Origin of the sequence: Amycolatopsis sp. NPDC050768 (assembly GCF_040654155.1) — a bacterium.
GTDB lineage: Bacteria > Actinomycetota > Actinomycetes > Mycobacteriales > Pseudonocardiaceae > Amycolatopsis.
The window spans coordinates 127211-183311 of sequence record NZ_JBFAHL010000019.1 but is presented as its reverse complement, the minus strand read 5'-3'; the positions used below and the strand labels follow the sequence as shown (position 1 = coordinate 183311).

The 56101-nt window shown below is 70.9% G+C and carries 54 protein-coding genes (2 of these 54 cut by a window edge); 17 read left to right on the top strand and 37 right to left on the bottom strand.

Annotation, left to right across the window (positions count from 1 at the left end; translation table 11 throughout):
• The 4 genes in view from AB0H62_RS40540 to AB0H62_RS40525 are tightly spaced (each overlapping or abutting the next) and all read right to left on the bottom strand, a layout consistent with a single transcriptional unit that may run on beyond the window.
• Positions 1–1276, bottom strand: partial view of an MFS transporter gene (locus tag AB0H62_RS40540; RefSeq protein ID WP_220239196.1) — the 5' portion only. The gene continues 65 nt to the left of window position 1, outside the view; only the first 1276 of its 1341 coding nucleotides appear in the window; the start codon lies at positions 1274–1276; the stop codon falls past the left edge of the window.
• A complete protein-coding gene (locus AB0H62_RS40535) occupies positions 1254–2267 on the bottom strand; it encodes a 2-hydroxyacid dehydrogenase (RefSeq protein WP_220239195.1) in 1014 nt (337 codons plus the stop codon). The genes AB0H62_RS40540 and AB0H62_RS40535 overlap by 23 nt, the downstream gene beginning before the upstream one ends.
• Positions 2264–3394 carry a maleylacetate reductase gene (locus AB0H62_RS40530; RefSeq protein ID WP_220239194.1) on the bottom strand — a complete coding sequence of 377 codons (1131 nt, stop codon included), beginning with the start codon at positions 3392–3394 and terminating at the stop codon, positions 2264–2266. Before AB0H62_RS40530 ends, AB0H62_RS40535 begins: the two co-directional genes overlap by 4 nt.
• Positions 3391–4593: an enolase C-terminal domain-like protein gene (locus AB0H62_RS40525; RefSeq protein ID WP_360591891.1), complete on the bottom strand. Its 1203-nt coding sequence runs from the start codon at positions 4591–4593 to the stop codon at positions 3391–3393. The genes AB0H62_RS40530 and AB0H62_RS40525 overlap by 4 nt, the downstream gene beginning before the upstream one ends.
• A gap of 116 nt (positions 4594–4709) precedes the next feature.
• Between AB0H62_RS40525 and AB0H62_RS40520 the strand changes: the two genes are divergently transcribed.
• The 6 genes from AB0H62_RS40520 to AB0H62_RS40495 all read left to right on the top strand — a co-directional run bounded on the left by AB0H62_RS40520 (position 4710) and on the right by AB0H62_RS40495 (position 9536).
• Entirely contained in the window at positions 4710–5600 is an 891-nt protein-coding gene (locus AB0H62_RS40520; protein ID WP_220239192.1) for a LysR family transcriptional regulator, read from the top strand.
• Between the two features lie 219 nt (positions 5601–5819).
• Complete coding sequence (locus tag AB0H62_RS40515; protein ID WP_220239191.1) at positions 5820–6338, top strand: lytic polysaccharide monooxygenase auxiliary activity family 9 protein; 519 nt, start codon at positions 5820–5822, stop codon at positions 6336–6338.
• Between the two features lie 146 nt (positions 6339–6484).
• Positions 6485–7657, top strand: coding sequence for a glycoside hydrolase family 64 protein (locus AB0H62_RS40510; RefSeq protein ID WP_360591890.1), 1173 nt, complete (start codon positions 6485–6487; stop codon positions 7655–7657).
• Between the two features lie 89 nt (positions 7658–7746).
• Positions 7747–8643 (top strand): sulfurtransferase, encoded by an 897-nt coding sequence (locus AB0H62_RS40505; protein ID WP_220239189.1) that lies wholly within the window; start codon positions 7747–7749, stop codon positions 8641–8643.
• An 11-nt stretch (positions 8644–8654) separates the two neighbouring features.
• On the top strand, positions 8655–8951 hold the full coding sequence (locus AB0H62_RS40500) for an antibiotic biosynthesis monooxygenase family protein (RefSeq protein WP_360591889.1): 297 nt from the start codon (positions 8655–8657) through the stop codon (positions 8949–8951).
• Positions 8952–9536 carry a TetR/AcrR family transcriptional regulator gene (locus AB0H62_RS40495; protein ID WP_220239187.1) on the top strand — a complete coding sequence of 195 codons (585 nt, stop codon included), beginning with the start codon at positions 8952–8954 and terminating at the stop codon, positions 9534–9536.
• Here the strand turns inward: AB0H62_RS40495 and AB0H62_RS40490 are convergent.
• Together AB0H62_RS40490 and AB0H62_RS40485 are read right to left on the bottom strand one after the other, a co-directional pair.
• Entirely contained in the window at positions 9526–10653 is a 1128-nt protein-coding gene (locus tag AB0H62_RS40490; protein ID WP_220239186.1) for an enolase C-terminal domain-like protein, read from the bottom strand. The genes AB0H62_RS40495 and AB0H62_RS40490 overlap by 11 nt on opposite strands.
• On the bottom strand, positions 10650–11408 hold the full coding sequence (locus AB0H62_RS40485; RefSeq protein WP_220239185.1) for a creatininase family protein: 759 nt from the start codon (positions 11406–11408) through the stop codon (positions 10650–10652). Before AB0H62_RS40485 ends, AB0H62_RS40490 begins: the two co-directional genes overlap by 4 nt.
• Before the next feature lie 41 nt (positions 11409–11449).
• Here AB0H62_RS40485 and AB0H62_RS40480 point away from each other — a divergent pair, with 41 nt between their 5' ends.
• Complete coding sequence (locus AB0H62_RS40480; protein WP_360591888.1) at positions 11450–12379, top strand: ROK family protein; 930 nt, start codon at positions 11450–11452, stop codon at positions 12377–12379.
• A gap of 16 nt (positions 12380–12395) precedes the next feature.
• Here AB0H62_RS40480 and AB0H62_RS40475 read toward each other — a convergent pair whose 3' ends face one another.
• From AB0H62_RS40475 to AB0H62_RS40455, 5 genes are read right to left on the bottom strand one after another with little or no spacing between them, the layout of a single operon-like run.
• Positions 12396–13196, bottom strand: coding sequence for an ATP-binding cassette domain-containing protein (locus AB0H62_RS40475; protein WP_220239183.1), 801 nt, complete (start codon positions 13194–13196; stop codon positions 12396–12398).
• Complete coding sequence (locus AB0H62_RS40470; RefSeq protein WP_360591887.1) at positions 13193–13984, bottom strand: ABC transporter ATP-binding protein; 792 nt, start codon at positions 13982–13984, stop codon at positions 13193–13195. The genes AB0H62_RS40475 and AB0H62_RS40470 overlap by 4 nt, the downstream gene beginning before the upstream one ends.
• Positions 13981–14871 (bottom strand): ABC transporter permease, encoded by an 891-nt coding sequence (locus tag AB0H62_RS40465; RefSeq protein ID WP_220239181.1) that lies wholly within the window; start codon positions 14869–14871, stop codon positions 13981–13983. The genes AB0H62_RS40470 and AB0H62_RS40465 overlap by 4 nt, the downstream gene beginning before the upstream one ends.
• The gene (locus tag AB0H62_RS40460) at positions 14868–15842 is read right to left on the bottom strand and encodes an ABC transporter permease (RefSeq protein WP_360591886.1); all 975 of its coding nucleotides are present in this window, start codon (positions 15840–15842) and stop codon (positions 14868–14870) included. The genes AB0H62_RS40465 and AB0H62_RS40460 overlap by 4 nt, the downstream gene beginning before the upstream one ends.
• The gene (locus tag AB0H62_RS40455) at positions 15839–17386 is read right to left on the bottom strand and encodes an ABC transporter substrate-binding protein (RefSeq protein WP_360591885.1); all 1548 of its coding nucleotides are present in this window, start codon (positions 17384–17386) and stop codon (positions 15839–15841) included. The genes AB0H62_RS40460 and AB0H62_RS40455 overlap by 4 nt, the downstream gene beginning before the upstream one ends.
• Positions 17387–17468: 82 nt before the next feature.
• On the opposite strand from AB0H62_RS40455, the gene AB0H62_RS40450 reads away from it, so the two are divergent.
• From AB0H62_RS40450 to AB0H62_RS40440, 3 genes are all read left to right on the top strand, one after another.
• On the top strand, positions 17469–18272 hold the full coding sequence (locus AB0H62_RS40450; RefSeq protein WP_360591884.1) for an IclR family transcriptional regulator: 804 nt from the start codon (positions 17469–17471) through the stop codon (positions 18270–18272).
• The gene (locus tag AB0H62_RS40445; protein ID WP_360591883.1) at positions 18262–19284 is read left to right on the top strand and encodes a serine hydrolase domain-containing protein; all 1023 of its coding nucleotides are present in this window, start codon (positions 18262–18264) and stop codon (positions 19282–19284) included. Before AB0H62_RS40450 ends, AB0H62_RS40445 begins: the two co-directional genes overlap by 11 nt.
• 214 nt (positions 19285–19498) lie before the next feature.
• Complete coding sequence (locus AB0H62_RS40440; protein ID WP_220239177.1) at positions 19499–21124, top strand: M4 family metallopeptidase; 1626 nt, start codon at positions 19499–19501, stop codon at positions 21122–21124.
• A gap of 119 nt (positions 21125–21243) precedes the next feature.
• On the opposite strand, the gene AB0H62_RS40435 is transcribed toward AB0H62_RS40440, so the two are convergent.
• Positions 21244–21597 (bottom strand): DUF488 family protein, encoded by a 354-nt coding sequence (locus AB0H62_RS40435; RefSeq protein ID WP_220239176.1) that lies wholly within the window; start codon positions 21595–21597, stop codon positions 21244–21246.
• 106 nt (positions 21598–21703) lie between these two features.
• Between AB0H62_RS40435 and AB0H62_RS40430 the strand changes: the two genes are divergently transcribed.
• Positions 21704–22318, top strand: coding sequence for a hypothetical protein (locus AB0H62_RS40430; protein ID WP_360591882.1), 615 nt, complete (start codon positions 21704–21706; stop codon positions 22316–22318).
• Positions 22319–22337: 19 nt separating this feature from the next.
• Here the strand turns inward: AB0H62_RS40430 and AB0H62_RS40425 are convergent, their stop codons facing one another.
• A complete protein-coding gene (locus AB0H62_RS40425) occupies positions 22338–23069 on the bottom strand; it encodes a TetR family transcriptional regulator (protein WP_220239174.1) in 732 nt (243 codons plus the stop codon).
• Positions 23070–23177: 108 nt separating this feature from the next.
• Here AB0H62_RS40425 and AB0H62_RS40420 point away from each other — a divergent pair, with 108 nt between their 5' ends.
• The gene (locus AB0H62_RS40420; RefSeq protein ID WP_360591881.1) at positions 23178–23645 is read left to right on the top strand and encodes a hypothetical protein; all 468 of its coding nucleotides are present in this window, start codon (positions 23178–23180) and stop codon (positions 23643–23645) included.
• A 231-nt stretch (positions 23646–23876) separates the two neighbouring features.
• Here the strand turns inward: AB0H62_RS40420 and AB0H62_RS40415 are convergent, their stop codons facing one another.
• From AB0H62_RS40415 to AB0H62_RS40380, 8 genes are all read right to left on the bottom strand, one after another.
• A complete protein-coding gene (locus AB0H62_RS40415) occupies positions 23877–24251 on the bottom strand; it encodes a hypothetical protein (RefSeq protein WP_360591880.1) in 375 nt (124 codons plus the stop codon).
• Between the two features lie 128 nt (positions 24252–24379).
• Positions 24380–25450 carry a hypothetical protein gene (locus AB0H62_RS40410; RefSeq protein ID WP_360591879.1) on the bottom strand — a complete coding sequence of 357 codons (1071 nt, stop codon included), beginning with the start codon at positions 25448–25450 and terminating at the stop codon, positions 24380–24382.
• A 111-nt stretch (positions 25451–25561) separates the two neighbouring features.
• Positions 25562–26371, bottom strand: a complete 810-nt coding sequence (locus AB0H62_RS40405) for a DeoR/GlpR family DNA-binding transcription regulator (RefSeq protein ID WP_220239169.1) — start codon at positions 26369–26371, stop codon at positions 25562–25564.
• A gap of 452 nt (positions 26372–26823) precedes the next feature.
• The gene (locus AB0H62_RS40400; protein ID WP_360591878.1) at positions 26824–27720 is read right to left on the bottom strand and encodes a cyclase family protein; all 897 of its coding nucleotides are present in this window, start codon (positions 27718–27720) and stop codon (positions 26824–26826) included.
• A gap of 23 nt (positions 27721–27743) precedes the next feature.
• Complete coding sequence (locus AB0H62_RS40395; RefSeq protein ID WP_220239167.1) at positions 27744–28448, bottom strand: ATP-binding cassette domain-containing protein; 705 nt, start codon at positions 28446–28448, stop codon at positions 27744–27746.
• Complete coding sequence (locus AB0H62_RS40390) at positions 28435–30165, bottom strand: ATP-binding cassette domain-containing protein (RefSeq protein WP_360591877.1); 1731 nt, start codon at positions 30163–30165, stop codon at positions 28435–28437. Before AB0H62_RS40390 ends, AB0H62_RS40395 begins: the two co-directional genes overlap by 14 nt.
• Positions 30166–30167: 2 nt before the next feature.
• The gene (locus AB0H62_RS40385) at positions 30168–31046 is read right to left on the bottom strand and encodes a branched-chain amino acid ABC transporter permease (RefSeq protein ID WP_220239165.1); all 879 of its coding nucleotides are present in this window, start codon (positions 31044–31046) and stop codon (positions 30168–30170) included.
• 28 nt (positions 31047–31074) lie between these two features.
• The gene (locus AB0H62_RS40380; protein WP_255638818.1) at positions 31075–32262 is read right to left on the bottom strand and encodes an ABC transporter substrate-binding protein; all 1188 of its coding nucleotides are present in this window, start codon (positions 32260–32262) and stop codon (positions 31075–31077) included.
• Positions 32263–32470: 208 nt separating this feature from the next.
• Here AB0H62_RS40380 and AB0H62_RS40375 point away from each other — a divergent pair, with 208 nt between their 5' ends.
• On the top strand, positions 32471–33217 hold the full coding sequence (locus tag AB0H62_RS40375) for an SDR family oxidoreductase (protein ID WP_220239163.1): 747 nt from the start codon (positions 32471–32473) through the stop codon (positions 33215–33217).
• A 47-nt stretch (positions 33218–33264) separates the two neighbouring features.
• On the opposite strand, the gene AB0H62_RS40370 is transcribed toward AB0H62_RS40375, so the two are convergent.
• The 14 genes from AB0H62_RS40370 to AB0H62_RS40305 all read right to left on the bottom strand — a co-directional run bounded on the left by AB0H62_RS40370 (position 33265) and on the right by AB0H62_RS40305 (position 51298).
• A complete protein-coding gene (locus tag AB0H62_RS40370) occupies positions 33265–34095 on the bottom strand; it encodes an enoyl-CoA hydratase-related protein (RefSeq protein ID WP_360591876.1) in 831 nt (276 codons plus the stop codon).
• Between the two features lie 61 nt (positions 34096–34156).
• On the bottom strand, positions 34157–35848 hold the full coding sequence (locus AB0H62_RS40365) for a CoA-transferase (RefSeq protein WP_360591875.1): 1692 nt from the start codon (positions 35846–35848) through the stop codon (positions 34157–34159).
• Positions 35848–37968: an acetate--CoA ligase family protein gene (locus tag AB0H62_RS40360; protein WP_360591874.1), complete on the bottom strand. Its 2121-nt coding sequence runs from the start codon at positions 37966–37968 to the stop codon at positions 35848–35850. The genes AB0H62_RS40365 and AB0H62_RS40360 overlap by 1 nt, the downstream gene beginning before the upstream one ends.
• A gap of 29 nt (positions 37969–37997) precedes the next feature.
• On the bottom strand, positions 37998–39413 hold the full coding sequence (locus AB0H62_RS40355; RefSeq protein ID WP_360591873.1) for an aldehyde dehydrogenase family protein: 1416 nt from the start codon (positions 39411–39413) through the stop codon (positions 37998–38000).
• A gap of 29 nt (positions 39414–39442) precedes the next feature.
• Entirely contained in the window at positions 39443–40510 is a 1068-nt protein-coding gene (locus AB0H62_RS40350; RefSeq protein ID WP_220239158.1) for a tartrate dehydrogenase, read from the bottom strand.
• Positions 40507–41319, bottom strand: a complete 813-nt coding sequence (locus tag AB0H62_RS40345; protein WP_220239157.1) for a DeoR/GlpR family DNA-binding transcription regulator — start codon at positions 41317–41319, stop codon at positions 40507–40509. Before AB0H62_RS40345 ends, AB0H62_RS40350 begins: the two co-directional genes overlap by 4 nt.
• Positions 41316–42182 carry a hypothetical protein gene (locus tag AB0H62_RS40340; RefSeq protein ID WP_220239156.1) on the bottom strand — a complete coding sequence of 289 codons (867 nt, stop codon included), beginning with the start codon at positions 42180–42182 and terminating at the stop codon, positions 41316–41318. Before AB0H62_RS40340 ends, AB0H62_RS40345 begins: the two co-directional genes overlap by 4 nt.
• A 99-nt stretch (positions 42183–42281) precedes the next feature.
• Positions 42282–43895 carry a thiamine pyrophosphate-binding protein gene (locus AB0H62_RS40335; protein WP_360591872.1) on the bottom strand — a complete coding sequence of 538 codons (1614 nt, stop codon included), beginning with the start codon at positions 43893–43895 and terminating at the stop codon, positions 42282–42284.
• On the bottom strand, positions 43892–45052 hold the full coding sequence (locus AB0H62_RS40330) for a hypothetical protein (RefSeq protein WP_220239154.1): 1161 nt from the start codon (positions 45050–45052) through the stop codon (positions 43892–43894). The genes AB0H62_RS40335 and AB0H62_RS40330 overlap by 4 nt, the downstream gene beginning before the upstream one ends.
• Before the next feature lie 84 nt (positions 45053–45136).
• The gene (locus AB0H62_RS40325; RefSeq protein WP_220239153.1) at positions 45137–46297 is read right to left on the bottom strand and encodes a hypothetical protein; all 1161 of its coding nucleotides are present in this window, start codon (positions 46295–46297) and stop codon (positions 45137–45139) included.
• A gap of 54 nt (positions 46298–46351) precedes the next feature.
• On the bottom strand, positions 46352–47164 hold the full coding sequence (locus tag AB0H62_RS40320; RefSeq protein WP_360591871.1) for an ABC transporter permease: 813 nt from the start codon (positions 47162–47164) through the stop codon (positions 46352–46354).
• A gap of 63 nt (positions 47165–47227) precedes the next feature.
• Positions 47228–48013 carry an ABC transporter ATP-binding protein gene (locus tag AB0H62_RS40315; protein ID WP_360591870.1) on the bottom strand — a complete coding sequence of 262 codons (786 nt, stop codon included), beginning with the start codon at positions 48011–48013 and terminating at the stop codon, positions 47228–47230.
• 29 nt (positions 48014–48042) lie between these two features.
• On the bottom strand, positions 48043–49029 hold the full coding sequence (locus AB0H62_RS40310; protein ID WP_360591869.1) for a cyclase family protein: 987 nt from the start codon (positions 49027–49029) through the stop codon (positions 48043–48045).
• A 154-nt stretch (positions 49030–49183) separates the two neighbouring features.
• Positions 49184–51298: an acetate--CoA ligase family protein gene (locus tag AB0H62_RS40305; protein ID WP_360591868.1), complete on the bottom strand. Its 2115-nt coding sequence runs from the start codon at positions 51296–51298 to the stop codon at positions 49184–49186.
• A gap of 249 nt (positions 51299–51547) precedes the next feature.
• Between AB0H62_RS40305 and AB0H62_RS40300 the strand changes: the two genes are divergently transcribed.
• Both AB0H62_RS40300 and AB0H62_RS40295 read left to right on the top strand, forming a co-directional pair.
• Entirely contained in the window at positions 51548–52381 is an 834-nt protein-coding gene (locus tag AB0H62_RS40300; protein WP_255637796.1) for an IclR family transcriptional regulator C-terminal domain-containing protein, read from the top strand.
• A gap of 76 nt (positions 52382–52457) precedes the next feature.
• Positions 52458–52874 (top strand): Fur family transcriptional regulator, encoded by a 417-nt coding sequence (locus AB0H62_RS40295; protein ID WP_360591867.1) that lies wholly within the window; start codon positions 52458–52460, stop codon positions 52872–52874.
• Here AB0H62_RS40295 and AB0H62_RS40290 read toward each other — a convergent pair.
• Together AB0H62_RS40290 and AB0H62_RS40285 are read right to left on the bottom strand one after the other, a co-directional pair.
• Complete coding sequence (locus AB0H62_RS40290) at positions 52871–53881, bottom strand: hypothetical protein (RefSeq protein ID WP_360591912.1); 1011 nt, start codon at positions 53879–53881, stop codon at positions 52871–52873. The genes AB0H62_RS40295 and AB0H62_RS40290 overlap by 4 nt on opposite strands.
• The gene (locus tag AB0H62_RS40285; protein WP_360591866.1) at positions 53766–54764 is read right to left on the bottom strand and encodes an EamA family transporter; all 999 of its coding nucleotides are present in this window, start codon (positions 54762–54764) and stop codon (positions 53766–53768) included. The genes AB0H62_RS40290 and AB0H62_RS40285 overlap by 116 nt, the downstream gene beginning before the upstream one ends.
• A gap of 69 nt (positions 54765–54833) precedes the next feature.
• On the opposite strand from AB0H62_RS40285, the gene AB0H62_RS40280 reads away from it, so the two are divergent.
• Together AB0H62_RS40280 and AB0H62_RS40275 are read left to right on the top strand one after the other, a co-directional pair.
• A complete protein-coding gene (locus tag AB0H62_RS40280; protein WP_360591865.1) occupies positions 54834–55688 on the top strand; it encodes a LysR family transcriptional regulator in 855 nt (284 codons plus the stop codon).
• 115 nt (positions 55689–55803) lie between these two features.
• Positions 55804–56101 carry the 5' portion of a hypothetical protein gene (locus AB0H62_RS40275; RefSeq protein ID WP_220239145.1) on the top strand. It continues 68 nt past the right edge of the window, so only the first 298 of its 366 coding nucleotides appear in the window; it begins with the start codon at positions 55804–55806; its stop codon lies off the right edge, out of view.

The following is a 56101-nucleotide window of genomic DNA, read 5'->3' as shown; positions in this document are numbered from 1 at the left end:
GGGTCTCCGGCAGGGCGAGCACCGCGAGCAGGCCGGCGACGGCGACCACGACCATCGCGACCGCCACGAGGCTCGGGGAACCGGCGCCGAGCGTCACGAGGCCGACGCAGATCACCGGGGCGGGTCCGGAGAGCACCGCGCCGGGGATCTCGCGACCCAGCGCGAAACCGCTGAAGCGGTACTGCGCGGGGAACAGCTCGGCGTAGAACGCGGCCTGCGAACCGAACATCGCGAGGCAGCCACCGAGCGCGAGGGCGAAGGCGAGCACGATCAGGCCCACGTTGCGGGTGTCCAGCAGCCAGAAGAACGGGAACGGCACCAGCGCGCAGAAAGCGCTCACCGCGACGTACACCGGCTTGCGCCCGGAGCGGTCGGAAACCTTGCCCAGCACGGGGATCACCGCCGCACCGACCGCGCAGCCGACCAGCACCGCCACGAGCGCGCTGCTCTTGGCCACGCCCTTGCCCGCCAGGTAGCTGAGCGAATAGGTCTGAACCACGTAGATGTTGAACGCCAGCACGCCGTTGGCGACCATCACCAGCAGCAGCCGCTTCGGCATCGCCTTGATCATGGTGAGGGCAGGCACCTTGGTGCGGGCCCGAGCTTCCTTCAGCTCGGCGAACACCGGTGACTCGGGCACGCGCAGGCGGATCAGCAGGCCGATGCCGACCACGACGAAGCTCAGCAGGAACGGCACTCGCCAGCCCCAGCTCATCAGCTGGTCGTTCGGCAGCGCCGAGACGCTCGCGCTCACCGCGGCCGCCAGCCCGATCCCGAGGAACACCCCCGAGGCGGGCAGCGAGGCGAAGTAGCCGCGCTTCTTCGCCGGCGCGAACTCCGCGACCATGGTCACGGCGCCCACGTACTCGGCGCCGACGCCGAGCCCCTGCAGCAGTCGGCAGACCACGAGCAGCACCGGCGCGAGCATCCCGATGCCCGCGTAGGTGGGCAACAGCCCGATCACGACAGTCGCGATCCCCATCAGCAGCAGCGTGCAGACGAGAGAGAACCGGCGGCCGTACTTGTCCCCCACGTGGCCGAAGATCATCGCGCCGAGCGGCCGGGCGAAGTAGCCCACGCCGAAGGTCGCGAACGCGGCGACGCGCCCGGCGGTGTCGGAGAACTGGGGGAAGAACAATGTGCCGAACACGAGCGCCGCGGCCTGGCCGTAGACGGCGATGTCGTACCACTCGATGAGGCTCCCGATCACCGTCCCCGGGATGAGGCGGCGCCGGGACTCGGCCCAGATCTGGTCAGGTGTTCCGGTGGGGGTCATGGCTTGCTCCTCCTTGAGCGGTGCCATTCGGCGGGCGAACGACGTGGCGCAACGGCTCCCCTGCGGCGAGCCGGTTGATGTTTTCCGCGATGACCGCGTAGCGGCGGCGCGGCAGCTGGGTGGTCCAGGCGCTGGAGTGCGGCGTGCACCAGGCGTTCGGCAGGTCCCACAGCGGGTGTGCCGCGGGGGCCACGGCCTCCCCGCCGCTGCCGGGGTAGCGGTACCAGACGTCGAGGATCGCGCCGCCGATCCCGTTGTCCCGCAAGGCTTCGTAGAGCGCGGTCTCGTCGACGATCGGCGCGCGGGAGATGTTCACCAGCACGGCGTGGGCCGGCATCCGCGCCAGCGCCGCGGCGTCGATCAGCCCCGTCGTCTCCGCCGTGAGCGGGCAGGCGAGCACGAGGTAGTCGGCCGTTTCCTGCACCTGCGCCAGCCGGGCGGTCGGCAGCACCTTCGCGATGCCGTCACCCCTCGCGAAGTCGTCCACCGCGAGCACCTCGACGCCGAACCCGGCGGCGCGCTCGGCGATGGCCCGCCCGATGCGCCCGTAGCCGACGAGACCGAGCGTCTTGCCGTACAGCTCGCCGTGCGGGACGCGGTGCGCGTAGAGCTCCGGCCACGCGTCCGCGCCGAACGACGCCTGCAGTTCTGCCGCCCGGATCTCCCACTCCAGCAGCCGGGCGAGGACGAACTCCGCGATCGGCGTCTCGTGCTCGAACACGTTGGCCACGGCGGTTTCCGGGGCCAGCGCGGCGAAGTCGATCCGATCGAGGCCCGCGCCCGGCACGTGCAGTAGCCGGAACGGCGGCGCCTGGCCCTCCGGGCGGGAGAACCGCAACGAGACGACGACGTCGTCCGGGCCGAGCTCCCCGTCGAACGCGGCCGAGTCGGCGGCCGCCCACGGCAGCCCGGCCACCTCGTACGGCTGCGCGAGGTGCGCGCGCAGGTCGTCCTCGTGGTCCGCGGCTTCGCCGATCAGCAGGATCCTCATCGCGAACCACCCGGACGGGTCCCGTCGGCAGCCGCGCGGAGGATGGCGCGCACGGCGGCCGGCGTGACCGGCGCCGGGTTGCCCGCCCGGCCGCCATCGTGGGTGTCGGGCGTGGCCGGAGCACCGTCGGCCGTGGTCGCGATCTCGACGGCGCGGTCCTCGTCGCCGGGGCCGAAGCCGACGTCGGCGAGGCGCACCGGGAGTCCCGCGCCGGTGGCGAGGTCCCACAAGGCGCCGGCGAGGTCGTCGGTGCCGAGCGCGGCCGCGATCCGCCCGAGCGGCCCGGGCGCGTGGCGCACGAGGTGGTCGGTCACGTAGGGCAGCACCACGGCGTGCGCGACTCCGTGCTCCACGTCGTAGCTGCCGCCGAGCATGTGCGCGATCGCGTGCTGCATCGCGAAGCCGCCGGTGAGCGCGGCCCCGGAAAGGTAGGCGCCGTAGAGCATTTCGTTGCGCAGCGCGAGATCGCCCGGGTTCGCGAGCAGCGCCGGCAGCGTGGTCGCCACCACCCGGGCGCCCTCGACCGCCGCGGGCGCGATCAGCGGGCTCAGGCTGGGCAGGTAGATCGCGTCGACACAGTGCGCCAGCGCGTTCATCGCGCTCGACGCGCTGACCGCCGGCGGCAGCGACAGCGAGAGCTCGGCGTCGTAGATCACTGTGGACGGTCGCATCGCGAGGCTTTCGTGCATGCGCTTCACGCCGTCGGCGGTCATCCCGCAGAAGCCCGTCATCTCCGAGCCGGAGTAGGTGGTGGGCACGGCGATGATGGGCAGTCCGGAGAGGTACGCGATGCCCTTGCACAGGCCCGTCGCCGCGCCGCCGCCGATCGCGACGAGGCAGTCGGCGCCCCGGCTCGCCGCCTTCTCGGCGCCGCGGCGCGTGAGCTCCACCGGCACCTGGCTCACGGCCTCGGGCAGCAGCCCCGCGCAGCGATCGCCGATCGCGGTCGCGAACCGGTCACCGAGCTCGGTGCGGCCCGGGGTCGTGACGACCAGCGCCCGGCTCGCGCCGAGCCGCTCCACTTCGTCGCGCAGGCCGGCCGAGGTACCGGGGCCGAAGACCACCCGCGGCGGCGTGGCGTTGTGCACGCCGGCGGGGTGGGCGAACGTCCGCATCGTGGTGGTCACCAGTCCACCACCGTTCCGTCGGCCAGCACGGCCGAGCTGCTGTGCGGCACTTCCGGTTTGAACGGGTGCTTCGCGGCCTCCCGCTCGTCCACCTCGACCCCGAGCCCGGGTTCGTCGGGGACCTGCCAGTGGCTGCCCACCCGGGTCATCGGGGTGCGCACGACGTCGTCGTACCAGCTCACCGCGCCGCTCATCTCCTCTTGGATCACGAAGTTCGGGGTGCTCACGTCGAAGTGCAGGGCCGCGGCCCCGGCGATCGGGCCGTTGGGGTTGTGTGGCGCGACGCCCACGAGCTCGGTGTCGGCGATGGCCGCGATGCGCTTGCCCTCCAGCAGCCCGCCGGTGTGGTTGAGGTCGGGCTGCGCGACGTGCACCGCCTTCGCCGCGAACACCGGCAGGAACTCGCCGAGGCCCACCAGGCGTTCCCCGGTCGCGATCGGCACGCGCGAACGCTCGGCGACCTGCCGCAGTGCTTCCGTGTCACCGGGCTGCACGGGTTCTTCGCAGAAGAGCGGCTCGTACGGCGCCAGCACCTCGATGTACTGCAAGGCCGCGGCGACGGACGCGGTGCGGCCGTGGAAGTCGACCATGATGTCCACGTCGGGGCCGACGGTGTCGCGCAGCGTCGCCATCAGCTTGTCGACGTGCCGGCGCTCCGCGGCGACGGTGAGGTGGTTGCCGTAGGGGATGAACACGACTTTGAGCGCGTCGTAGCCCTGCTCGATGACCGCCGCGGCCTTCTCGCGCAGCCGGCCGGCGTCGGCCGTGTCGTAGACCGAGCTCATGTCGCCGAGCCCGAGGTGGGTGTACACGCGCACCGAGTCGCGGACCCGGCCGCCGAGCAGCCGCCACACCGGCAGCCCGACGGACTTGCCGAAGATGTCCCACAGCGCGTGCTCGATGCCGCTGATCGCGGTGGCCCCGATGATGCCGAGGCGGTAGTAGCTGTGCTTGGTCAGCACGCGCACGATCTGCTCGATGTCCCGCGGGTCGCGGCCGATCACCAGCGGCGCGAGGTCCTCGATCGCCCCGGTCACGGCCCGGGTCTTCCAGTTGAGGCTCGCCTCGCCCCAGCCGTACAGGCCGTCCTGGTCGGTGCGGACCTTGACCAGGATCCAGTTCCGCAGCTCCGCGTTGACGACGGTCGTCTCCACGGACGTGACGCGGATCGGCGGACCGTCGGACGTCGGCAACAGCATTCGGTGCTCTCCGTTCTTCGAGTGGCGCAGGCCACGGTAAGAGCGCCGAGACGATTGGGTCCAACTCTTTGTCTGGATCTATTGATTTGTTTTGATTATCAGAGTTGGCTGGGCCGATGGACCGGACCGGACTCGAGTGCTTCGTGGCGCTCGCCGAAGAACTGCACTTCAGCCGTGCCGCCGAGCGCTGTCACATCAGCCAGCCGGCGATGAGCCAGCAGATCCTGCGCCTCGAGCGAGCACTCGACGTGCGTCTCGCCCACCGGAACAAGCGCTCGGTCTCGCTCACGCGGGCGGGAGAGGTCTTCCTGGCCGAGGCGCGCAAGGTGCTGCGGCAGATGGACGACGCCGCGGCGCTCACCCTGCGAACCGACCGCGGCGAGGTCGGTCAGCTCACGGTCGGCGTCACGTCGCCCGCGCTCTACGTCGTCTACCCGGAGATCGCCGCGTTGTTCCGCGCACGGCTGCCGAATGTCGGCCTCGTGGTCCGCGAGCTGACCACCGCGGAGCAGGAGCACGCGCTGCGCCGTGGCGACCTCGACGTCGGCGTGGTGCACCCGCCACTGGACGACGCCGGCCTCGCGGTCGAAGAGATCGGCCGGGCACCGTTCCAGCTTGCACTCCCGGAGGGCCACCCACTGACGGCGCACGAGTCGCTCGAGCTGGGCGACCTCGAAGGCGAGCAGGTGGTGATCTTCCCGCGTCAGATCGCGCCGCAGCTCTACGACACCGTGCTGCTGCTGTGCCGCGAAGCGGGCTTCAGCCTGAAGATCGCGATGGAAGCCCACCCCGCGCAGTCGATCATCGCGCTTGTCGCGGCCGGGCTCGGTCTCGGGTTCATCGCCTCGGAGACGCAGCGCCTCACCCGCGCCGGCGTGGTCTACCGGCCGATTCGGGGCCCACGGCCACAGCTGGGCATCGGGGTCGCGTACCACGCCGACGGGATCGCCCCGGCGGTGCGCACGTTCGTCCACGCGGCGCGGGAAGCCGGCGCTTCGATGCACTGAAAGCCGATCTTCGGTTGGCCACTTACCAACTTCGAGCTTCTCTTTGCCAGTTGTTGACCAAGGTCGATCTTCGGGGTTATGGTCTAGACCACAAAGTCACCCTTCGCTCGCGCACCTCCCCGGAGGCCCGCCAGTGCGCCGCTGCGCCGTACCCAGCAGCGTCGTACCCACGGCGTCGCAGCCGAGGCCGGGAAGCGAGCATTCCCCGAAGGAGCTGGTATGAAAGCGAACCGGAAGATCCTCGCCGGACTCGCGGGCGCCGTGCTCGCACCGGTGCTCGTCCTGGTCAGCCCCGCCGGCATCGCGAGCGCCCACGGGTACGTCAACTCCCCCGCCAGCCGGCAGGCGCAGTGCGCGCAGGGCGTGGTCGACTGCGGTGAGATCAAGTACGAACCGCAGAGCGTCGAGGGTCCGAAGGGCCTGCACAGCTGTAACGGCGGCGTCGCGCAGTTCGCCGACCTCAACGACAACTCCAAGCCCTGGCAGGCCGCTCCGGTCGGGAAAACGGTCACGTTCACGTGGACCTTCACCGCGCGCCACAGCACCGCGAGCTACGAGTATTTCATCGGCGACGAGAAGATCGCGAGCTTCGACGGCCACAACCAGCAGCCGCCGGAAACCGTGACACACCAGGTGGACCTGGGCGGCCACACCGGCCGCCAGACCGTGCTCGCCGTGTGGAACATCGCGGACACGGCCAACGCGTTCTACTCCTGCATCGACCTCCAGGTCGGCTGAGCGGGATCGCCTGCGCCTGACAAGAAGGCAGGCGCAGGCGATCCGCACCACTCTTCGCCGGGGATTTCCCCGGCGTGTCCCCGTTTTCGCCGACCCGCGGTCCGGAGTGTGGTCGGCGTGCCCGCGAACCCCAGGAGGCGGTTTCCTTGATTTCCCGGCGAGCTTTCCTCGGCGCGTCCGCCGCGGCGGCGACTTTTCCGTTGTGGGGCACCAGAATCTCCTCCGCCGCGACGCCCGACACGGTGAAGGTCGTGTTCGACGACCGCTCAGGCGCCGGCGAAACCTACGCCTACATCACGGGTATCGCACCAGGCAACAAGGTCGTGATCCTCAAGGCCGACGGCACGCCGTACTACCCGCCCTCCCCCGCGGCGGACCAGACGCCGCTCGCCGAGGACTGCGCCATCCCGGTGAAATCGCTGCCGCAGGTGAGCGTGCCGAAGATGGCGGGCGCGCGGATCTACGTGGTGACCGACGCGAAGCTCGACTTCTTCGTCAACCCCGGCCCCGCGCTGGTGCACCCGAGCTTCGTCAACACCGCGGACCCGAACCACGGCCGCGACTGGTCGTTCTGCGAGTTCACCTTCAACGACGCGGTGCTGTTCGCCAACATCAGCTACGTCGACTTCGTCGCGATCCCCCTGGGCCTGCACCTGCGGACCACCGGCTCGGGCGACCAGACCGTGCCCGGGCTGCCCGCCCGCTCGCTCGACCCGATCTGCGACGCGCTCAAGGCCCAGGGCGGCGCGTGGGCCGAACTCGTGGACGCCGGCTCCGACGGCCCTCCGCTGCGCGCGTTGTCCGCGCAGCACCGCGCCGACCGCTTCACCGGTTACCTCGACGGGTACATCGACTCGGCCTGGCAGAAGTACGCGAGCACCGACCTCACCGTCGACTCTCAGATCCCGGGTCTGGGCAAGTTCACCGGCCGTGTCGGCAGCGACGGCATGCTCGCCTTCACCAACGGCGAGCGCTTTGCCAAACCAGTGACCGCCGACGTGTGGAGCTGCGACAGCGGCCCGTTCGCGCTGAAGGACGGTGACAGCGACGCTCGCAAGGCCATCGTCCCCCGGCTGGCGGCCGCGCTGAACCGCACGACGCTGCTCGACAACCCGAACCAGCCGGACGGCGAAGACCCCGCGAAGTTCTACACCGCCGCCGAAACCAACCACTACGCCCGCATCGTCCACAGCCGCCTGCCGGACGACCGCGGCTACGCCTTCCCCTACGACGACGTCTCCCCCGGCCCGGACTTCAGCGGCGCCGTACAGGCGGGTGACCCGGACACGCTCACCATCACGATCAACGCGCTGCGCTGACCTGCCGGGAATGACACCGTCCAGAACTGTACTGTATGGTACAGACTGAAGGCGGGCACCGGCCCCGCCGGAGGGACGGGCCCGAGCCGATGCCACGCACCGATTTCCTGGTCACCACCGAGTGGCTGGCCGCACACCTGCACGATCCGGACGTCCGGATCGTCGACATCCGCGGCTCCGTGCCCCCGCTGCCCGGCCAGGGCGCGGGGGCCTCTTCACCTCGGCCGGCCGGCCTCGGCTACGAGAGCTCGGCCGACGAGTACGCCACCGGTCACGTGCCCGGCGCGGTGTTCCTCGACTGGACGCGCGACATCGTCGACCCGGACGACGCCGTGCCCGTGCAGGTGGCCACCGAGCGGCAGTTCGCCGACGCGATGGCGCAGGCCGGGATCGGTGACGAGCACCTCGTGGTGGCCTACGACACGCACCCGGCGTCGACCTTCGCCACGCGGCTGTGGTGGGCGCTGCACTACTACGGCCACCACCGCGTGGTCGTGCTCGACGGCGGCTTCACCCGGTGGCAGCAGGAAAACCGGGCCGTCGACACGGCCGTGCCGCAGCACCCACGCGCGGTGTTCACCCCGCGCACTCGCCCGGAACTGCGGGCCACGGCCGAGGACGTGCTGGCCGCATTGGACAAACCGGAGATCCAGCTCGTCGACGCCCGCGATCCCGGCCAGTACACCGGCGAGATCGCGCGTCCCGGCAACCGGCCGGGGCACATCCCCGGCGCCGTGAACGTGCCGCGCGAAGACCTCGTGGACCTCGCCACCGGCACCTGGCGCTCCGCGGCCGAGCTGAAGGACCTCTTCACCGCGGCCGAGCTCGACCCCGGCCGGCCGATCGTGGCCTACTGCAACGGCGGCGTCGCGGCCTCGACCGTCCTCTTCGGACTCGCCATCGCCGGTTACCCCCTCGGGACCAACTACGACGGCTCGTGGAACGAGTGGAGCGCCCGCGCCGACCTGCCCGTCGAAACCGCCTGAGGGAGGCAGTCATGGTCACCGAAGTCGCCACCCTCACCGCGCTGCCCGGCGGTGAAGACGAGCTGGGCCGGGCCATCGCTTCGGGCGTGCCCTACCTGCGTGAGCACCCGGACTGCCTGGCGGCGACGATCAGCCGCTGTGTGGAAGAACCCGGCCGCTTCACCGTGGCGGTGGACTGGACGTCGGTCGAGGCGCACGAGCGGGGTTTCCGCGCCAGCCCGCTGTTCAAGCAGTGGATCGGCTCGATCGCGGGCAAGTTCGACCCCGCGACGCTCGACACCCGCCACTACGAGACCTATCCCGCGTAGATGCGCCCCGAACCGACCACGAGCCGCGGCCGCCGCACGCGCGAGAAGATCGTGACCACGGCCGCGCGGCTGATGCACGAGCGCGGCATCGGCGGCACGCCGCTGGAAGAGGTGCTCGCCGAGAGCGGCACCGGCAAATCCCAGCTGTACCACTACTTCGGCGGCAAGCAGGACCTCGCCGTCGCCGTGCTGGAGTACCAGCTGGAGCGCGTTCTGGCCGCGCAGCCGTCGCTGCACGACGAGGAGTGCACCGACCTGCGCCGCTGGCGCGACGAGGTGCTCGCCGCGGCCGACGAGAGCGGCTACGGCAACTGCCCGCTCGGCGCCTTCGTCGGCCAGGTCGACGACGACGCCGAGCTGGGCACCACCCTCGCGCGCCTGTTCGACCGCTGGCAGGACGCCATCACCACGCTCGTCCGCCGAGCCCAGGCGGCGGGCGAGATCCCCGCGGATGTCTCCGCGGAGCACCTCGCCCTGACGCTGCTCACCGCCCAGCAGGGCGGCACCGCGCTGTCCCACCTGCACGGCTCACCCGAAGCGCTGGTGTGCTCCCTCGACGGCGTGCTCGCGCGCGTCAGCCCGTGAGGTCGCCTTCGGCGGCGTTCTTCGCGGCGTAGAAGGCGAGCTTGTCCTCGTCGACCTCCACACCCAGGCCGGGGCCGGTCGGCACGCGCAGACGGCCGGCCTCCAGGTGCAGCGGCTCGACGATGTCGTCCACGTGCAGGTAGTACATGCTGTCGATCGCGCGCGAGAGCACGGGCGTGCTGGCGACCACGGCGAGGTGCGCGGCCGTCGCGATGCCCAGCTCGCCGCCGCTGTGCAGGTTCATGCCGAGGCCGAACGTCTCGCAGTGCGCGGCGAGCGCCTTCGTCGCCGCGATGCCGCCCCACTTGTAGACGTCGCCGTGGATCACGTCCACCGCGCCGAGGCGCATCGCCGGGGCGAACTCCTCGAACCGAACCACGCACATGTTGGTGCACAAGGGGATCCGCACCTTTGCGCGGACCTGGCTCATGCCCTCGATGCCCACGCACGGGTCTTCGAGGTACTCCAGGTCGAGCTCCTCCATCGCCAGCCCCGCGCGGATCGAGTCGGGCACGGACCACGCGGCGTTCGGGTCCACGCGCAGCTGGACGTCCGGCAGCGCTCGCCGCAGCTCCCGCATGATCTTGACGTCACCGAAGACATCCGTGGTGCCCTTGAGCTTCACGGCCGTGAAGCCGCCCTCGGCCACGACCTTCGCCGCGTGCTCGGCGATCCCCTGCGCCAGCTCACGGCCCTGCGCGCCGGGCGCGTCGGCGCGGGTCACCAGCGCGGTGATCGGCACCTCCTCGCGCACCGGGCCGCCCAGCAGGTCGGTCACGCGCTGCCCGGTGGCCTTGCCCATCACGTCCCAGCACGCGACGTCCAGCGCCGCCAGCGCCGCGTAGCCCAGGTAGCCGTGGAAGAAGGGCACCATGTGGTGCCGCTGGTGGAACGCCTCCAGCGCGAACGGGCTCTTGCCCACCAGCTCCGCGCCGAGCTGGCGCGTGAGCTCCGCGACCGGGCGGCCCCACATCGTCTCGCCCCAGCCCTCCACGCCGGTGTCGGTGCGCAGGCGCACGACCGTGCGGGTCTCCCCCGTCTTGGTCTCGAACGAGCTGGTGAACGGGTTGGTCAACGGCAGGTTCACGACCTGCACGTCGACGTCGGTGATCTTCATGCCTCCCCTTCGGTGTGTACGTGTTCTCCGGTGGCCGCGGTGGCGTTGTGGAAAGCGCGGATCGCCGCCGCCAAGGCCGCCACCCGCCGGTCGAGCAGGTCGGCACCGCGGTCGGCGGTCGCCGCCGTGGCGTCGTCGGTGGAGCCGCCGACGCGGGCCCACTCGCCGTGGCGCTCGACCGTCAGCCCGGGGTAGGGCGGCCGGTCGAACAACGGCGGCGGGGTCACGTCCGGCCGAGGCGCGGGTTCGCGCACCAGGTCCGGCTTCGCGGCGAGCATCAGCGACGTCTCGAACAGCCCGGCGTGACCCGGCGAAGCGGCTTCGCCGAGCGACCAGTACGAGCACGCGGCGAGTGCGACGTCGGCCTGCAGCGCGTACTGCTTCACCGCCAGGCGCATGATCTCGTCGTTGCCGCCGTGGCCGTTGACCACGAACACGCGCCGGAAGCCGCTGCGCACGAGCGAATCGAGCACGTCGGCGAGCACGGCCTGCAGTGTGGCGGCCGAGAGCGAAACGGCCGCGGCGAACAGGTGGTGCGGGCTGTGGCCGAACGGCAGCGCGGGCAGCCGCACGACCTCCGGATCGCCGCCGAGGCGGGTGAGCGCGCCGTCGACCACGGCCTCGGCGAGCATCGTGTCGGTGCCCATCGGCAGGTGGCCCGCGTGCTGCTCCTGCGAGCCGATCGGCAGCACCGCGATGGCCGACGGCGCGGCCGCGCGCACCTCCCGCCAGGTCATCCGCGTCAGTTCGGGCATGTGGGCTCCCCTCGTCGGGCCGGGCGTGGCATCGTGACCGCATGAATTCCGGCGAACGGCCAGCACTGCGGCTGGTTCCGGCTGCCGAGCCGCGCACGCCGGACGCACCGCTGCTCGGCGCCGTCGAGCTGGTGCCCGGGCGCGTGCGCGCCGCGTTGCTCGACTTGTCGGGCACGGTGCTCTGGCAGGCCGAGGCGATGTACCCGCACGGCACGGCCGACCCCGGCGAGATCGACGCCGCGCTCACCTCGGCGCTGCGGTTCCCGAGCCCGCCGGCCGGAGTCGGGATCGCCGCCGCGGGCCTGGTCGACGCGTCGGCGGGCGTGATCATCGAGGTGCACGAAGTGCCCGCGCTGCACGGCTACCCGGTGGCCGACGTCGTGACCCGGCTCGTGGGCGTCCCCGTGCATGTGGAACACCTCGCCCGCGTGCAGGTCCTCGGCGACCGCTGGTTCGGCCCGGGCCGCGGCCGCACGACGTTCGCGTCGGTGTCCACCGGCGAGGTCCTCGGCGTCGGCATCCTCTACGACGGTGAGGTGCTCGCCCCGCCGGGTGGGCGCAGCGGCGCGCACATGACGGTGGCCGCGAGCGGCCTGCCGTGCACCTGCGGCGCACGCGGCTGCTGGAAAACCGTCGCGACCACGTCGTGGCTGCGCGCCGAGGCCGAACGGCGCGGGCTGGCCGCCCGCGGCGTCCGCGAGCTGGCCGGCGACCCGCTGCTCGACGAGTACGCGGGCAACATCGCCCTGGGCCTGGTCAACATCCAGCAGCTGTTCGCCCCCGGCCTCTTCATCCTCCACGGCGAAGCGTCCGAAGGCGGCGAAGCGTTCCGCGCCCGCATCGAGCACCGCCTGCGCGAGGACTCGTCGTGGGCCACCGGCGCGGAACCCCCGCGGGTGCTGGTCAACACCGGCCCGGCCGACGACATCGTGCTGCTCGGCGGCGCGGGCCTGGTGCTGTCGCGGCACTGAGGTCACGTCGGCCACCTCACGACGCGGCCCATCGCCGGGCCCGCCGCGGATCCGGGTCCGGCACCGCGTCGAGCAACGTCCGCGTGTACTCGTGCTCTGGCGCCGAGAAGAGCCGCTGTTTCGACGCGAGTTCCACGATCCGGCCCGCCCGCATCACCGCCACCCGGTCGGCGATCTGCTGCACCACCGCGAGGTTGTGCGACACGAACACGTACGTCAGCTGCAGCCGCGACTGCAGTTCGGCGAGCAGGTCGAGCACCTGCGCCTGCACGGAGACGTCGAGGGCGCTCGTCGGCTCGTCCAGCACGACCAGCCGCGGTTCGAGGGCGAGCGCGCGGGCGATGGAGATGCGCTGGCGCTGCCCGCCGGAGAACTCGTGCGGGTAGCGGTCCTGCACCTCCGGCGCGAGGCCGACGGCGTCGAGCAGCTCGTCGACCCGCGCGCGCAACCGCGTGCGGCCACGCCGACCGCGCAGGCCGCGCTCGTGCGTGACCAGCGGTTCGCCCACGATCTCGGTGACGCGCAGGCGCGGGTTCATGCTGGAGTACGGATCCTGCAGCACCACCTGCATCTCGCGGCGCACCTTGCGCAGGCGGGCCGCGGGCAGCGTCGCCAGGTCGGCGCCGTCGAAGCGGACACTGCCCGCCGTCGGCTCGGCCAGCCGCAGCAACAGCCGCGTCAGCGTCGTCTTGCCCGACCCCGATTCCCCGACCACGGCGAGCGTCTCGCCGGAGACCACGTCGAGGTCGACGTCGTCTACGGCGGACACCGCGCCGTAGTCCTTGCGCAGGCCCCGGATCTCGACCAGGTTCGTCATACCCGCTCCAGCTTCGGTGTGGCGCGCAGCAGCTCGCGCGTGTACTTCTCTTGCGGTGTCTCGAACACCGGCAGTACTGCGCCGGTCTCGACCACGCGGCCCGAGCGCATCACCACGACCCGGTCGGCGACCTCGGCCACCACGCCCAAGTCGTGGGTGATCAGCACGATCGCCATGCCGTGGCGGCGCTGCAGCTCCACGAGCAGCTCCAGGATCTGCGCCTGCACGGTCACGTCGAGCGCGGTTGTCGGCTCGTCGGCCACGAGCACCCGCGGCCGGCCGACCAGCGCCATCGCGATCATCACGCGCTGGCGCAGCCCACCGGAAAGCTGGTGCGGGTACTGGGCCGCCCGCCGTTCCGCGTCCGGGATCCCGGCCTCGGCCAGCGCTTCGACCGCGGCTTTGGCCGCTTCGGCCCGCGAAGCACGTGCGTGCCGGCGGACGACTTCCGCGACCTGCGCACCCACGCGTTTCACCGGGTTGAGGCTCGTCATCGGGTCCTGGAAGACCATGGCGACGTCGTTGCCGCGGATGCGCCGGAGGTCCTTTTCGGACAGTCGTAGTACGTCACGCCCGTCGAGCAGCACCTCACCCTCGTAGACGCACGGCGGTTCGGGGTTCAGCCGAAGCAACGACAGGGCCGTGGCCGTTTTGCCGCTGCCCGACTCCCCCACCACCGCCAGCGTCTCGCCCTCGTCCACGGCGAAGCTCACGCCGTCGACGGCCGTGACCGTGCCGGTGTCGAGCCGGAACTCAACCCTCAGGTCCTTGATCTCCACGAGGCTCATGAGCGGTACGCCTTCGGGTCCGCGACGTCGCGCAGGACGTCTCCGGTGATGTTGACGGACAGCGCGGTGAGCATCAGCGCGATGCCGGGGAACACGGCCACCCACCACGACGTGCCCAGGTACAGCTGGCCGTCGCTGAGCATGCCGCCCCAGGTCACGGTCTGTTTCGGCACGCCGAGGCCGAGGTAGCTCAGCGACGCCTCGGCCACGATCGCGGCGGCCACGTGCAGCGTGCCGATGGTGGCGAGCGGCGCCATCACGTTGGGCAGCAGGTGGCGGCGCATGATCGCGAGGTCCGTGACGCCGATCGCCCGCGCCTCCGTGACGAACTCCCTGGTGCGCAAGGAAAGTACTTCGGAGCGGATCACGCGGGCGTAGGAGACCCAGCCCGTGAAGCCGAGCACCAGCACCACGTACCACAGGCCGGAGCCGAGGAACCCGACAATGGCGAGCGCGAGCAGGATCGGCGGGAACGCGAGCTGGATGTCGGCCAGGCGCATGAGGATCCGGTCGAACCAGCCGCCGAGGAACCCGGCCACCAGCCCGATCGCCGCGCCGACGATCCCGGCGAGCAGCGCCGCGCACGCCCCCACCAGCAACGAAATCCGTGCGCCGTAACAAAGCCGCGAAAGGATGTCGCGCCCGAGCTGGTCGGTGCCGAGGAGGTGCCTCGCGTCGCCGCCCGATTGCCACGCAGGCGGGTGCAGGCGCACCAGCAGATCCTGCGCGCCCGGGTCGTACGGCGCGATGAGCGGTGCGAACACCGCGACCAGCACCATCAGCGCGAGCACGGCCACGGCGACGGCGCCGAGCCGGTTGCGCAGCATCGCGCGCACGGCGCTCGGCCGGACGGATCGCACAGTGGCGACAGCGGTGATGGCGGTCATGAGGTCACCCGCACCCTCGGGTCGAGAATCGTGTAGGACAGGTCCACCAGCAGGTTCACGATCACGAACGTGGCGGCGAAGAACAGCACCGCCGCCTGCACGAGCGGGAAGTCGCGGTTCTGGATCGCCTCGACCGTGAGCCGGCCGAGGCCGGGCCACGAGAACACCTGCTCGGTGAGGATCGCGCCACCCAGCAGCGAGCCGACCTCGAGGCCGACGACCGTGACCACGGGCAGCGCGGCGTTGCGCATGCCGTGGCCGAGCACGATCCCGCCGGTGCCGAGGCCCTTGGCTCTCGCGGTGCGGATGAAGTCCGAACCGAGCACGTCGATCAGCGACGAGCGCAGCAGCCGCGCGATCACCGCCACCGAGTACACGGCGAGCGTGACCGCGGGCAGGATCAGGTGCTCGATTCCGCCGTAGCCCGACGCGGGCAGGATCTTCAGCTGCACCGCGAAGATCAGGATGAGCAGGATCCCGACCCAGAAGGCCGGAGTGGACTGTCCGACCAGGACACCGGCCATCACGCCGGAGTCGCCGGCGCGGCCGCGGCGCATCGCGGCGAACGTGCCCGCCGGCACCGCGAGCGCGAGCGCGACCAGCAGCGCGGCCCCCGCCAGCTCCAGCGTCGCCGGGATGCGGGAGAACAGCACGTCGGTCACCGGCTGGTCGTAGACGAGCGAGGTGCCGAGCTTCAGCCGGGGCAGGCCGGCGAGGTAGTCGAGGTACTGCGTGATCAGCGGCCGGTCGAGCCCGAGGCTCGCGCGCAGCGTCGCCTCCTGCGCCGCGGTGGCGTCGGGCGGGAGGATCAGCTTCACGGGGTCGCCCGAGAGCCGCACGAGCAGGAACGCCGCCGTGGCCACGAAGAACAGCACCACGATCGCCGTGAGCACCTTCGTCACGACCACGCGCAGCACGCCGGCGCCGGCTCGCGCAGGCAGCCGGGTGGCGGTGGTGACCGGCGCCGTCACGGGGTCACCCTCGCCGAGGCCATGGCGAGCACGCCGACGACACCGGGCTGCCACGTCGGCCGGGTGTTGACCGCGTAGACGTTGTCGATCTGGTAAAGGAACACGAACGGCGCCTCCTGCTTCAGAAGTTGCTGCAGCGACGTAAAGGCCTTCTGCCGGTCGGCGGGCGCGAGGGAGAGTTCCTCGCCGTCGATGAGCCGATCGGCTTCGGCGTTGTGCCAGCGGCTTTGGCGCCGGTCGTGGCGGACGTTGGACTGCACCAGGCTTTCGGCGTCGAGCGTCCAGCCGGTGCTGGCGGCGAGGTAGATCGGGCCGAGCGCGCCGCGGTTGTCCGACGTCAGCCGGCTCGTGTAGGTGCCGGAGTCCACGAGGTCGACGCGCGCCCGCACGCCGACCTTCGCGAGCAGCCCGGAAATCGCCTCCGCGACGTTGGAGTCGGCCGTGAGCGCGCTGATCGACGTGTCGAACCCGTTCGCGTACCCGGCCTCGGCCAGCAGGCGCTTGGCTTCGCCAAGGTCGCGCGTGTACGGCGTGATCGACGGGTCGAAGCCGAACGACTCGCGCGGGAACATCGTCGGCACCTCGCGGGCTTTGCCGTCGAGCACCGCCTTGATCAGCAGCGGCACGTCGACGGCGTGGTTGAGCGCCTGGCGCACCCGCACGTCGCGCAACGGGCCTTGCGAGGTGTCGAGCGAGAGGTACGAGGTGCGGATGCCCGGGAAGTGGCGGATCTCGACGCCCGGGTACCCCTGGATCTGCAGCGCGGCGTCGGGCGTCAGGCCTGCGACGATGTCCACCTCGTCGCTCTGCAGCGAAGCGAGCGCGGACGACGGGTCGGCCATCGGAAGGAAGACGAGCTCGTCGTAGGCGGGTTTGCCGCCCCAGTACGCGGGATTCGCGCGCATCCGCAGCTGGTGGTCGCGCTCGAATTCCTCGAAGGTGAACGGCCCGGTGCCCACCGGATGCTTCGCGAAGCCGGCCGAACCGACCTGCTTCAGGTACTCCGGTGGCACGGCGACGCCGCCGAACAGCGAGACCTTGGCGGGGATGATCGGGTCGGCCTCGCTGCAGCGCAGGTCCACCGTCAGCGGGTCGACGACCACGGCCTGCTTCACGTAGCGCAGCTCGACGATCGGTGACTTCGTGGCGGGGTCGAGCAGCCGGTTGATGCTGAAGGCCACGGCCTTGGCGTCACACGGCTCGCCGTTGTGGAACTTCACGCCGGGCCGGAGCTTGAAGCGCCAGGTCAGCGGGTCGGGCGAGGACCACGACAGGGCCAGCCCGGGTTTGAGCTGGTTGTCCGGACCTCGCGTGGTGAGCGTGTCGAACATGTTGATCAGCACGTTCATGGAGGTCAGGTCGCCCTGTTTCTGGGGATCCAGGGTTTTCGGGTCCGAGGTCTGGGCCACGCGCAGCACGGTGCCGGGAGTGCCGGCGGCGCTGCCGCACGCGGTGAGCAAGCTCGGCAGGGCGAGTGCGGGCAGCGCGAGGCCGCCGAGCCGGAGGGCGTCGCGGCGGGACAGGCGGGGACGCGGAGGGGCCACGGGGTGCCTACTCCTTTCGATCGTTTCGTGAAGTGAAAGACCGTTCCGTCAGATGGAATGCGATTGCGCTAAGGTAGGCGCCGTGACCAAGGCTGTCAACGACTCGGCGAACAGTCCCCGCGGCGCGGTGGACAAGGCGCTCGAAGTGCTGGCGACCCTCGCGCTCCCGGGTGGGCCGCACCGGCTCGCCGACGTCGCGAAGGCCTGTGACCTGCCGAAACCCACCGCGCACCGGATGCTGCAGACGTTCGCGGACGCCGGTTTCGCCGCCGCGACGGGCGGTGGCCAGTACGACGTCGGGCCGAGGCTGCTCGGACTCTCGGCCGCGGTGCTCGCCGGCAGCCGCACCACCCGGTCCACCCGCCCCGTGCTCGCTGACCTGCGGCGGCGGACCGGGCACACGGTGCACTACGCGGTGCGCCACGCCGACCGGGCGGTGTACGTGGAGAAGCTCGAGCCGGAGCAGGCGTACCGGCTGAACACGCGGCCGGGCGGCGAGGTGCCGCTGTACTGCACGGGCGTCGGGAGGGCGATCCTGTCGCGGTTGCCGGAGGCCGAGGTCGCCGCGGTGCTCTCCGGGCCATTGAAGGCGTGGACGGCGAAGACTTCGACGGATCCGGCCGCCATCCGCGCTTCGCTGGCCACTGTGGACAGTCTCGGGTACGTGGTCGACGACGAGCAGTACGAGGCGCACGTGCGGTGCGTGGCCGCGCCGGTGGTGGATGCCGACGGGGTGGTCGCCGGAGCGGTCAGCGTGTCGGGGCTGACGTTCACGCTGCAGCCGGAGGCGTTTGCGGCGCTCGGCCCGCTGGTGGCCGAGGCGGCGAACCGGATTTCGGCGAAGCTGGGCCCGGCCGGCTTGCAGGCGGTGTCCGATGAGGACTGAGCTGCTCGATCTTCTTGCTTCCACGTCGGGCTTGTACTCGGCCGCGGCGTGGTCTGTCGGCACCGCCGATGAGGTGCTCGACCGCGGGGTGCTCGGCCCGCGTTGGCACGGCGGCCCGGAGGCGACCGAGGAGAGCCGATGGGATCTCGCGTCGGTGACGAAGCCGGTCGTCGGGATCGTGGTGGTGGCACTGGCCGAACGGGGGCTGCTCGACCTCGACGAGCCACTCCCCCGGCACCTGCCGGCGTATGCGGGCGGCGACAAGGCCGGGATCACCGTCCGGCAGCTGCTCGCGCACACGTCCGGACTGCCGGGCGGAACTCCACTCTACCGCGAGCACCCGACGCGGCAAGCGCTGCTGGAGGCGATCCGGACCGGGCCGTTGCGTTCTTCGCCCGGCACGCGGGTCGAGTATTCGTCGCAGGGGTTCATCCTGCTCGGGCTGATCGCCGAGGCCGCGGGTGGCGCACCGCTCGACCGGCTCGTGACGGAGCTCGTCACACAGCCGCTGGGGCTCACGGCCACCGGCTTCGGCCCTGCTCAGGAGTTTCTGGCCGACGCGGTGGCCACTGAGGACTGTCCGTGGCGCGGCCGGGTCGTGTGTGGACAGGTGCACGACGAAAACGCCGTGGTGCTGGGCGGGATCTGCGGGCACGCCGGCTTGTTCGCCACGCTCGGCGACGTCGAGCGTCTCGGGCAGGCGCTGGCCGGCGGCGCGCAAGCGTTGCTCAAACCCGCGTCGCACACGGAGATGATCGCCTGCCACACCGAAGATCTCGCGCTACGCCGCGGGCTCGCGTGGCAGGGCCTCGACGTGCCGGGCTCCCCCGTCGGCACCGCCTTGGAACCCACCTCTTACGGCCACACCGGCTTCACCGGGACCAGCCTGTGGATCGAGCCGGAGCGTGGCCGTTTCTACGTGCTGCTGACGAACCGCGTGCACCCTTCGCGGTCCACGCCCGGGATCGAAAAGGTGCGGCGCGAATTCCACGCGCGAGCCGCGGTTCTCTGATCCCACATCCTGGACATCGGCCATTTTCGCCGCCGGGCCGGAAGTCGTTGGCGCAGAAAGATATCCGCTCTAACGTGTCCGTTTTGGGTATTTTACATCCAATGGCTGGACCACGATCCACTTCCTACTTTCGGCGCTTCTGAGTTTCGGATCGGAATCGGAAACTTCTTCCACGGGCCACTCGGGTTGGCCCTCTGTGCGGAAGGTAGACCGTATGTCTTCGAAACGACTGGCCGTGCTGGCTACAGCAGTGACGGCTTCGTCGATCCTCGTGGCCGCCGGTGGCGCCGCGAGCGCGTCGCCCCAGCAGACCCAGGTGAGCACCGACTCCCTCGGCCGCGTCATCGCCGTCCAGCCCGCGGCCCCCGTCGCCGCCGCACGCGGCCTCGCCGGGAATGCCGCCGCGGCCGCGCAGTCGCACACTGCGGACCTGGCCCTGCAGTTCGGTCTCGCCGTCGGCGACCTCACGCTCACCAGCGTGCAGTCCCTTCCGGGCGGCAGCGTCGCGCGGCTGCAGCAGAACGTCGGCGGGGTGCCGGTGTACGGCGCGCAGATCGTGCAGGACCTCGACGGCAGCGGCGCGCTCATGGCCGCGCTCGGCAAGACCACACAGCGCACGCAGGGCTCGTTCCCGGCCGACGCGAAGGGCGCCCAGGACCGCGCGGCCAAGGTTGCGCACGCCGCCGTGGCGCAGAAGGACGCCGGCGTGCTGAAGACCGGCGCGGAAACCGCGTACTGGTACGACGCGAGCCTGGGCGGCGACGGCGCGAGCGCCACCGCCGTGCCGACCTACTTCGTGCCCGTCAACGGCGTGGACCCCGAGGACAAGTGGACAGTCGTCGTCGGGGCCGACACCGGCAAGGTCCTGCAGGTGTGGGGCGAGTCGGAGGCCGCCACCAACCGCGTGGTGTGCGACGCGAATCGCAAGGTCGTGGACCTCGACATCGCGACGCTGGCCGACCTGCGCTGCGGCGTGGGCACCGCGTTCGGCGTGACCCGAGGTGAGGGCCAGGCCGCGGTCGCGACGGCAGACGTCAACAGCGTCTACGACTTCTTCGGCGACGCACAGAACTTCTACTCCCAGTTCGCCTCGTACGACCTGACGGCCAACATCGGCACCGACTACCACGACGGCAAGGGCAAGGCCCTGCGCGGCACCGTGCGCATGTGCGAGGTGGAGACCGAATCGGACGGTCGCCGCCACACGCAGTGCCCGTGGGCCAACGCGTTCTGGGAAGGCGAGCAGATGGCCTTCGGCGAGGGCGTGACCACTATGGACATCACCGGTCACGAGCTCACCCACGGCGTCACCCAGCACACCTCGCAGCTCGGCAACGGCTACGCGGGCGCGCTCAACGAGGGCATGTCCGACGTGATGGGCCAGTTCATCGCCATCAAGTCCGGCGACGCCAACGTGCAGGGCGCGAACCGCTGGCTGATGGGCGCGGGCTCGTCCATCGGGCAGGTCCGGGACATGAAGAACCCGCCCAACTCGGGCGAGGGCCCCAGCCCCGACCGCGTCAACGGCCAGTTCTGGGTCGGCGCCAACGGCGACCCGCACATCGACGCCGGCGTCGTCGACAAGACGGACTACCTCATCACCGACGGCGACACCTTCAACGGCCAGACCGTCCGCGGCATCGGCGAGGACAAGGCCATCGCGCTGTGGTGGAAGGTCGAGAACCTGCTGCGCCCCACGTCCACCTTCAAGGACCTCGGCACGGCGCTGAACTCCGCCTGCACCACCAACGCCCGCACCGGCGTCGCCGGCACCACCACGGCCGACTGCACCCAGGTCGCCAACGCGGTGAAGGCCACGCAGCTGAACCTGGCTCCGTAAGGCTTTTTCTTCCTGGCCGCTGCCGGCGCTCGCTTCCGCGGGTGCCGGCAGCGGCTTTTCGCGTCGGTGTCGCGAACCTGCCAGCGCTCGGTGCTGCGAGCGGGGACGATGGGGTTGTGTCAGTCTTCCGAAAGCAGCTGCGCCAGGACGGCGGCCTGGCTGATGTCCAGGGCGCGGCTCGCGGTGAGCAGCGTGAGCGGGCCCTGTGCGGCGCGGTCGCGCAGGGCGGCCAGGGCGTCGGCCGCCGGGCCGGGTGCGGCGAGCTCCGCGCGGTAGCGGCGGGTGAACTCGGCGAACCGGTCGGGGTCGTGGGCGTACCACTTGCGCAGCTCGGTGGTAGGCGCGACGGCCTTGCACCAGTCGTCGAGGGCGGCCTTCGCCTTGGCCAGGCCGCGCGGCCAGACGCGGTCCACGAGGACGCGGGTGCCGTCGTCGGGGCCGGCCGGGTCGTAGACGCGTGCGATGCGGACCATCGGGTCATTGTCGTCCATCCGATCGTCCGGCACAGCGTTGACCGGCACGACATCGTCAGGCACGGCATCGTCAGGCGCAGCGTTGTCCGGCACAGCGGAGCCGACCGTGGCTAGCGCGCCCGAGCGCAACCGGGTGACGCCGCTGGGCGAGATCGTCGCGATCGCGCTGCGCGGCGCGTGGACGGGCAACCGCGGCATCCTCCACTCCGGACACGAGATCGTGCGCACCCACGCGAGCGACCTGTGGCTCACCTGCCGGCTCGAGTTCCGCGGCCGGTGGCGCGAGCAGTGGCTGCCGCACCGCTACACGCACCTGTACTTCCACGACGAGGCCGTCTCGTTCGCCGCCGGGCACCGCCCGTGCGGGGAATGCCGGCGCGCGGACTACGTGCGGTACCGCGACGGCTGGGCCGAGGCGCTGGACGTCGCGCCGCCGTCCGCGCGGGCCATGAACCGGCAGCTGCACGCCGAACGCCTCGCCGGTCGCCGGCGCCGGCTGCACGAGCTGCCGTGGACAGAGCTGCCGGATGGCGTGTTCGTCCTGCGCGAAGACCGGCCCGCGCTGGTCGTGGACGGCGGCCTGACCGACTGGACGACCTCCGGCTACGGCCCACGCCACGCCCTGCCCCGCCGCGGAACGGCCCAGGTCATCACGCCACCCGCGACCATCGCCGTCCTCCGGGGCGGCTACCCGATCGAGATCGCTGCGACAGCACACTGAGCAATGGCACTGAGTGCACTTATCGGTCCGCTTCCGGGTCCTGGAAGGCTGCGCCGAGCCGGGCCATGACCTCCGGCAACGGCGTCGCGGTACTCAACACCGCGACCACCGTCGTCTCGGCGTTCACCGGCCGAAAAGCCTCTCCGACCAGAGCAAACGCCCGCGCCGCACTCGCCGCGATGTCGTCCTTGCCGCCGCTGCGCAGCCACCGCCGCAGTACGTGGTTGTTCGCCGCCGCGATCGCCGCCGCGGCCACGGCCGCCCGCAGGCTCGCCGTGCCGTCGCCCTGTTCGGCGAACCGCGTCTGCAGGTACCGCGCGAGCACGCGCTGGTACCGGTCGACGGTCGCGACTTCCTTGTCCCGCAACGAAGTCACCGTCCGCGTGAGCGTGAACCGCTTCAGCGACACGTCGAGGTCCGCGGCGTAGTAGTCGAGCACCAGGCTCACCGTCGAACACGCCACCTCGACCGGATCGCGCGACGGATCCGCGCGCTCGAAGGCCTGCTCCATCTCCGTGACGATCTCGTCGTGGTTGGCGAAGAGCACGTCGTCCTTGGTGTCGAAATACCGGAAGAACGTGCGGCGCCCGACTCCCGCCGCGGCGGCGATCTCGTCAACGGTCGTCGCCTCGTACCCGTTGGCCACGAACAGGTCCACGGCCGCCGAGGACAGCGCGCGGCGCAGCTGCCGTCGGCCGGCTGCCGTCGCACCGACCCGGGTGGCCGGCGCGCGGCGCTGCGATTCCGTCATGCCCGAAGACGGTAGCAGGCCGCCTTGCTAGTGGCACTGAGTGCCGTTAGACTCGTGGCCGGACCTCGGACCCCTATAACCATTTCCCCCGACCGGAAGGCATCGACGATGAGCCTCGACCAGCAGCTCCAGCCGACCGAGCTCGCGCCGGCCGAGCACGCCCACGAGCGGTTCGACGCCTACTACGGCCGCCTGTTCGGCTGGTCGGTGCGCTGGCAGGGCAGCCGGCTGTTCCTCGCGCTCGAAAATGGCCTGTGCGCCGTGACCCTGCCGAAGCTCGCCGCCGGCCCGGTGCTGCGACACCTCGCCGACACCGGCTGCCAGGGCCCCGTCCTAGTCCTGCCCACGCAGCACGGCCCGCGCGTCGCCATCCTCGCCGAGACCGACGGCCTGGTCCCGCCCCGCACCACCCTGCCCACCGACGTCGACCTCCTCGACTGCGGCGCCCTCGTCCCCCTGCCGATCGGCCCGCAGGTCCCCGGCGTCTCGACGGAGTGGCTCGCCGCCCCCGACCCGCGGCAGCGCTGGCTGCCGAGCCTCAGCGCGGTGCTGGCCGGGGTCCGCGTCCGCCACTGACGACGGTCAGGCGCGCCATGGTCATTTCCCCGCCCCACCGTTCTCCCCGACCCACTGTTCGTCCAGCCGGCCGACGTTCACGTCCGGCCGCGCCCCGACCGTGATGCCCTCGGGCGAGGTCCATGGTCGTCACCGGTCACCTCGGTCCCGGAAAATGTGCGCACCCTGTCAAACGGCGAGGGGCAACGCACAAGTCCTGTGAGGATTCGGACACCCCGTGCGGGGAAAGCCTCAGCGGCTGGCCGCGAGCTGTCCCCCGAGGATGGTCGCGGCCCGGTCCACGAGATCGTCCACGCCGGCGACGAGCGTCTCGATCTCGGCCCACCGGCGGCGGTCGCGGTCGGCGTCGGGCGCCAGCGCGGTGTCGACGAGCAGCAGGAGCGTGTCGATCTCGTAGGCCAGGTCGGCGAGCTTCAGGAACGGCACGTGGTCCGGCGGCGAACCGGCCGCCGCGCGGGCGCACGCGGCGTGCCCCATCGAGCGGCAGACGGCCTGCAGCCGAGCCCGGATCTCCTCCTTGCGGGCCCCCGCCCGCGGGACGCCGGTGCGGATGTTCCAAGCCACCGAGAGGAGGCAGCGGCCGGCGTCGTCGAGGGAGGTGTTCATCACCGCGCGAGTCTCGTCCAGACGCGGGGGTGACGAGCCCGCTCAGCCGTTCGACACGCGAAGGCCACCGGATCGGGTGAACGCCGCGGTGTCCTCCACCGGACGGCGGCCAGTGTCCTTTGTGGACTCTATTGGCCGGCGGCCACGGGTCCGCGGTCGGCCGCGGCGGCCAGGCTCGTGAGCATCATGTGCACCCACAGCGTGTGCTCGGCGGTCTTCTCGATGGCGTGGCTGTCGTTCGGCTCGGCGACGAGAAAACCGCTCGGGACCCAGCTGCCGTCGGGCCGCTGGGAGTCGATGTACCAGCGTGCCATGCGCAGCACGTGCTTCAGGTGGTCGCCGGCCGGGTCGATCTCGGCGGCCATCGCGGAGCCCCAGCCGAACTTGCAGATCTGCATCGACTCCCAGTGGTTGTACTGCGCCTCGGTGCCGGAAGCGGACAGCCGCAGCATGCCTGTGGCGATCTCGCGCGCCCGCTCGTCGCGCGTGACCATGTAGTAGCGGCTGAGGAACGCGGCGCTGATACCCGGGTTGTAGAACGCCTGGCGCGGCTCGCGGAAGTCGACGCGGCTGATGAACTCGTCGTCCTGGTCGGCGACGGTGCGCAGGCCGTTCAGCCCCCAGGAGGCGTAGAGCACGTGCGGCAACTCCGGCTGCGCGGCCCACAGCCGGTCGAACCAGCCGAACGCCGCCTGCGCCACGTCCGACTGTCCGCTCGCGAGCGCGGCCAGCCCGAGCTGTGCGGTCGGGAACACGAACTGTCGGCCGGTGCGCGCTTCCTGTCGTTCCATGAACGCGCCGCCGGTTTCGGGATCCTGGAAGGACTTCCGCATGGTGTCCACGAGCGCCAGCGCGGTGTCGTAGCGCTCCAGCGCCCACGCGCCCTGCGCCAGCAGTGAATGCGGGTAGGTCGCCCAGCGCGAGGTGAACGCCTCGCGCGGCACGCCTTCGCGCAGGTCGCCGGTGGCGGTGAGCGCGTTGCGTTCGATCCAGGACATCACCTGCGCGGCGACTTCACGTTCGCCGACGAGCGCGAACGTCCACGGCATCCGGTAGTAGCCGTTGCGAAGGTCGGCTGCCGCGGGCTTGCCGTCGTCGCCGACGTGGTCGAGCAGCCACCGCACGCCGCGAGCCCGGACTTCGCGCAGTCCCTCGCGCGCCGTTTCGAGCTCCGCCTCGGGAACGATCTCAACCGTCATGCGACCCCGTCCTCTCGCCCGGGCCGGCCGCTGCGCCGACGCCCATCCGAACCTAGGCGCGCCGCACCAGCGATGTCAATAAAACAACATCGCACTGACAAGAAAGCAACATCAGGCGATCGCGTGGTCCTCCTCGATCGGCACCGTGATCACCTCGACCTTGTACTCGCGCAAGGCTTTGCGGTAACGGTCGGGCAGCCGGTCGTCGGTCACGAACACGTCGACGTCGCCGAGCGAACACGCCCGCACCATCGCCGAGAGCTCGAACTTGCTGGAGTCGGCCAGCAGGATCACCTCGTCGGCCACCTCCACGAGGGCCCGCTTGGACACGGCGTCGAAGTGGTTGCCGCAGAACACACCTTCGCTCGTCAGCCCCGACGCCGCGAGCAGCAGCGTCCGCACGCGCAGCTCGCCGATCGCGGCCACGGTCATCGGGCCGGCGAACGACTGCGAGCTCTGGTGCAGCGTGCCGCCGAGGCTGATCACGTCGAAGCCTTCGCGGCCCAGCAACGTGTTGATGATCGGCAGCGACGCCGTCACCACCTGCAGGCGCGCGCCGTCGGGCAGGAGCTTGGCCACCTCGTGTGTGGTCGTACCGGCGTCGAACGCGACGGCGCCGGCGTCGGGCAGCAGCTCCAGCGCCTTGCGGGCGATCGCCTTCTTCGCGTCGCCGTGGCGCGTGGTGCGGGCGTGGAAGTCGGTCCCGTCGATGGCCGCGGCGGGCAACATGGTGATGCCGCCGTGCACGCTGCGCATGCGGCCCTCGCCCATGAGCTGCCGCGCGTCCCGCCGGATGGTCATCTCGGAAACATCCAGCGCGACGGCCAGCTCGGCGACGGTGCAGAACCCCTGCGCCTCCACCAGCGCGACGAGCCTGCCCCGACGTTCCTGTGCGGGCGACAGCTGGGTCTCGGATGTCACGCGTTCCTCCGGGTCTCGGCGCTCCCGGCGGCCCCGTCACCGCGACGGGCCCTGCCGGATCCGTCCGATGTTAACCAGTGTCATTTCCCGAACACCACCTCGCGGCCCCACCACCGGTCCCCCGGCGCCGACTTTCTCGCCCACCCCCAGGTCGCGCAGTTTCCGGGCGGCCCCGACCGGCCCCCTCGCCCGGGCGTTTTCCGGCCTTGTTCAGGCCGATCGCGGGCGGGGCGGTCCCATGCAGCGAGTTTCTAGCCCCCCGAGCGCCCAAGACCTGCCACCGCGCCCGCGGCTTCATCCCGACAGCGCCGAGGTCGCCGTCGTGCTTCCCGAGTTCACGGCGCCAGCCCTACTTCAGGCCAATCGCGGGCGGGACGGCCCCAGACAGCAACTTTCTCGCCCCCGACCACCCAAGACCCGCCACCGCGCCCCTACGACCCGGCGCCCCGGCCTTACTTCAAGGCGATCGCGTTGGCAGGAGAGCCGACGCCGCCCCGCAGGTTGATCGGGGCGGAGGTGAGGAGGCATTCGTAGCGGCCGTCACGGGCGCAGTGGGCGGCGAGTTCGTCGAGCCACCACAGCTCGCCCAGCGGCACGCCCAGCAGTCCGATGAGGCGCGGGTGCAGGGCGGCCTCGCCGAGCGGCAGCGCCTCGACGGCGATGTTGTCGCAGGCCAGCGCGCTGATGCCCCAGTCCCACAGGTAGGCGAGGAGCGCCTCGTCGGCCGCCAGGCCCGGGCCCGTCGTGTCCTCGCGCACCGCCGCGCGCTCCGAGGCAGGCGCGCGCTCGTATTCCGTGGCCCAGCCGGTGCGGATCAGCAGGATGTCGCCCGGGCGCTGCTCGACCCCGCAGGCCGCGCGGCACGCCTCCAGGTCCGCCGCCGTGATCTCGGCGCGCGTGCGCCAGTCGAGCGGCCGGCCCTGATCCGCGAGGAAAGCTCCGATGTCCAGCAGCACCGCGCGCCCGGCGATGCCGCGCGCCGCCCAGACGTGAACGCCGTGGTCCGCGGCGGGCAGCCGGTTGTGGAAGCCGCCGTCGGGCCGGCGCGCGTGCAGGAACCCGTCCCACTGCGACGAAGCCTGGAGGTAGTAGCCGTCGAGCCAGTCGTCGAGGTTGCCGCGCGGGGTGGTGAACACGTGGTGTTCGACCTGCTTGCGGCTGAACAACGGCGGGTCCACCCAGTCGACGGGCGCGTTGAGGCTGAACACCGCGCCCTCCCGCACGAGCGTCGCCGCGTGCGCGATCGCGCTGGGCGTCTGCAGGTTCAGCGCACCCAGCGCGTCGCCCGCCCCGAACAACCCACTGGCGTCGCCGCCGGGCAGGTCCGCGTAGGCCGGCCGCTCCGTCATCCGTTCCTCCGATCGCTTTCCGCTCACACCGCTCCCAGCAGGATCTCGCGCACCACCGAGGGATCGCGTTCGTACTCCACCGCCGGACGGTCGAACGGAATCGTCCCGCGGTCCACGATCGCCAGCCGATCCGCGTACTCGATCGCCTGGTCCACCAGCTGTTCGACGACCACCACCGCGCGCCCCGAGTCCGCGCGCGCCCGCAGCGCGGCCATGATCGGCGGGATCAGCACCTGCGCCACGCCCAGCGATGGTTCGTCGCACAACAGAACGGGTGGGTCCAGCATCATCGCCTGTGCGATCGCGAGCACCTGCTGTTGCCCTCCGGACAGGTCGCCGGCGAACACGTCCAGCCGCTCGGCCAGCAGCGGGAACGCGGTCACCACTTCGTCGAACCGCTGCGTCCGCCGCGCGCCGCGCAGGCCGTAACCGCCGAGGCGCAGGTTGTCCCGCACGGTCAGCTCCCCGAACACCCGGTGGCCCTGGTGTACCAGCCGCACACCCGCGCGGGCCCGGGCCGAAGGGCCGCGGCGCAGCGGAGTGCCGTCGAGCGTGGTGGTGCCGGCTTGTTCGGGAACGAACCCCGCGATCGTCGAGAGCAACGTGCTCTTGCCCGCGCCGTTCGCGCCGGCGATGAGCAGCAGTTCGCCCGCGTCGACGGCGAGGTCCACTCCGTGCAGCACGGTCATCGAGCCGTAGCCCGACCGCAGTCCTTCAACGCGCAGCACGGCCGCTCCCCACGATCACGTCCATCGACTCGCTCTCCCGCACCTCGGCCGCCACGCCGGTCGTGAGGACCCGGCCTTCGGACATCACCGTCACCGTGTCCGCTATCCCCCACACCAGTGGGAGATCGTGTTCGACGAGCACCACCGTCGCCCCGCTCACCGCGACGAGGCTGCGGATGAGCGAGACCAGCTGCTGCCGTTCGTTGAGCGACAACCCCGCCGCCGGTTCGTCGAGCAACACGAGCCGCGGCGCCGAAACGCAGATGCGCAGCAGCTCCAGCCAGCGACGCTCGGAATGGGTGAACGAGGAGACCGGCACGCCGCGCAACGCGTCGCGGATCCAGGCGTAGTCCCGATCCGAACCTTCCCGGATGCCGAGCTCGATGTTGTCCCACGCGTCGAGCGAGTCGAACACCCGCGGCGTCTGGAATCCCCGCGCAACACCCGCTGTGGCGATATCCACCGCCGGGCGGTGGTTTTCGGACACCCCGTCGAGCGAAATCTCACCCGCGTCCGCACGAACGAGACCGGAGATCACGTTCAGCGTGGTGGATTTCCCACACCCGTTGGGACCGATCAGCGCATGGACCTTGCCCGCCACGGCCTCGAAGCCGACACCGTCCAGCGCCACGACCGCGCCGAACCGCTTCGTCACCCCGGACACCGCGAGCTCCAGACCCTTCCCGGGTTTCCGCTCGCCCTCCAACCGCCCGATCATCGCCGGGATGTCCACGACCGGCTTCGGCGCCGGTTTCCAGATCCGCGCCGCGAGGCGTTTCAGCGGTGGCAGCAGCCCGTCGGGCAGCAGCGCCATGATCACGAACGCGAGCACACCGTAGATCAGGTCGCGGTAGTCGGAGAACTTCGTGAGCAGCAGGTTCGGCACCACGTACAGCACGAACAACCCGAACAGCGGTCCGATGATCGTGCTGTCGCCACCGACCACCACGGTGAAGTACAGCAACACGCTGAACGACACCGGGAACGCGTCCGGGCTGACAAAGCTGAAGTACGGCGCGTACAACGCACCCGCGACGCCCGCACCGACCGCGGCGATCACGAAAGCCGCCACGCGCACCCGCCCCGGCCGGATCCGCAGCGTCTGGGCCGCTTCGGGGCTGATCGCCGCCGCACGCATCCGCCGCCCCAGCCGTGAACTACGCAACACCGCGTGTCCGAAAAGTGCCAGGATCGCCAACGCGAGCACGATCAGGCTGAACGGCTGGAACGCACCGCTGTGGGCGTCGACCGGCCGCACCACGGTCAGCGGCACACCGGACACCGCGTGCGTGAACGTGCTGAACCCGTACAGCAGCTGCGGGAACACCACCGCGGCCGCCAGCGACACGAACCCGAGGTAGTAACCCTGCACGCGCAACGCCGGCAACGCCAGCAGCAGCCCGAGCACCCCGGCGATCGCGATCCCGAGCAGCACCGCGAGCACCGGGTTCCAGCCGTACGTCGCCGTCGCGAGCGCCGTGCTGTACGCGGCGGCGCCGAAGATCGCGCCCTGGCCGAAGGTGTATTGGCCGGACTCCGCGCGCAGCACGTTGGTCGAGGCCGACGCGATCGAGTAGATCGCCACGATTGTCAGCGCGTAGGCCCAGTACGGGTCGCCGCCCAGCGCGGGCACGAGCACGGCCAGCGCGAGGATCACCGCACCCACCCCGGACTCGCGCATGGCGGAGGAGTTCACAAAAGACAGTCGTCGAGGCACGCTCACACCCTTCTCGCGGCAGGACGGCCGAACAGGCCCTGGGGCACGACGAGCAGCACGACCACGAGGATCCCCAGCACCACCGCCGACTGGAAGTCCGCGCCGATCCACGTGGTGGCGGCCTGCGTCGCCATGCCGAACAGCGGGCCGATCAGCACCGCGCCCCGCAGCGAGCTCAGCCCGCCGACGATCGCGACGGTGAACCCGCCGATCACCAGGTTCAGCCCGCTCGTGCTCGACAACGCGAGGATCGGGCCGAACAGGTACCCGGTGAGGCCGAGGATCAGCCCGGCGATCGCGAACGACGCGATCTGCAGCCGCCGTGCGGGGATCCCGGCGGCGCGCGCGACGTCGTAGTCCTGCCGCAGCGCCTGCATCGCGAGGCCGGCATCGGTGCGCCGGTAGAAAAGCGACAACGCGGCGAACACGACCACCGCGAACGCGATCGCGACCAGGTACAGCACCGAAGTCTGCACCCCGAACACACCGAAGCTGCCGAAGACGGTGGGGATGTTGAGTGAGTCGCTGCCCAGCGTCCGCTCCACCAGCGCGCCGATGATCACCGACGCCGCCAGCGTCGTGACCAGCCATGAATGCTGGCTCGTGCCGCCCCGCAGCGGCAGCAGCGTCGCCACCCCCTGCACCGACACCAGCGCGACGATCACCGCGACGACGGCGAGCAGCCCCAGCACGTACCCGCCCACCCCGACGCCCGCCGGGAGCCAGGACACGGCGAGACCGCCCGCGGCCACGACCCAGAAGCCCTGCGCGAAGTTCAGGATGGTGCTGGTGTTGTAGATGATCGTGAGCGACATCGCGATGAGCGCGTAGATCGCGCCGCTGCCGATACCCCGGACGAGGACGATTCCTAGTTCCTGCATGGTTCCCTCTCGAGAAGCTGCGCCCCGGTCACCGGCATCCGGCCACCTTCTTGAACACCCCGGGCACCACGGCCGTGCCGGGCGCGACCGCGACGAGCGCGTCGTGCGAGGTGAGGAAGTGCGACGCGGGAGTGATGCCGAACGGCGCGTTGACGTAGCCGTCCTTCAGCCCGGAAGCGTGGTGTTCGAGCCAGTTCGCGACCGAACTGCCGGTGATCGATTTCGAACCGTCGGCACCGGCGGCGAACAACAACACGGAGTCGTGGGTGTTGGCCGCGAGGTCGGTCTGCGCGGTGGCCGCGGCCTTGGCGTCGAACGCCTTGAGCTGCGTGCGGAACTGCGCCGTCTCCGCCGGGACCTGCGCGGCCGAGCAGGCGCCGAAGCCGGGGTACTCGAGCGCGGTGACGTTGCGGTACGCATCGGGCCCGGCGATCGCGGTGGCCGGCCCGGTGAACGTGGTGCCGTAGTTGCCGATCACGGGCACGTCCCAGTGCAGGTCCTGCAGCGCCTTGAGCGCGCGGCCGGTGTCCTGGCCGTTGGACGCGAACACCATCAGCGCCTGCGGGTTCGTGTTCTTCAGGTTCAGCACCTGCGAGGTCATGTCCGCGGTGCCCGACTGGTACTCCGCCGAGCCGGTGACGGCGATCCCGTTCTGCTTCGCCGCGGCCCGGATGGCGGCCGAGCCGAGGCGGCCGTACTCGAGGGTGTCGGAGAGGATCGCGATCTTCCGGTACTGCTTGCTCGTGGCGAACCCGACCTGCGCCAGGCCCTGGTCGCCCGCGCTCGCGGTGATCGAGAAGCTGTTGGGCGCGGCCTTCGGGCCGAAGGCGGGTGAGGCGGAACCCTGCACGTTGTAGACGTCGGCGGCGTTGATCGTGGTGATCAGCGCGGACACCTGGCCGGACGCGGTCGGTCCGACCAGCACGTCCACGTGTTCCTGCAGGATCAGCCGCCGCACCTCCTGCACGCTCTGCGTGAGGTCCGACGTGGTGTCGGCCGTGACGACCTCGAGCTGATGCCCCAGCACACCGCCCGCGGCGTTGAGCTGGGCGACGGCGACCTCCGCGCCGAGACGCACGGAGCTGCCGACCGTCGCGTTCGGACCCGTGAGCGGCACGGCGACCCCGATCCGGATCGGACCGTCGCCCAGTGTTCCCGGCGGTGCGGAACCGCCGCCGCAGCCGGCGAGCGCCGCCAGCAGGCCGAGCACGAGCACGGCGCGCAACCCGAAGGATCGCCGGGACCCACGGATTCCACGGTGCCCGGCTGTCCGATGTGGCCCCATCGAGGTGCCTCCGTCTCTCAAGCTGGTCGCAACGTAGGGTGACCCGCTCACGATGTCAATGTTCCAACATTCCTTGTTGCCATTCGATCACCGTTCTGATGACCTGGACCCGGGATCCGTTCGAAGAAAGGCAGGACACGTGACTACTCCACCACCGGTCGCGGTGCTCACCGGCGGCGCGGGCGACCTCGGGGCGGCCACCGCCGCCCGCCTGGCCCGCGACGGCCACCGCCTGCTCGTGGTCGACGTGGACACCGCCCGGGTCGAAGCGACGGTCGCCGCCCTGCGAGCCGACGGCGCGACCGCCGAGGGCCACACCGCCGACGTGACCGACCCCGCACAGGTCGCCGCCTACGCGGAGCACGCGGCGAGCCTCGGCCCGGTCCGCGCGTTCTTCAACAACGCCGGGATCGAAGGCCCGCGCGCCCTCATCCCCGACTTCGACCTCGACGCGTTCGAACGCGTGATGGCCGTGAACGTGCGCGGGGTTTTCCTCGGTCTCAAGCACATGCTCCCCCGCCTCGAAGACGGCGCCGCCGTGGTCAACACCGCGAGCGGCGCCGCGTTCGCCGCGGGCGCCGGCAACGTCGCCTACGTGACGTCGAAACACGCCGTGCTCGGCCTCACCCGTGCCGCCGCCGTCGAGGCCGCCGAGCGCGGGATCCGCGTGAACGCCGTGTGCCCCGGCGCCGTCGAGGGCCGGATGATGCGCAGCATCGACGCGCAGCGAATGTCCACGGAGGACGTTCCCGCCGGAAACCCGCTCGGCCGCCGTGCGCGGCCGGACGAGATCGCCGACGCCGTGGCGTTCCTGCTGTCGGCGAACGCGAGCTTCGTGACCGGCGAAGCGCTGGTCGTCGACGGCGGCAAACGCGCCCGCACCTGACGCGCGGCTCCCGTGCCGGGACTGGCCCCGGCACGGGAGGCGGGAGGTCAGGACACCGTCCACTTCGAAGCACGCTTCTCGCGGAACGCGCGCGGCCCCTCGGCGCCGTCGTCGCTCTCCGCGATCTCCTTGTCCAAGTGCTTCGCGTAGGCCGAAAGCGTCGGCTCAGCCGCCGACATCCGGTAGAGCTGCACGGTCGCCTGCACCGCGAGCGGCGAGCTGCGGCACACCATCTCCGCGATCTCCTCGGCGGCCTCGATCAGCTTGTCCTGCGGCACCACCCGGTTGACGATGCCCTGCTGCAAGCAGTCCTGCGCGCTCAACCGTCCATTGCAGAGGGTCAGGTACGCGGCCGTCGCGCGCGGCAGCGCCGTGTACTTCAGGTGCGGGGAACCGAGACGCCCGACGTTGGTGTGCTGGTCGCCGAGCCACGCGTCGTCGGCCATCACGCGCAGCTGGCACTGCAGCGCGAGGGTGAGCCCGACGCCGACGGCGAACCCGTTGACCGCCGAGATCAGCGGCTTGTTGAGCTCGACGTCCTCGGGCATCCCGCCGCCGCCCCAGTGGAACACCGGGCTGTTGGGGTCCTCGTGCGGCGTGCGCTTGCCCTCGGCCTGGTGCTGCGCGAGGAACTTGATGTCGCGCCCGGCGCAGAACGCGGGGCCCGCGCCGGTCACGATGCCGACGAAGATCTCCGGGTCGCGCGCGATGTCGAGCCAGCACTGGCGCAGCTCGAGGTAGGCGTAGGTGTGCAGGGCGTTGCGCACGTCGGGCCGGTTGATCGTGACGTAGGCAACGTGCCCCTTCTTCTCGTACACCACGTGCTCGAGACCGCTCGGCATGGTGGACGGATCGTACGGGGACTCGTACTCGGCCATGGTTTCTCCTGATTTTCGTTGAAGTGGCTCGGTTTCCGCGCGGGTCAGGTACGAGCGCGGCTCAGGCCGGAACACTGCCGAGGAACACGCGTTGCGGGTCGTAGCCGCGCAGCCGTTCGAGGTCGGCCGCGTCGGGCAGCGGCTCGGGCCGGCAGTCGGCGGCGACGGTGACCGGGAATCCGGTGCGTTCGACGATCTTGCGCAGCGTCGCGTCCCGGTCGGTGCGGGGGACCTCGACGTAGCTGGTGATCTCGTAACGGCCGTTCCGGCGTTCCAGCACCGCTTCCGACGTGACGATCGCCGACACGCGCCGGCCGGGCACCGTCACGTACGGCACGGTTTCGACCAGCCGCCGCGGCGAGTGCTTCACCACCGCGACCACGTCGTCGGCGGCCGACGCAACATCGTTCGCGCCGCCCGAGCCGACGAGGAACCCGCCGTCGGCGCCGACGGTGGAGTTGATGTTGCCCTCCGCGTCGATCTGTCCGGCCCCGAGCACCGCGATGCTGGACGTGCCCGGTCCCGCCATGTCACGACCGAGCACGGTCATCACGTCGGTGAGCTGCAGGCAGGTCGGGAGGTTCCGGCCGGCGAAAAGGTAAGGATCTCCCGGCTGGGGTTCGAATCCGGACATCCCGAGTTCGGCGGCCAACTGCACCGGGGAGCCCGCCGACCGCAACCGCGCGACGGCGACCCACGCGGCCAGGTGCGCGAACCCGATCCCGGCCAGCGCGACGTCGTGGCCCGCCACGGTGATGCGATCCCCGACGATCCGGGCGGCCGTGAGCGTCATCCGCTCCTCGACCGTGGGCCCGGTCGCCAGGGAAGGCGGCCACACGACCGGCCGGCCCTCGCGCAGCGTCCGCAGCCGGTCTTCTCCGAGCCGCGCCAGGAACGCGTCGTGGTCGCGCACGCCGGTGATCCACTTCTTGGTCCACCGCGCGAGCTCCTCGGGGTCCGCGGCGACCGCGCGCAGCTCGTCCATGAACTCGGCGTCCTCGACGTACCCGCTGACGCCTTCCAGGCCCACCGGCTGCAACCCGTAGGGATGGGAACCGAACGGCGTGTGGCAGACCGCGCGCACCGCGTGTGCGGGAATCATCGGCAGCGAGTTGTGCCGCCGGATGAAGGAGTCGTCCACGATCTCCTCGACGCACGCGATCACGCCGTCGCGGGCCGCGAGCGAACCCCACGCGCCCTCGCCGTAGGGCGGGGCCAGGATCACGTTGCCCGCGGGGTCGGCGGCGAGCCCGTGCAGCAGCACCAGGTCGGGCCGCAGCGCCGTGACCACCGGCGAGACCGCGCCGTCCGGACCGACCTCGTGGTAGTCGCGACCGGCGTGCTCCTGCGCCATCGTGCTGCCGGCGAGCGAGCGCACCGGCAAGAACGGCACCCCGAGCGCTCCGGCCATCAACCGCGCGGTGAGCGTCCAGATCGACCAGTTCTCGATCTCGACGGACCCGTCTGCCGAAGCCCGTTGCAGCGCAGGGTTCGGGCGCGGGCTCGGGAAGTTCTCCCCCGCGTACGCCACGGTCAGCGTCTTCACCAGGCCCGCGGCGACGAGGGCGTGCTGCGTGTTCACGAACCCCTGTGCGCTGATCCGGAACCCCGGCTCGGTGCCGGCGAACTTCCGGATGATCTCCGCGACCGCCGCGTTGGGGCGGCCGCCGTTGTAGGCAAGGTGCAGGAACGCACCCGGCCGCACGAACTTCTCGACCGCCTCGGCCAGCGGCAGCACCTTCGACTCGCTCATCACACGGCCTCCACGATCAGCAGCGCGTCCAGCGCCACGACACCCGACCCGTCCGCCTTGACCGGGTTGATCTCGAGCGTGAACTTCCGCCACGGCAAGGCGGACGCCAGCGCGGCGAGGTTCGCGGCGAACGCACCCAGCGCGGGAAGATCAACACCGGCTGTGAGTTTCGGCGCACGTTCGAACACCTTCAGCCCGCGAATGTGTTCGGCCGCGGACACCGCGCTCACCGGCGCCCGCATGAGCACCACGTCGTCGAGCGCCTCGGCCAGCACGCCGCCGACGCCGACGCTCACCATCACGCCGAACTGGTCGTCGGTGAACGCCGAGACGAGGAACTCCGTGTCCCCGTCGGCCATGCGCTGCACGAGCATCCCGTCGAGGGACACGCCGTCGGCCTCGGCGCGGGTGGTGATCGACTTCCACGCCGTGTTCAGTTCTTCACGGCCGGACACCCCCAGTTTCACCAGCCCGGCCGCGTAGCGGTGGGTGACCTCGTCGGTCACGCCCTTGAGCACCAGCGGGAAACCGAACTCCGCGGCCTCGTCGACCGAATGCGCGTGGATCCCTTCGACCACCGGCAGCCCCGCGGCGGCCAGCAACGGACGCGCGCGGTGTTCCGCCACCACGGCCGGTTCGGAAACCACCCAGCCGTCCACCACCGGCCCGACCGCCGCCGGAACCTCGGCGACATCCGCCGAGGCGGCCCCGGCGGCCGGCGAGTACCGGCCGAGGTGACCCAGCGCCCGCGCCGCCCGATCGTGCTCGGGGAACGCGTAGATCCCGAGCTCCGCCAGCGACCGCAACGCCTCGTCCGGCGCGAGCGGCCAGCTCACGCACACCGGTTTGTCCGTCGCCCCGCGCAGCGCCTCGACCGCGGCCACCACCTCGGCGGCCCGGTGCCGCATCGCCTGGGCGAGGAACAGCACGCCGTCCACACCCTCGTCCGCCGCGATCGCGCCCAGCGCCTCAGGCAGCTGCGAGCGCCACTTCGCCTGGTAGAACGACTCCGGCGTGAGGTCGGTCGGGTTGCCCACCGCCGCCAGCGGCGTCAGCTTCGCGGCCGCCGCCCCCACTGTCGCCTCGGACAGCCGCGGCACGGCCAGCCCGCGCGAAACGCACTGGTCCGTCGCGAGCACCCCGCCCCCGCCACCGGTCGTGGTGATGGCGATCCGCCCGCCGGCCCCGAGCTGCTCCGGACGAAGCGAACTGAACAGCGACGCCGTGTCGAGCAGTTCTTCCAGCGAGCCCACCAGCGTCACGCCGCAGTCGCGCATCACCGCGCTGAACACCTTGTCCACGCCCGCGAGCACCGCCGTGTGCGATTTCGCAGCCTCGGCGCTCTCTTTCGAACGCCCACCCTTCAAAATCACCACAGGTTTGGCGGCCGCGTGTGCTTCCCGCAACGCGGCGACGAGCTTCGCCCCGTCCTGCACACCTTCGAGGTACGCCGCGATCACGCGCACACCGTCGTCGTTCGCGTAGTGGTGGATGAAGTCGGCGGCCGACACCACGGCCTCGTTGCCGACACTCACCACATGCCGGAATCCCCACCCGGCGCGGGCGGCGAGTGCCATCGACGCGGCGGTGATCCCGCCGCTCTGGCTCACCATCGACACCGTGCCCGTGAGCATGGTTTCGAAATCGAACAAGCCCGAGCTGTAGGTGGCCGTGAGCTTGGTGCCCGTGTTGATCAGGCCCAGGCAGTTGGGCCCGCACAGGTTGAAGTCCACCGCCGCGCATGCCTCGACCAGCCGGTCCTGCAGCGCGCGGCCCTCCGGCCCGGACTCCGCGAACCCACCGGCCCACACGACGCCGTTGCGGATGCCGGCCGCGCCGCACTCGGCGACGAGGTCGACCGCCCGGGCCGCGGGGACCGCGAGGATGGCGAGGTCCGCCGCGCCCGGAAGGTCGGCCACACTGCGGTAGGCAGGCAGGCCCGCCACCGTCTCGGCCGACGGGTGCACCGGCCAGATCTCACCGGTGTACCCGAACTTCAGCAGGTGCCCGATCGCCGTGCCGCCGACGTTGCCTTCCCGGTCGGACGCACCGACCACGGCGACGCTGCGCGCCTCGAGCAGACCGCGGATGTCGCGGAACCGCACTCCGTTCTCGCTCACTGAGCTGACCTTTCCTTCGTCCCCGCCGCTCAGGCGGCGAGGATCACGAGCTTCTCGGCGACCAGCGACGCCACGGCGTACTTCACGCCTTCGCGGCCGTGGCCCGATTCCTTGACACCGCGGTAGGGCATGTGGTCCGCGCGGAACGCGGGCGCCACGTTGACCAGGACCGAGCCCGCTTCCGCCTTCTTGGCGTACTGCAGGGCGTTGGTGAGGTCGTTGGTGAAGATCGCGGTGTTGAGGCCGAAGCGGGAGTCGTTGGCCGCGGCGATGGCCGCGGCGACGTCCTTCACGGGCACCACGGTGACGACCGGGCCGAAGACCTCGCTGCACAGCAGCGCCGAGTCCGCCCGGACGTCCGTGACCACGGTCGGTTCGAGCACGCCTTCGCGCAGCGCGCCGCCGGCGACCACGCGGGCGCCTTCGCTGACAGCGCCCTGGACCCACTCCGTGACGCGTTCGGTGGCCTGGCCGCTGATCAGCGGGCCGACCACGGTATTCTCGTCGGCCGGGTCGCCCACGGCGAGCGCCGCGACGGCCGCGCCGAGCTTGGCCACGACGTCGTCGACCACGTCCTCGTGGACGTAAAGCCGTTGCAGCGAAACACAAGCCTGGCCGGAGAAGCCGTAGCCCGACGCCACGGCGGCGGCGACCGCGCGGTCGAGGTCGGCGTCGGCGTCCACCACCATCGCGGTGTTCGAGCCGAGCTCCAGGATGTGGTGCTTGTGCGGCGAACCGGCCTTGATCTGCCAGCCGACGGCGGCCGAACCGGTGAACGAGACCACGGCCACGCGCTCGTCCTCCTGCCACGCCTTCACGATCTGCGCGGGGTCGCCGGTCACGAGGTTCAGCCAGCCGGCGGGCAGCCCCGCGTCGGCCAGGACCTCCACGAGCAGGCCCGCGGTGAGCGGCGTCCGCTCCGACGGCTTGAGCACCACCGGGCAGCCGGCCGCCAGCGCGGGGCCGATCTTGTGCGCGACCAGGTTCAGCGGGAAGTTGAACGGCGTGATCGCCGCGACCACACCCAGTGGCTCGGCCACGGTGAAGGCGAACATTCCGTCACCGGACGGGAAAGCGTCCATCTGCACGGATTCACTCGGAAGCCGGCGAGCCTCGTCGGCCGAGAGCTGCAGCGTGGTGATCGCGCGCTGCACCTCGCCGCGCGCGGCCGTGATCGGCTTGCCCGCTTCGAGCAGCAACAGCCGGGCGAACTCCTCGGCTCGCTCGCCGACGAGCCGCGCCGCGGCCCCGAGCACCTCGGCCCGGCGGTGCGGCGGCAGTCCTTCGGCCAGCGCGTGGTGCGCGGCGGTCACGGCGGCGGTGGCGTCTTCGGTGCCGCCCATCGCGTAGGTGCCGACGAGCTGCCCGTCCCACGGGCTGCGAACCTCGGCTGTTGCTTCGCGTGACACGCGCTGTCCGTTGATGAACAAATCCTGTGAACGCACGATCGTCCCCTCTTCTCCCCTGGTGGTGGTCATGCCTGCAGCCGCGCGGCGACGCCGTCGGTGAACTCCGCGGTGGACGCGGTGCCCCCGAGGTCGCGGGTGCGCAGGCCTTCGGCGAGGCACGCTTCGAACGCGGCCATGAGCTCCGCCGCCGCGGCCGGCTCACCGAGGTGTTCGAGCATCATCACGCCGGCCCACAGCTGCCCGACGGGGTTTGCCACGCCCTGGCCCGCGATGTCCGGTGCCGAACCGTGGACGGGTTCGAACATCGACGGGTGTTTCTTCTCCGGGTTCAGGTTCCCGCTGGGAGCCACGCCGATCGAGCCGGCGATCGCACCGGCCAGGTCGGACAGGATGTCGCCGAACAGGTTCGACGCCACGATCACGTCGAAGCCCGCCGGGTCGAGCACCAGTTTCGCGGCCAGCGCGTCGATGAGCACCTTGTCCACGCTCACGCCCGGGTAGTCGGCGAGCGTGTCGGCCACGACCTCGTCCCAGAACGGCATCGTGTGCACGATCCCGTTGGACTTCGTCGCGGACGTCAGCCGGTTGTGCCGGGTCGTGGCCAGCTCGGCCGCGAACCGCGCGGCCCGGGCCACGCCGCGGCGGGTGAACACGGCTTCCTGCATGGCCGCCTCGTGCGGCTCGCCGACGTAGATCCGCCCGCCGACGGCCGAGTACTCACCCTCGACGTTCTCCCGCACGATCACCAGGTCCACGTCGCCCGCGCCGACGACCCGCGGCGGGATGCCGGGGAGTGTCCGGACCGGACGGAGGTTGATGTACTGGTCGAACGTGCGGCGGATCGGGATCAGCAGGCCCCACAGCGTTTCCACGTCGGGGATCTCCGGATCGCCGACGGCGCCGAGGAAGATCGCGTCGTGCTTCGCGAGCTCGTCAAGCCCGGTCGTGGGCATCATCGCGCCGTTCGCCCGGAAATACGCCGAACCCCACGGGTATTCGGTGAGGTTGAGCGTGAAGTCGTGCCGGTTCGCAACGAGCTCGAGGCACCGCAGCGCGGCGGGCACCACCTCGAGGCCGATGCCGTCACCCGCGATGACGGCGATGTCGTGCTGGCGCTTCCTCGCGGAAGTCATGCTTCCTCCTTGTCCCCCTGGGCTTCCGCCCGGGAGACGATCGAGACCTCGACCCCGTGGGCGAGGAGTGCTTCGTGATCGGGGTCCGGGATGCCGTCGTCGGTGACGATCCGGTCCACGTCGTCGAGGGTGCAGGCACGCACCATCGCCGAGATCGAGAACTTGCTGGAATCGGCCAGCAGCACCACTTCGTCGGCGACGTCCACGAGCGCCCGTTTGGTCATGGCGTCGAAGTGGTTGCCGCAGTACACGCCGTCGGCGTTGACACCGCTGGCGGCGAGGTAGAGGCGGCGCAGGCGCAGCTCCGCGATCGCGGCGAGCGTCGCGGGGCCGGCGAACGACTGCGTCTGGTGGTGCAGGGAACCGCCGAGACACACGATCTCCACGTACTCGTGCGCCAGCAACGTGTTGGCCACCGCGAGCGAAGGCGTGACCACGTGCAGGCGGGCGTCTGGCGGGATGGCGAGCGCGAGCGCCAGGGTCGTGGTGCCGGCGTCGAGCGCGACCGCACCGACGTCGGGCAGGTCGCGGGCGGCGAACTCGGCGATGGCGTCCTTGGTCGAGCGCATGCGTTCGACGCGGGACCGGAAGTCTGTGCCCGCCAACGCGGTCTGCGGCAGGGCGGTCACTCCACCGTGGACACTGCGGAGGCGGCCGTCGGCCACGAGCTTCTGGACGTCGCGGCGGATCGTCATGTCCGAGACGTCGAACTCGCGCGACAACTCGGCCGTGGTGCAGTAGCCCTGCTCCTCGACGATCTCCATGATGCGGCCGCGGCGGTCGCGGGTCGGGCGGGACGAGGTGGTCACCGGGCGCTCACCGCCTCGCGCACGGCTTTCGCGAGCGCTGCGAGCCGGGGCGCGGCCGTCGCGCGCAGGCCCGGGCCAGGCGGGTTTTCGGCGACGACGTCGTGCCAGATCGCCCGGCCGGCGAGGAACCCCGCCGCGCCGCCGCGGCAGGCTTCGAGGACGGCGGCCGGGTAGTCGGCGGGGGCGATGCCGCTGGAGAGGACAACCCACGGCACGGTGAGCTCTTCGGTCAGCCGGGTGGAAAGCCCGGCGACGGCCGAGACGTCACCCTTGCGGTAGCCGGGGATTTCGGCTTTGTAGAGATCCGGGCCGGCGGCGCAGAGGGTGGTGGCCGCTTCGTGGATGGCTTCGTCGCGCTGCGCGGGTTCGCAGCGCACCATGCCTTCGAGCAGGGTCGGCACTCCGCAGCGCCGGCCGAGGTCGAGGAAGCGGGCGACGGTGTCGTCGCGTTGCGGGTCGGGGTGCCCGGGGCGGAAGAGCACGAGCAGCTTGATGGCGTCGGGGCCGGTGCGGCTCAGGAAGGCAGGAGTGGCCTCCCCGGCCAGCTCGCCGCGGGTGACCGGGCCGCCGGGCTCCTGCACGAGCCGGTCGACGGCGAGCACGAACCGCGTGCCCGCCGGGATGCCGGCGCGCGGCCCGTTGGCCAGTCCGTAACGGCTGTCGACCAGGACCGCCGACGCGTGGGGCGCCAGCGCGGCCACGGCCTCGGCCTTGAACCGGCACAGGCGCTCGTCGGACACGGTGCCTACGGGGGCACCCGCGGCCATGAGCGTCCGCAGCGATTCGCGGTGGTCGACCGACACCATCGTGAAGGAGCCATCCGGGTTCGCCAGCCGGGCCGCAGCCGTGTGCGGGGCTTTCATCCGGCCTCCTTCCTGTTTTCGTCGCTGTTCGCACAGTGTGATGTTCGAAAAACAACATCGTGGGGCGGTTTCCGCCCAGGGCACCCAGCCCGGGTGTGGCTACTTCAACGCGGCCGCACAATCGATGACGGGATCGATGCGCACGTCGAGCAGCGTGAGCCCCGGCCGGGAGTCGGCCGCCGCCTCGGCCAGCTCCTCCCGGGTGCGCACCACGCGCCCGGTCCCGCCGAACGCCGCGGCGAGGTGCGCGACGTCGGGCAGGGTCTGGCGGATCATCTCGGCCGGCAGGTCGTACTGGTCGATGTACTTGGCCTCGGCACCGAGCTGCTCGTCGTTGGTGACCACGACGGTGAGGCTCAGCCCGTTGAGCCGCACCGCGTCGAGGTCCTGGGCGGCCATCATGAAGCCGCCGTCGCCGCAGAACAGCACCACCGGATCGGCCGGCCGCGCCGCCGCCGCGCCGATCGCGATGCCGAGGCCGCGCCCGATCGAACCGAAACTGTTGCCGATCAACCATTGCCTGGCCGATTCCGCACGCACCAGTGTCGGCAACGTCTTCAGGCTGCGTCCGGCATCGGTCACCACCACGCGCCCAGCCGGCAGGTGCTCGTCGAACGCCGTGAACACCTCTCGCAGGTCCAGCCCGCGCGCCGGGTCGTGGCCGACGTCGACCGCCCGCACCGACTCCTGCACCTCGGCCACCGTCGGCCGCGCCACGACGGGCTTCGGCTCGGTGAACCCGCGCGCCCGCCACGCGTCGAGCACCGCCCGCACCACCGTTTTGGCGTCACCGAACAGCGACACCTCCGGGTCCGCGCCCGCCGGCACCGTGGCGGGGTCCACGTCGCACCGCACGAACCGTGCCGCCGGGAACACCTGCCGGTCGCCCGTCGTCCACGTGTTCAGCGACGCCCCGACCGCGAACACCACGTCCACCTCGGCCAGTGCCTTGCGCACCAGCGCGGGCGCCCAGTTGCCGCAGAGGCCGAGGTTGCCCTCGCGGCCGGCGAAGAACCAGTTGGCCCGCAACGTGGTCCCCGTCTGCGCCCCGGTGAGCGTGGCGAGCTCGGCCAGCTCGGCCTCGCAGCCGGCGAGCAAGGCACCCTGTCCCGCGACGATCAGCGGCCGCCGCGCCGAAGCCAGCAGATCCACAGTGGACTCGACTGCCGCCGGGTCCGCAACCTCGGCCGTGACCTCGGCAGGTTCGTCCGCCGGCAACTCGACCTCCGCCGTCAGCACTCCGTCGGCGATGCTCACGACCTGCGGGCAGCCGTTCCACCGGGCCGCCGCCAGCGCCGCGCCGAACTGCCCGGCCAGTTGCGAAACCTCCGCGACGTGGTGGAAACCCGCCCCGGCGATGTCAGACAGCGCACGCTGGTCGATGTTCATCGTGGTCTTCACCTTCGTCGCCGGCGACTCGCCGACGACGAACAACATCGGGACGTGCGTACGTGTCGCCGAGACCAGCCCGTTGAGCGCGTTGGCGAAGCCCGGCCCCTGCGTCACGCTGCAGACCGGGATCTCACCGCGGCTGCGGCTGTACCCCTCGGCCGCGTTCACGGCCGTTTCCTCGTGTCGGGTTTTCACCAGGCGAAGTGCGCCGGTTTTCAACCCGTGTCCGATCCAGGGCACGTTGGTGTTGCCGACCATGCTGAACACGGTCGTGGTGCCCCCACGGCGCAACAGTTCGGGGATCGCTTCGAAGCCCTTCACGAAAGGCTCCCCGTCGGCTGGTCCCAGCCCTTCTCGTCGGTGCCGTACTTGGCGATGTAGGCGTTCAACACGGTCTCGCCGAGGTAGCCGTCGTAGGGGGCCGGGCCGGGGATCGAGTGGATGTCGTCGAAGAAGTACCGGTTGTCCTGGTCCCAGGTCGTCTTCCAGTACGCGACCCCGCCCGGGGTGAAGATCTGCGCCTTCGTCTCCCCCGCGTTCACCGGGTACGTCTCGAGTTTCTGCCAGTACGCCTTGAAGTTGTCGACCGTGAGCGTGGAGCCGGTCTGCTTGTTGTAGGTCTTCGAGATGTAGGCGGCGACCTGGTCGAGGTTCGCGTTGGTGTAGCGGATCGCCTCGTAGGTCACGTGGATCAGCTTCAGCAGCGCGTCCTGGTTGGCGTTCCAGTAGGACTTGGTGGTGATGTAGCCGTTGACCGGCGGCGGCGACAGGTTCGTGCCGGCCAGGAGCACCTTGTACCCGCGGTCCGACAGCGTCTGGCGCTGCGGGATGCCGGCGATGTAGGTGTCGCCGTCACCGCGCAGGTAGGCCGTGAGCCCGCTCGCCGGGTCGAGGTCCGTGTACTTGACCCAGTCCAGCGCCTTGCCCTGGGCCTGCAGCGCCGTCTGGATCACCTCGGCGCGGCTGTTGTTCAGCGTCGTGATCACCGACTTGCCGTGGATCTCGTCGATCACCGCGGTGATCGCGTCCTTCGAGCTCTTGCCTTCCTTCACGAACTCGTCGTAGGTCTTGAGGTCCGAGCCTGGCCGGCCCATCAGCGCGAAGCCGTTGCTGAAGATGTCCCACGGGTAGAGGTAGGCCAGGTCGTTGTCGAGGTGGTAGCCCTGGTTGATCTCCGACGCCGTGCGCCACCCGACGGGTGCACCCTTGCCGCTGGCCACGATCTTCGCGATGTTGGTGAACGCGACGTTCTGGAACGTCACGTTGAGGCATTCCTTCTTGTACCAGCCCAGCGCGTCGCCCAGGCTCATCACCAGCGAGTCCTGGTACGGCGTGGTGGCGATCTGGATATTGGTGGTTTTCGCACAACCCTGGATGGCCGGGCCGGACGCGCTGTCGGTTCCCCGGCAGGCGGTCAGCGCGGCGCAGAGGCTGACGGCAGCCAGCGCCACGGCGGCGAATCTCCGACGTGTGGACATGGTGCACCCTTCTTGGAGCTCTCGAGCGTCATCGATCGAACCCCCGGCCGCGCGTTCACGCAGCGACAAACTCTGTCCCCTTTGTCACAGATTCCCGGTCGGCTTCGTCCACCCCGTTTCGTCCGCGCCGTACTTGGCGACGTAGGCCTTCTGCACCTCTTCGCCCAGGAACGCCGACGCCGGCGCCGGTTCCGGGATGATGTGGGTGTTGGTGAAGAAGTAGTTGTTGTCCTCGTCCCAGATCGTCCGCCAGTACGCGGGGGCGCCGGGCGTGAACATCTTCTTCTGGGCGTCACCCGCGTTGGCCGGGTACGTCTCGAGGTTCTGCCAGTAGCGGTTGAAGTCCGCGACCGTGAGCGTGCTGCCGGTCTGCTTGTTGTAGGTGTCGGACACGTACTTGGCCACGGCGTCGCGGTTGGCGTCGGTGTAGCGGATGGCCATGAACGTGACGTGGATGAGCGAGAGCAGCGCGTCCTTGTTCTCATTCCAGTACGTCTTGGTGGTGAGGAACCCGTTGAGCGGCGGCGGGGAGAGCTCCGCGCCGGTCAGCAGGTTCTTGTACCCCTTGTCCGCCAACGGTTGCTGCTGCGGCAGGCCGGCGATGTAGGTGTCGCCCGTGCCCGAGAGGAACGCGGTGTACCCGCTCGCCGGGTCGAGGTCCACGTAGCTCGCCCAGTCCAGCGGCTTGCCCTGCGACTGGATCGCGCTCTGGATCACCTCGGCGCGGCTGTTCTTGAGCGTCGTGACGATCGACTTGCCGTGCAGCTCGTTGATCACCGCGGCGATGGCGGCTTCCCGGCTCATGCCGGAGTTCTTGAACTCGGTGTAGCTCTTCAGCCCGGTGCCCGGCCGGGCCATGAGCGCCGAGCAGCTGCTGCAGATGTCCCACGGGTACAGGTAGATCAGGTCGGAGTCGAGGTGTTGTGCCTGGTTGATCTCCGACGACGTGCGCCAGCCCACCGGCGCGCCGTGTCCGCTCGCGACGATCTTCGAGATGTTCGTGAGCGCCACGTTCTGGAACGTCACGTTCAGGCAGGCCTGCTTGTACCACCCGAGCTGGTTGCCCAGGCTCATGATCAGCGAGTCCTGGTACGGCGTGGTCGCGATCTGGATGTTGGTGGTCTTCGCACAGCCTTCGATCGGCGCGCCTTCGCTGCTGGAGCCGGCGCACGCGGTCAGGGCGCTCGCCAGCAGCCCGGCCGCGACCAGGACACCGCCGAGGCGGAGACGTTTGCTGATCCTCATCGGGTGTTCGCTTTCTGACGGAATTCGGTGGGGAACGAAAGAGGGGTGAGCGGATCAGGACATCCGGTCGACCCAGCGGGTGAGGAACTTCGTCACCAGGCGCAGGATCTGATCGAAAACGAACGCGCCGATGGTGACCGCCGCCGTGCCGATGAGGACCACCGACGTGTTGAGCGAGTTGCTCGCCTGCAGGATCAGGTAGCCGATGCCGTTCTGCGCGCCGAGGTACTCGGCCGACACCACCACGGCCCACGCCAGCGCGGCCGCGATCCGCAGCGACGCCACGAGGTTCGGCAGGATCGCGCGCAGGACCACGGTGCGGTAGATCTGGTTGGGCGAGGCGCCCAGCGACTGCGCGGCCCGCACGAACAGCGGGTTCACGTTCTTCGCCGACTCCATTGTGGTCACGGCGAGCGTCATGAAACACGGCAGCGCGGCCAGGGCGATGCGCTGGGTGTCGGTGAGCCCGAACCACAGGATCGTGAACGGGATCAGCGCGATCGGCGGCACCGGCCGGATGATCTCGATCAGCGGGTTGACCGAGAAGTACGCGATGCGGCTGCGCGCCATGAGCAGGCCGGCGAGCACACCGAGGGCGCACCCGATCACCCAGCCGAAGAGCATGCGGTACGCGGTGGACCCGAAGTCCAGGGCGAGGTTGCTCCCGAGCGTCTTGCCCGCCTCGATCGTGGACGCGATCGACGGGAAGTACAGGTCGGGCACGACCTTCAGCAGGTCAGTGAGCAGGTACCACGCGGCGAGCACGACCACGACGGCGAGCACGCTGAGGATGCGCAGATCCAGGCGGCGGCGCGGCCGTGCGGACGGCCGCGCGGTCCGCACCGGCGGGGTGTCGAGCTGGGTCATCGGATTCTCACTCTCGAACGGCCTTGTTCGGCGGGCAGTGTTCGGCAGGCGGGGACGGCGGGTTCACTCGTTGCGCAGCAGCGACTGGATCTCGCGGCGCAGCTCCTGGAAGGCGGGTTCCATGCGGACGTTCTCGGGGCGCGGCCGGGCGAACGGCACGTCGATGATCTTGCGGATGCGCCCCGGCCGCGGGGTCATCACCGCCACCATGTCGCCCACGAAGATCGCTTCCTCGATGTCGTGGGTGATGAACACCAGCGTCTTGGAGTCGCTCACACTGAGGTTCACGAGCTCGTCCTGCAGCTGTTCCTTGGTGATCTCGTCGAGCGCGCCGAACGGCTCGTCGAGCAGGATGGTGCGCGGGTTGTTCACATACGCACGCCCGATGTCCACTCGCTTGCGCATGCCACCGGAGAGCACCTTCGGGAACTCGTCGGCGAACGCCTCGAGCCCGAGCACCTGCAGGAAGTGTTCGGTGCGAGCCTTCGACGCCGCGTCCTGTGCGTGGCGGATGCGCGGGCCGTACTCGAGGTTGCCGCGCACGGTGAGCCAAGGGAACACCGCGTCGGCCTGGAACACGGTGGCCCGGTGCTCGTCGGGGGCACCGACGGGCGCGCCGTCGATCAGGGCCTCGCCGGTGGTGGCACCGGTGAAACCGCCCAGCACGTTGAGCAGCGTCGTCTTCCCGCAGCCCGACGGGCCGACGATGGCGAGCGTCTGCCCGGGTTCGATCGTGAACGAAGCGTTCTGCACCGCGTCGAAGCTGCGGTCCTTGAGCTGCATCGTCACGGTCAGGTCGTCCACGACGATCCGCGCGGGCAGGGTGTCGGTGGTCTGGGAGAGCGTCATCGCTTCGTCCTCGTCAGTCTGCAGCGGGGTCATTTGACGGCCAGGGCGTTGGCCGGGGAGGCCGCGCCGTGGAGGAGGTTGATGGGGGCCGACGCGAGCAGGAACCGGTAGACCCGGTCACGCGCGCAGTCCTCGGCGAGCCGGGCGAGGTCCCACATCTCGCCGATCGGCATGCCCAGCATGGGGATGAGCCGCGGGTGCAGCATCATCTCGTGGCGCCGGGCGGGATCCGCTTTGATGGCTTCGGCTTCTTCGCCGGGTTCGAGCAGCGCGCCCGGCGGCCAGATCTCGAGCGCCGGGTTGTCCGCCGCGACGGCAGCGAGGCGCAGGTTCCACAGCGTGCGGACCATGTCCTCGACCGGACGCAGCCCGGGCGTGCGCAGAGCCGGGATCGGGGCGATCCCGGCGCGTTCGTCCGCGGTGAGGCTTTCGTACCACTCCGTCCAGCCGGTACGCACCAGCAGGATGTCTCCACTGTGGACTTCCACCTGCTGGCTCTCCAGCGCGCCCACGAGGTCGGCCACCTCGATCGGGTCGGACGTGCGGTAGTCCAGCGGCCGGCCCATCTGCTCGCGGTAGCGGCCGACGTCGGCGAGCACCGCGTGGCCGAAGATCCCGCGCTCGGCCCACACGTGGACGCCGTGCTCCTCGCTCGGGATCCCGTTGTAGTTGCCGAATCCGACGCGCTCCACGTGCCGGAATCCGTCCCACTGCGACGAAGCCTGGGTGTTCCAGTCGTGGAGCACGTCGTTGAGCGAGGTGGAGGTGGTCGACTTCACGATCTCGTGGCGCAGGTTGGGCCGGCCGAAGAAAGCCGGGCTCGGCAGGTCCATCCGCCAGTTGAGCGAGAAGACCGCGCCACGCCGCACGCCCTGGGCCGCTTCGGCCGCGTGCTCCTCGGTGATCAGGTTGAGGCAGCCCAGCTTGTCGTCCGGGCCCCACAGCCCCCAGGAACACGGCAACCCGCCCTTGGTGGGGAGGTCGTCGTAGTCCGGGATCGCGTCTGCCTTCGCCACTGGTGCTCCAACCTGTCCGGGGAGAGCCGCGGACTCGCGGCCGTGAAGTGCGGGGAAGTGGTTGCGACGTTAAGCGCGCGTTGCAGCGGTGTCAATATTCGAACAGATCTCTGTTGTGAAACGAACATCTGGCGGACCCGATGTGGCTTTTCGCTCACACCAACGAAGAACGCTCCACGATCAGCAGACCGTCGAGCGCGATCGCGCCGGCCGCGGTGACGGAGACGGGGTTGAGCTCGAGCACGAACCGGGCCCAAGGCAGGCCCCGGGCGAACTCCGCGAACGCCACCAGGAACTCCGCCGCCGGCTTGCCGGCCACGGTGAGGTCGAGCCCCTTCGGATGTCGCGTGAACCGGAGTTTCTCCAGCAGCCGCAACGCTTTCCGCTCGTCGAGCGGCACGGTGGCGAACGCGACGTCGTCGAGCAGCTCGGCGAGCACACCACCCGCACCGCAGGACACGACGAGCCCGAACACGGGATCTCGGAACACGGACATGAAAAGTTCGGTTCCGGACTCCGCCTGTTCCTGAACGAAACAGGACGCACCGGTAAGGCCCAGTCGCGCGATCGCGGCCGTGAACTCGTCGTGCGCCTTCCGGACGGCGTCCTCATCGGACAGTCCCAACCGGACAAGTCCGGCGTCGACGCGATGCGTGACCTCCGGCGAAACGACCTTGAGCACCACCGGAAACCCGATGTCCCGCGCTGTCGCCACGGCATCTTCGGCCGACGGCGCGACGACACCTCGCGGAGTACGCAGCCCGGCTTCGGCCAGCAACCGGTGCACCTCGTGCTCGGGGAACACCTGCCCGTCGACCGCGTGCGGGACACCGCGTGGTCTGTGCCGCACCGCGTCGGCGACAAGCCGTGCGGACTCGGCGCCGACGTCGCGCGCAGCGGCGGCCACTCGCCCCAACGTGACGGTCGCCGAGGCCTGCTCGGCGAACACGTGGATCCCCTCGGCCTTCAGCAACGCCTCGGCCGTCGGCGGAAAACCCTTGCAGTGCACCGCGAGCGTCGCGGGTCCGGTGTCGTGCGCCTCGCACAGCGCGAGCGCCAGCTCCTCCCCCGCCGCTGCGCTCATCGCACCCAGTTGCACCAGGACCACATCGGCCTCGCCACAGGAAGCCAGCACCCGCAACGCTTCCGGGAACGTCTCCCGCCACTCCGCCCGCGTGAGCGCCTCCGGCGTCAGGTCGATCGGATTGCGGTTCGACGCGATCGACGGCAGCAACGGCGCCAGCCGCCGGCGCGTCGCCGCGCTCAGCAGCGGCACCTCGAGCCCGGCGTCGTGACACAGGTCCGCGGCCACGATCCCTTGCCCGCCACCGTGGCTCACCACGACGACCCGGCGCCCCGGCAGCGGCCGATCGGCATGGGCGGCGAGGAACGACGCGACTTCCACGAGCTCCTGCGCCGAGGTCACCCGCACAGCGCCTTCTTGCTCCAGCACCGCGTCCCAGATTCGCGCCTGCCCCGCGAGCGCTCCGGTGTGCGCGGCGATCGCCTGCGCACTCACCGCGGAGCGTCCGCCCTTGAGCACCACCACGGGTTTGCCCGCACGCCGCGCGGCCCGCAGCACCGAGACCAGCCCTGCGCCGTCGGTGAGACCTTCGAGGTAACACGCGAGCACCGCGGTCCCGGGGTCGTCGACCAGGTACGCGAGCGCCTCGACGGCGCCGACGTCAGCCTCGTTGCCCGTGCTGATCATGTGCCCGAAGCCGGTACCCGCCGCCTGCGCCCACGAGTGTGCCGACGCGGCGAGGCCCCCGCTCTGGCTCACCATCCCGATCCGTCCCGGCAAGAGCGTGTCCACACCGGACAGCCACGAGGCGAACGTGCCGGTGAAACCGAGGGCGGTGTTCACCACTCCCAGGCAGTTGGGGCCGAGCAGCCGGATCCCGGCGGCGCGTGCCCGTTCGGTGACCTGCTCCTGCAAACCCGCGTTCCCGGTTTCGGCGAAGCCGCCCGCCCACAGGATCGCCGCGGCGACGCCGGCCTCGGCCAGCTGCGGCACCAGGTCCGGCACACGCGCGGCCCCGACCCCGACGATCGCCAGGTCCGGCGCGCACGGCAGGTCGGCCAGGCCGCGGTAACCGGCGTACCCGGCCACCGGCTCGCCCGAGGGATGAACCGGGAAGACCTCGCCCGCGTAACCGAACTTGCGCAGGAACCGCACGGCCGCGGCGCCGCGGTTGCCCTCGGCTTCGCGCGCACCGACGACGGCGACCGAGCGCGGGCCGAAGAGCGCGCGCAGACCGGCGCTCACGGCCGGGCCGCCTGCGGTCGGCGGGCCCCGGTCGTCCGGAGCGACGTCTCTGTCGTCGGATCCACGGACACCCCTTTACGGGTCGTCTCTGAGTGTGCTCTAGTTTGTGCGGAGGTCGAACAAGTTTCCGTAGCTCGCACAAACCATGCCTCGCCGCCGTCGGACTGTCAAGAATCGAGGCGGACTGCGGCGGTGGCCTGGACCGTGCGAGAGTTTTCGGGCCGAAGCAGATTCAGGAGGTGACCGGCAGTGGCCGACAAACCGGGCCCGATCAGCAAGGGCGACCTGGTCCAGTCGTTCGAACGCGGCTTGGCCGTGATCCGCGCGTTCGACGGGCACGGGCCGGAGCTCACGCTGACCGAGGTGGCCGAGCTCGCCGGCGTCACGCGCGCGGCCGCCCGCCGCTTCCTGCTCACGCTCGCCGAGGTCGGCTACGTGCACACCGACGGCAAGCGGTTCTGGCTGCGGCCGCGGATCCTCGAGCTCGGCAACGCGTTCCTGTCGAGCCAGGGCCTCGCGGAGGTCGCGCGCCCGCACCTGGACAAGCTGGTGGCGGAGGTCGACGACTCGGCGGCGCTGTGCGTGCTCGAGGACGACGAGATCGTCTACGTCGGACTGGTCCGCACGCCCGCAAGGCGGATCATGGCGCTCAACGTGACGATCGGCAGCCGGATCCCGGCGCACCCGTCGTCGATGGGGCGCGTGCTGCTCGCGTTCCAGCCCGAAGAGTGGCGCGCGGAGTACTTGAAACGCGTCGAGCTGCAGCCGTTCACGCCGCGCACGGTGAAGGACCCGGCGAAGCTGGGCGCGATCCTCGACCGCGTGCGCGCCGACGACTACGCGCTCGTCGACCAGGAGCTCGACCTGGGCCTGCGCTCGATCGCCGTGCCGCTGCGGCACGAGGACGGGCAGGTGTACGCGTCGCTGAACGTCTCGATGCACTCGACCCGGCGTTCGAAAGAAGAGATGCGTGGGCAGCTGCTCGAACCGCTGCGCCGCACCGCCGGCGAGATCGAGGCGGACCTGCGGGCCATCGCGCGGCGGCGCCAGTCGTTCGGCGTCGGCGACGAGGACGGGGCCTGAGCAGGCCGTTTCGGGCCGGATGTGACCCGGGTCCCTCGATCGGTGTCACCGAGTGGTGCGAAGTTACCATCGGGTCATGGATGACTTCGCGGTCCAGCTGAAGCGGAGGGGACTGCGGAACACGGCCCAGCGCCGGGCGGTGCTCGGTGCCGTGCGCGACCACCCGCACACCACGGCCGCCGAGATCGCGGCGACCGTCGAGGCCGGCACCGGCGGGCTGTCGCGGCAAGGGCTCTACAACGTGCTGGACGACCTCGTCGGCGTCGGTCTGCTGCGCACGCTCGAACCGGCCGGCTCGCCCGCGCGCTTCGAGCTCGACCGGCACGACAACCACCACCACCTGGTGTGCCGCGGTTGTGGCCGGATCGAGGACGTGCCGTGCGCCGAGGGCTCGGCGCCGTGCCTGCACCCGTCGTCGGCGCCCGGGTTCACGATCGACGAGGCCGAGGTCACGTGGTGGGGCCTGTGCGCGGAGTGTGCGGGGCGGGCTTAATCCTGCTCCGGGTTCGGCTCTGGAGTGGCGGTGTCCGGGGTGGCCGTCTCGGGGATTGTGGTCTCGGGGGTTGTGGCCTCGGGAGTCGCCGTCTCGTCGACGGTCAGGGTGAGCAGGCGGATCATCGTCTCCACCGGCAGCTTGCTCTCGTCCGCGTGGTCGAGAAACGACAACACGCGCAACCCCTCCGGGGTGAGCGCCGAGGTGTCGTCGCCGATCTGCGCGCTCGCCGCTTCGAGGGTGCCGAGGCCGGCGTTGTGGTGGGCGTCGCGGACGGCGTTGCGCAGCACGGCGAGTTCGGCCGGCGACGGTCCGCGTTTCTCCTCGCGCAACCGTTGGACGATTCGCACCACCTGAGGTGACCTCGCCGCCACGGACTGGCGGGCCGCGAACGACGCCACCATCCGCGGGGTCGAGCGCGTCTCCTGCGGGGAAGCCGGGATCACGGGTGCGGCGGCACCCTCCACGCGCAGGCTGTCGAGCGCCGCGGCCCGGCGTTGTTCACTTTCGCGCAGGCGCGCGAGCGGATCTTTGCGCCGGGACGCCGCGAATGTTCGAGCTTCATCACGCGCGCTCTGCCCCGCCTCGGTGACGCGCGGGCGCCGGCGGCCCGTGCCCTCTGCCGCGGCCTGACGGCGGTTGTTCTCGAACCACGCCTCGAACGACTGCCCGCGCCGCGGCGGCTCGTGGACCTCGGTCATCGCGGCCTGCGCCGCGTCGTTGAACCAGCCCTCCAGCCGCGAGCGCAGGAAGCCGCCGGGACGTTCGCCGGAGTGGCGGGGGCGCTGGCGCGTGCCGTCGGGCAGGGTGCTGAGCGCGATCAGCAGCGCGTCGGGGCAGTAGCCGCTGCTGTACCAGAACTCGAGCTGGCGCTCGACGTCCTCGCGCTCGTCACGCGTCAGCGTCTCCGTCACCCAGCCCATGCGCCGGAACAGGACACCGGTCGCCTGCGCGCGTTCGTGCTCGTCGCTCGGGATCACCGTCGACGGCCACGCGCGGTCCGACATCCGCACCATCCGCCACCTCCTGCATCGACGGTACGGCGCCCGAGTTCGCGCCCTTCACCCGACACGCCGCCACCGTGTTGGCCGCCACGATCACGGCGATCGCCGCCCATGCCGGAGCGTCGAGCCGCTGGTGAAGCACCACTTCGCCCACCAGTGCGGCCAGCACCGGGTTCACGCTCATGAAGACCCCGAAGAACCGCGTCGGGACTCGCCGCAGCGCCAGCAGGTCGGCGAGGAACGGCAGCGCCGAGGACAGCACCCCGGCCGCGAGCGCGGCCCCGAGTGCCGCCGGTGTGGGGCGGTGGTGGAAAAACACCACGATCCCGACGGGCAGGTACAGCAGACCGGACACACCCGCCGCCGCGGCGGAGCCCTGCACGCCGGGCAGCCGGCGGCCGACGGTGCGGTTGAGCAGGATGTAGCAGGCCCAGCACGTGGCCGCGACCAGCGCGAGTGCGACGCCGAGGTAGTCGGTGCTGGGCCGGGGTCGCGTGAGGATTCCGACAGCCGCGGCGGCGGCAATCGCACAGGCCAGGTCCGTTCGGCGACGCGAGCCGACCAGCGCGACGGCAAGCGGGCCGAGGAACTCCAGCGTCACGGCCAGCCCGAGGCCGATCCGGTCGATCGCGGAGTAGAGCGAGAGGTTCATCGTCGCGAACACCGCCGCGAGCCCGAGGACCGGGCGCCACTGACGGGCGGTGAACGACCGCAGCCGCGGGCGTCCCACGGCGAGCAGCAGCACGGCGGCCACCCACTGGCGCACGGCGACCACGCCGGCGGGCCCGAGCACCGGGAACGCCAGCGCGGCCGTGGCCGCGCCGAGCTGGTTCGCGGTCGCGCCGCCGAACATCAACGCCACGCCGGTGCGGTTGTCCTGGGTCATGCCGGCGAGCCTGCGGCACGGCCGTGCATGCGCAAAATGCATTCATCGCGGCACGCATACGCTGGAGTCATGGATCTGGAGCTACGGCACCTGCGGTGCCTGGTGGCGATCGTGGACACGGGAACGTTCACGGACGCGGCGATCGAGCTCGGAGTCTCCCAAGCAGCGGTGTCGCGCACACTTCTTTCGTTGGAATCCGCACTCGGCGTGCGACTTCTCCACCGCACGAGCCGCAGCGTCACCCCGACGACGGCCGGTGTGCAGGTGCTCGCCCGCGCCCGGCACCTGCTGGCCGAGGCCGAAGAACTCGTGCGCGAGGCCACGACGGGGCACACCCGGCTGCGCGTCGGCCACGCGTGGTCCGCGATGGGCCGCCACACGGCCGAGTTCCAGCGCCGCTGGGCCGATCGCCACCCCGACATCGAACTGCTGCTGGTCCGCACCAACACCGCGACGGGTGGGCTGGCCGAAGGGCTGTGCGACCTCGCCGTGGTGCGCACCGCCGTGGACACCCGCAAGTACGCGCACGCGATCGTCGGCCACGAGGCCCGCTACTGCGCCATGGCCACCGACGACCCTCTGGCGCGCCGTCGCACCGTCACGCTCGCCGATCTCAGCCCGCGCGTCCTGGTGATCGACCGCCGCACCGGCACGACGACCACCGACCTGTGGCCGGAGGCGGAGCGCCCGCGCGTGGAGCCCACTCACGAGATCGACGACTGGCTGGCCGCCATCGCCACTGGCCGCTGCGTCGGCGTCACACCGTATTCCACCGTGACCCAGTACCGCCGCGACGGCATCGCCTACCGCCGCGTGCGTGACGCGGCCCCCGTTCCGGTGCGGCTGATCTGGCACGGCCACGACCCCCATCCGGCCACACACGCCGCGGTGGCGCTGCTGAGCGAGCTTTACCGGGCCCGCTGAAACCGCCACAGTGGACGGTCACCCCTTCGGGCGTAAGAACCGAGCGGGGGCAGACATCGGCGCCTTCGCACGGGATGCTCCATTTCGGACAAACGCGATCAGGAAGGGGCGTTTCATGAGGAATCTCCGGGCCGCTCCGCTGGCGGCACCACTGGTGGCCGCGAGCCTGCTCGTCGCGCCGGTCCCCGCGTCCGCGGCGCCCGCCGTCACCGATCTCGACTGCGGGTTCTTCGCGTGCAGCTGGGTGTTCAGCAAGAGCGCCACGAAGCTGATCTCCGAGGGCACGCCCGCGATCCGCGTCTGCAAGAACATCCCGACGCCGGGCAACCTCGCGTGCGGCGTCGCCATCGCGGCGCTGGTCGTGACCGCGAAGAAGGCCCGCAGCGAGGGCAAGTGCGCGAAGATCACCTGGA

What these genes read in the sequence shown, in the direction of transcription:
- AB0H62_RS40535 (WP_220239195.1), bottom strand. Translation starts at nt 2,267, where the DNA reads ATGAGGATCCTGCTGATCGGCGAAGCCGCGGACCACGAGGACGACCTG.
- AB0H62_RS40525 (WP_360591891.1), bottom strand. Translation starts at nt 4,593, where the DNA reads ATGCTGTTGCCGACGTCCGACGGTCCGCCGATCCGCGTCACGTCCGTG.
- AB0H62_RS40520 (WP_220239192.1), top strand. Translation starts at nt 4,710, where the DNA reads ATGGACCGGACCGGACTCGAGTGCTTCGTGGCGCTCGCCGAAGAACTG.
- AB0H62_RS40515 (WP_220239191.1), top strand. Translation starts at nt 5,820, where the DNA reads ATGAAAGCGAACCGGAAGATCCTCGCCGGACTCGCGGGCGCCGTGCTC.
- AB0H62_RS40505 (WP_220239189.1), top strand. Translation starts at nt 7,747, where the DNA reads ATGCCACGCACCGATTTCCTGGTCACCACCGAGTGGCTGGCCGCACAC.
- AB0H62_RS40500 (WP_360591889.1), top strand. Translation starts at nt 8,655, where the DNA reads ATGGTCACCGAAGTCGCCACCCTCACCGCGCTGCCCGGCGGTGAAGAC.
- AB0H62_RS40495 (WP_220239187.1), top strand. Translation starts at nt 8,952, where the DNA reads ATGCGCCCCGAACCGACCACGAGCCGCGGCCGCCGCACGCGCGAGAAG.
- AB0H62_RS40490 (WP_220239186.1), bottom strand. Translation starts at nt 10,653, where the DNA reads ATGAAGATCACCGACGTCGACGTGCAGGTCGTGAACCTGCCGTTGACC.
- AB0H62_RS40485 (WP_220239185.1), bottom strand. Translation starts at nt 11,408, where the DNA reads ATGCCCGAACTGACGCGGATGACCTGGCGGGAGGTGCGCGCGGCCGCG.
- AB0H62_RS40480 (WP_360591888.1), top strand. Translation starts at nt 11,450, where the DNA reads ATGAATTCCGGCGAACGGCCAGCACTGCGGCTGGTTCCGGCTGCCGAG.
- AB0H62_RS40475 (WP_220239183.1), bottom strand. Translation starts at nt 13,196, where the DNA reads ATGACGAACCTGGTCGAGATCCGGGGCCTGCGCAAGGACTACGGCGCG.
- AB0H62_RS40470 (WP_360591887.1), bottom strand. Translation starts at nt 13,984, where the DNA reads ATGAGCCTCGTGGAGATCAAGGACCTGAGGGTTGAGTTCCGGCTCGAC.
- AB0H62_RS40465 (WP_220239181.1), bottom strand. Translation starts at nt 14,871, where the DNA reads ATGACCGCCATCACCGCTGTCGCCACTGTGCGATCCGTCCGGCCGAGC.
- AB0H62_RS40445 (WP_360591883.1), top strand. Translation starts at nt 18,262, where the DNA reads ATGAGGACTGAGCTGCTCGATCTTCTTGCTTCCACGTCGGGCTTGTAC.
- AB0H62_RS40440 (WP_220239177.1), top strand. Translation starts at nt 19,499, where the DNA reads ATGTCTTCGAAACGACTGGCCGTGCTGGCTACAGCAGTGACGGCTTCG.
- AB0H62_RS40435 (WP_220239176.1), bottom strand. Translation starts at nt 21,597, where the DNA reads ATGGTCCGCATCGCACGCGTCTACGACCCGGCCGGCCCCGACGACGGC.
- AB0H62_RS40425 (WP_220239174.1), bottom strand. Translation starts at nt 23,069, where the DNA reads ATGACGGAATCGCAGCGCCGCGCGCCGGCCACCCGGGTCGGTGCGACG.
- AB0H62_RS40420 (WP_360591881.1), top strand. Translation starts at nt 23,178, where the DNA reads ATGAGCCTCGACCAGCAGCTCCAGCCGACCGAGCTCGCGCCGGCCGAG.
- AB0H62_RS40415 (WP_360591880.1), bottom strand. Translation starts at nt 24,251, where the DNA reads ATGAACACCTCCCTCGACGACGCCGGCCGCTGCCTCCTCTCGGTGGCT.
- AB0H62_RS40410 (WP_360591879.1), bottom strand. Translation starts at nt 25,450, where the DNA reads ATGACGGTTGAGATCGTTCCCGAGGCGGAGCTCGAAACGGCGCGCGAG.
- AB0H62_RS40400 (WP_360591878.1), bottom strand. Translation starts at nt 27,720, where the DNA reads ATGACGGAGCGGCCGGCCTACGCGGACCTGCCCGGCGGCGACGCCAGT.
- AB0H62_RS40385 (WP_220239165.1), bottom strand. Translation starts at nt 31,046, where the DNA reads ATGCAGGAACTAGGAATCGTCCTCGTCCGGGGTATCGGCAGCGGCGCG.
- AB0H62_RS40370 (WP_360591876.1), bottom strand. Translation starts at nt 34,095, where the DNA reads ATGGCCGAGTACGAGTCCCCGTACGATCCGTCCACCATGCCGAGCGGT.
- AB0H62_RS40365 (WP_360591875.1), bottom strand. Translation starts at nt 35,848, where the DNA reads ATGAGCGAGTCGAAGGTGCTGCCGCTGGCCGAGGCGGTCGAGAAGTTC.
- AB0H62_RS40350 (WP_220239158.1), bottom strand. Translation starts at nt 40,510, where the DNA reads ATGACTTCCGCGAGGAAGCGCCAGCACGACATCGCCGTCATCGCGGGT.
- AB0H62_RS40340 (WP_220239156.1), bottom strand. Translation starts at nt 42,182, where the DNA reads ATGAAAGCCCCGCACACGGCTGCGGCCCGGCTGGCGAACCCGGATGGC.
- AB0H62_RS40330 (WP_220239154.1), bottom strand. Translation starts at nt 45,052, where the DNA reads ATGTCCACACGTCGGAGATTCGCCGCCGTGGCGCTGGCTGCCGTCAGC.
- AB0H62_RS40325 (WP_220239153.1), bottom strand. Translation starts at nt 46,297, where the DNA reads ATGAGGATCAGCAAACGTCTCCGCCTCGGCGGTGTCCTGGTCGCGGCC.
- AB0H62_RS40320 (WP_360591871.1), bottom strand. Translation starts at nt 47,164, where the DNA reads ATGACCCAGCTCGACACCCCGCCGGTGCGGACCGCGCGGCCGTCCGCA.
- AB0H62_RS40315 (WP_360591870.1), bottom strand. Translation starts at nt 48,013, where the DNA reads ATGACGCTCTCCCAGACCACCGACACCCTGCCCGCGCGGATCGTCGTG.
- AB0H62_RS40295 (WP_360591867.1), top strand. Translation starts at nt 52,458, where the DNA reads ATGGATGACTTCGCGGTCCAGCTGAAGCGGAGGGGACTGCGGAACACG.
- AB0H62_RS40290 (WP_360591912.1), bottom strand. Translation starts at nt 53,881, where the DNA reads ATGTCGGACCGCGCGTGGCCGTCGACGGTGATCCCGAGCGACGAGCAC.
- AB0H62_RS40285 (WP_360591866.1), bottom strand. Translation starts at nt 54,764, where the DNA reads ATGACCCAGGACAACCGCACCGGCGTGGCGTTGATGTTCGGCGGCGCG.
- AB0H62_RS40280 (WP_360591865.1), top strand. Translation starts at nt 54,834, where the DNA reads ATGGATCTGGAGCTACGGCACCTGCGGTGCCTGGTGGCGATCGTGGAC.